This window comes from Faecalibacillus faecis, assembly GCF_003024675.1.
In the GTDB taxonomy this organism is placed as follows: domain Bacteria; phylum Bacillota_I; class Bacilli_A; order Erysipelotrichales; family Coprobacillaceae; genus Faecalibacillus; species Faecalibacillus faecis.
Map to the genome: position 1 here is coordinate 1 of NZ_PYLP01000011.1, position 57,671 is coordinate 57,671.

Consider the following 57,671-nt stretch of genomic DNA (forward strand, 5'->3'; position numbering starts at 1 on the left):
GCATACCGAAAACAAGGCATAGAATAGATGGGCGTAGGAATCCACCAGTAGCAAAAGGAAAAGCTGGATTTGTGACCACTAATCACTGAATCCAGCCCCTGTAGTATAGGGAATTCCTTTTCCATCGTTACAATAATGATAGGATAATATGAGATAAAAAACAACTGAAAAATTTAAAAAAATGATAAATTTTATTAGGTGCCTTTTGCGCTTTTTTTCATGTACAATTTTAATAAGATAAGCATAATAATAAAGGCACAAACTTAAGAAATAAAATCTTTCTTAAGTTCATGCCATTGTGAGAACTACGTCCCACTATTTTCTTACATATTTTAAATATAAACCTAATTTCATTAAGAAATCACTTTGTTTTATTTATATAGAGCTAACAACTTACACTATCACGCATGCTATAAACTTTTCTCCACTAGCGTTTTAAGCCACAAATCATTTCTACAGTTGCTGGATCATAGTGAGAGAAAAATGAACTTGTATCTTTATTAAGTGAAGCAATTGTTTGCATATCTTCTTCACTTAATTCAAAATCAAAGATATTTAAGTTTTCTTGCATTCTTTCTTTTCTGACTGTTTTAGCTAAAGGAACAATTCCTCTTTGTACAAGCCATCTTAAAATAACTTGTCCAACTGATTTATTGTATTTGTTTCCAATTTCTACAAGTGTTTCATTTGTAAAAATACCATTTTTACCTTCCGCAAATGGTGCCCATGCTTCTAATTGAACACCATATTTTGTATTGTAAATTAAAGCTGTATCTTGTTGATGGAAAGGATTCACTTCTACTTGGTTAACAGCTGGTACAACTTCTGTATCTAAAGCTAAGTCTACTAAACGATCTGGATAGAAGTTAGATACACCAATAGCTTTAATTTTTCCTTCTTTATACAAATCAATTAAAGCACGATAAGCTCCATGATAATCTTTAAATGGTTGATGTAATAAAACTAAATCAAAATAATCTAATTGCATTTTCTTTAATGATTCTTCAACGGAAGCTTTTGCCTTTTCATAACCATAATTAGAAATCCATACTTTAGTAGTAATAAATAATTCTTCTCTTGGTACATTTGTTTCTTGAATTGCTTTACCAACAGCTTCTTCATTTCCATAAGATTGTGCAGTATCAATTAAACGATATCCTGCATCAATCGCATCTAAAACAACTCTTTTACATTCTTCTTCATCTTTAACTTGGAAAACACCAAAACCAACAACTGGCATTTTCACTCCATTATTTAATGTTTTGTATTCCATAATTATTCTCCTTCTTCAAAATTACATTTTGTTGTGGCAAGTCTTTGTAAAGATTCTTTAGTCACTTTATAAAATGGTATATGTTTATTCACTTTTTCAATTTCTTTCATTTCTTCATCTGTTAGTTTAAAATCAAAAATTTGTGCATTCGCTTCAATATGATCTAATGATTTACTTCCCGGAACAAGACCAAATCCCATTTGGAGATGCCATCTTAAAATAATTTGTACAGTTGATTTATGATATTTCTTTGCAAGCTCTACAAAGATTGCCTCTTTTAACATATCACTATTTCCATGTCCTAGAGGATACCATGATTGAAGTTGTATATGATTTTTTTTACAAAAATCATATACATGTTCTGCTGGATAATAAGGATGACATTCTACTTGCATAATCATTGGTGCTATTTCACATTGATCAATGATTTCTTGAATTTGTGCAACTTGGAAATTAGAAAGTCCTATCGCTTTGATTTTTCCTTCTTTATACGCTTTTTCTAACATTTTATAAGCATAAATATAATTATTAACGGGATGATGTAAAATCATAACATCGATATAGTCTACGCCTAATCTTTTTAAAGTATTACCGATTGCTTGATCATTTTCATAAAGTGTAGGTCCTAACTTTGTTTCTAAATAATAATCTTCTCTTTTTAATCCCGATTGTTTTAAACCTTTTCCTACTTCAACTTCATTTCCATAACGATTGGCAGTATCAATAAGTTGATAGCCATGGTTTAAGGCAAAAGCTACATTGTCTTCAATTTGTTTACCAAATTGTTGAATGGTACCAAATCCAAGTTGAGGGATTTGGTAGCCATTGTTTAAAGTAATAAAATTAGTCATGAATTTTTAATCCCATTAAACGTGTTTCGTTGGCAGGATCTTCAGGATTATGAGATGGTTTGTTTGTATCTAAGGCTTGCATTTCTTTCATTTCTTCATCTGTTAATTCAAAGTCAAAGATATCAATGTTTCCTTTCATTCTTTCTTCATTTGTAGATTTAGGTAAAGAAATAACTCCTTCTTGATAAATCCATCTTAAGATAATTTGACCGGCATTTTTGTTATATTTTTTAGCTAATGAAACAATTGTTTCATTTTCTAATAAATCTTTATTTCCATGTCCTAATGGATACCATGCTTCTAATCGAATATCATTTTCAGCCATCACTTTTCTTAATTCTTTTTGTTGAACAAATGGGTTAAATTCTACTTGGTTGACCGCTGGCATTACCGTCATACCATCTTTAAATTTATTCCATAAGTTCACAGTAATATTAGAAATACCAATAGATTTGATTTTACCTGCTTGATACGCTTCTTCTAAAGCTTTCCAAGCTCCTAAATAATCACCATAAGGTTGATGTAATAAATAAAGATCAATATAATCTACTCCTAATAATTTCATAGAAGTTTCAATACCTTTTTTGGCATTTTCATAACCATAATCTTGTAACCATAATTTAGAAGTAATAAAGATTTCTGAACGATCAATACCACTATCTTTAATTGCTTTTCCTACATCACTTTCATTGCAGTAACCAGCAGCTGTATCAATATGACGATATCCTGCTTTTAAAGCAGTTAAAGTTGCATCATAAGTAGGTCCATCATTAGGAATCATGAAGACTCCAAATCCTACTGCAGGGATTGTTTGTTTATTATTTAATTCAAATGTTTTCATTATTATCTCCTCCAATTTCTATCTTTATTTTAGTTTTAAATTCTATAAATGTACAATATCAATAGTGCATGTTAGTATAACTGGAAGTTATACTTGTTGGTTTGCTTCAATAATATCTTTTAGACTTACTTTTTCATGTCTATAACGAGCATTAGGATTGGCGTCTTTCAATTTTGTGATGATGGCCTTTGATGGACAGTTTTGTGCACATGCTAAGCAAAATTCACAAGTATTTTGTTTTCTTTTAGCCTTTTTATCTTCAACATAAAATAGACCTCTTGGACACACCTTTGTACAAATACCACAGCCAACACATTTATCAGTTACCATAATTTGTTCACCATTAATGAGTTCTGGATTTTTCACAAAGATTTCTTTGGCAGAAGCATGGAAATCTCTTCCTGCCTGTGTTGCTTTAGGAATTTCTTCTTTTTTATTTTGGATATCTTGAAGTGTTTGTTGAATTTGTTGTTCAACATTTTTATCCATTGTCCTTTGTTCATTCATATCAAAGGATGGTAAGTAATTATCTACCATTAAAATAGAATGAATATAATTTACGTGTCTTCCTTTTTCTTCTAATAAACGTGCTATACATTCAGGAGCATCTGTGACATCTTTTCCATAAGTTAAAATCAAATAGAAATAATCTGTTTCAAATGTTGCCTTTTCTAAAAACTCTAAAACAATTTGTGGTGCTTCTCCGGCATAAACAGGATAAACAATTCCAATTTTTTCATCTTTAAAATTTAAGTTTTCTTGATGTAAGACTTGAGGAATACTGATGGGCGTTTCTTCAATTTGTCTAGCCACATACAAACTATTCCCTGTACCTGTAAAGTAAAATAACATATTCCTTTCTCCTTTTAATCATGTATTTTATATTTATTAAGCCATTTTGCGGTCATATAATTTTGATGATCAATAATTTCACTATAACCTAAATCAAGCTGTTCTATTTGTTTTTTATCTTCTTCATCTAACTGAAAATCAAAAATATCTATATTTTCTTGCATACGATCTAAATGTGTGGTTTTAGGAATGGCAATAATGTGATTTTCTAGATGCCATCTTAGAATAATTTGTGAAACTGATTTTTGATGTTTTTTCGCAATATCTAATAACATTGGATGATGAAAGATATCGCGTTGTCCTTCATTTAAAGGGCCCCATGCTTCTAACAGACAATCACATTGTTTTAAAACACATTTTTGATTTTTTTGTTGATAGAAGGGATGAAACTCAAGTTGATTGATCATAGGGTGTATCAAACTATTCATATAAAGATCCATGAATCTTTCTGGTGAAAAGTTACAAACACCAATTGCTTTGATTTTGCCTTGTTGATAAAGTTCTTCCATAGCTTTCCATGAGCCATAATAATCACCATAAGGTTGATGAATTAAATAAAGATCTAAATAATCAACTCCTAAGTTTTCTAATGATTGATGAAATGCCTGTAACGTATTTTCATAACCGGCATCTTGAACCCATACCTTTGTTGTCAAATAGATTTCTTCTCTTTTAAGTTTTGATTCTTTAATGGCTTCCCCTATTTCTTTTTCATTTTGATAAGAAGCGGCTGTATCAATCAAACGATAACCTGCTTCAAAGGCTTTTAAAACACATTCTTTTGTTTGTTTAGGAGGTATATGTAAAGTACCGTATCCTAACATCGGTAGTTGATAACCATTAGCCAAAGTTATATATTCCATATTTTGTTCCTCCATACATCTTTATTGTAGATTTCAAAGAAACAAAAGTACAATATCAATAAAGCATCTTACTATAACTGTCAGTTATACAAAAAAGCTATCCAAAGATAGTTTTTTACCAAATATTGCCATAAAATTCCAACCTTCATCATTTTTATCAAAGGACGTATTATATAGAAAAACAACTAAGGTCGCATTGGCAGAGACATAATAATCAGGTGTTCCAACGACAAGTCCATCTGCCTCTTCAAACTTTTGATCATCAATCGCATTGACACAATCATCAAAGATACAATGACCTAATCTTGCTTTACATGACATACAGGCAATACATCCACGAATATCCTTATTTCCAACATACTCAATTTCACTTTCAATATCTTCTTGATCAAAGATTTTAACCATTTCATCGAGGGCAATCTTTGTATTTTTTCTTGGACGAGGGCTTCCACTAATTATTAATATTTTTATTTTAATATATGCATTAAAAAAGCACATTATCATTCAATTGTCTCACTATAACTCAAAGTCATAGTGTGTTATAATAACGAAAAGGACGTGAAACTATGATTGAATTTAACCAACTTGAACATCTTGTATCCATTGCGAAAAATAAAACCATTTCAAAAGCTGCTGAAGAATTGTTGATTTCTCAACCAGGACTTACAAGATCTATGCAAAGATTAGAAGATGATTTAGGACTTTCTTTATTTAATCGTAAGAAAAATAAAATTGAATTGAATGAAAATGGAAAACTTGCGGTAGAATTTGCACAAAATTTACTTGATGGACGAGAAGAAATGATTAAAGAACTTACAAAACTAAGTCAAAATCATATTTCTTTTGGTTCTTGTGCACCAGCTCCTTTATGGGGTGTTGAATATGCTTTATTAAATAATACAGAATCCCAAATTGAAAGTACCCTAGTTCAAGATGAAAAGACATTAATTGAAGGTCTAGAAAAAGGAGATTATTCTTTAATCGTTTTACATCATCCTTTACAAGATAAAAAATATATTTCACAAGAATTTTTAAATGAATCTCTTTATTTATCTGTTCCCCCAGCACATCCTTTAGCACCTTTTAAAGAAATATCTTTTTCTGATTTAAACGGTCAAAGTGTTTTACTTCTTACACGTATTGGTTTTTGGAATAAAGTTTGTCAACGTATGATTCCTGAATCACATCTTTTATTTCAAGACGATCCTTCTGTTTTTAATGAACTTACCAAGATGTCCGCTTTACCTAATTTTAGAAGTGATATTACAATTCAAATAGAAGAAGCAGAAGATAATCGTATTTTAATTCCAATTACCGATAATGAAGCACATGTCAGTTATTATGCGATTTATCCAAAAGACAAAAGAAATTTATTTAAATCTATCATTAAACAAATCAAAGATATTGATTGGAAAAAGACAAAAGAGCTATCTAAATGATAGCTCTACTTATATTGTATAAACATTTTTTCAATTCTTTTTTTCATTTTCTCTTGTAAAGAATAAGGTTTAATAACTTTTACATGATCTTGCAACATCATGAGCCAACCAATCAAACCATCAGAAATAAGAACATCTTCTATAGTAAGATGATAGCGATTTTCAAAGTCTTTTTTAACAGGATGATCTTGTCCAAATTGATCAATGACTTCTCTTAAAACCACTTCATCAAAACTAATTTCAAGTGTATCCTTTTGTCCTGAAACATACATATTTATATGATCAACTTCTTGTTCTAAATCAAATTGTTCCCCTTCTTCAAAAGGGCTTTTATGATTTCTTACAAGACGCATACGATCAAGACGATAAATAGAGAGTTTATCAGGACGTTGGTTAAAATAACCTAAAACATAGTATTTAGAATCTCTTTGAATCAATTTATAAGGAGAAATAATATAGAATTCATTATTTTCTTTATGATTTCCATGATTATGCGCAATTTCTACAAACTTATTTCTTTTAATTTCATAACTTACATATTTAAAATAAATATTTTTCTTTTCATGAATTGCTTTAATGACGGTTGTCATATTTAAAAGCAGATCATAATTTCTTGGTTGATTTTTTCTTGGTTGATTTTGAATACGTGAAAGTTGTTTGCTTGAACTTAAAGTTTGTAATTTTGTGAGTAAAGCATTCACTTCATCTTCATTTAAATCATTATTGAAAAGCACACTGTCCCATAGATATTGAAATTGTCCATCATTGAAAAATTCTTCATCAATACTATAACCTTTACGATGTTTAGTTTTAATGATTTCTTTTTGATAAACATATTTTGATAATTCATTAATATTTCTAATAGCTTGATAAACTGTTTTAACATCAACTTTAATTTGATATTTTTCTTCAAGTTGCCCTTTTATTTCAATAGCAGGTATATAATCTAATGATTCTTTAATAATAAGATATGTGTAATAGAGTCTGTCCATAATTTTCTCCTATCTTGCATAGTTAAGTGAATATGTCTTGTCTTTATGATACAACATTTCATAACGATATGGTGAATAATTATAAAGAGATTTTTCAAAGCGTTTAAATGATTCATCTATTGTAACAAATGGTAAGTGTAGATAAGCTTGTTTGTATTGTTTTTCCAATAGAAGAATAAGACTTGCATAGTAATGTGTTTGTTCATCACTTAACATTTTATAATTTGTCATTCCTAAAATCACTTTATTTAATTGATTCATTTTAAAAGTAAGTAAATGTCTTAATAAACAATAGGTTTCTAAATTAAAACTACTTTTATCTAAAATATAATAAAATAAATTATATTTATATTCGACCAAAGGACGAAAATGTTGATGAATAAGAATATTCATCATAATAAGATGATATTCCATTTCATTATAAGATAAACTACAATCAATATATCTTTTAATTGTTGTAAACAACCATAATTGAAGATCTTTTCTTTTATTCAATTTTCTTTTTAACTGAGAAACATCTAAACATTTATTCATTAAATCATAAATATCTTGTTGATAAACACCTTCACTATGAATTAATAAATATGTTTTTACCTCCATAATAGATGCATCTGTCATTTGTTCATAACTTCTTGCAAACATCTTAATCATCCCCTTTTCTTTATCTTTATTATAGGGAATTATTATTTTTTATGATGAATTTGTATCTATTTTAAAGCCAAAAAAAAGGAGTTATTTAACTCCCTTTTTTTCTAAGAATTTTCTAATTTTTTGTGTTGCCGCTTTAAGTTCTTCTAAACTATAGGCATAAGAAACACGAATATAACCTTCTCCAGCTTCACCAAAAGCACTTCCTGGAACGCAAGCTACTAACTGATCATTTAATAGTTCTTCACAGAATTGTTCCGATGTTAAACCTGTTGATTTGATGCATGGGAAAACATAGAAAGCCCCTTGTGGTGTAAATGTTTTAAGTCCCATTTCATTAAATGTTTTGACTAAGAAATTTCTTCTTGCAAGATAAGCTTGTCGCATTTTTTCAATTTCTTCGTCACAATGTCTCATTGCTTCAATGGCACCATATTGAGCACATGTTGGTGCTGACATAATGACATATTGATGAATCTTTTTCATCATTTTAACAAGATATTCATTAGCAAGAACATAACCTAAACGCCATCCTGTCATCGCATAAGCTTTTGAAAAACCACTCACTAAAATAACTTGATCTTTGATTTCATCAAAAGATGCAATTGAACAGAATTTATGTTCATAAGAAAGTTCTGCATAGATTTCATCAGTTATGATCATAATTCCTGATTCTTTAAAGATAGGCACCAATTTTTCATAGTCTTCTTTTGTCATAAATCCACCTGTTGGATTACTTGGATAATTTAAAAGAATGGCCTTTGTTTTTTCATTGATAGCTTCTTTTAAAAGTTCAGGTGTTAATTTAAATTCATTTTCTTCAGTTAAAATAATGTTTCTTACTACTCCACCAGCAAGTGCAACACCTGGTGTATAAGCAACATAACTTGGTTGTAATAAAATGACTTCATCACCTGGATTAATAATTGTTCTAAAGGCTAAATCGATTCCTTCAGATCCCCCAACAGTGACAATACATTGTTCTGGTTTATAATCTAAATCAAATCTTCTTTTTTGATATTTACAAATTTCTTTTCTTAATTCTAATAATCCTTGATTTGCAGTATAGAATGTTTTTCCTTTTTCAATTGAATAGATTGCAGCTTCTCTAATTGTCCAAGGGGTTGCAAAATCAGGTTCCCCTACCCCTAAAGAAATAACACCTTCCATTTGATTGGCAAGATCAAAGAATTTACGAATTCCACTTGGTGGAATATCCTTTACAATAGGATTTACAATTTTTTCAAAATCCATTATGGAGTTACCAATAATCTTTCTGCTGCATCTTTATTATCATCCTCAACAAGTTTACCCATGTTTTTATATTGTTTTAAAACATACATTGTGGCAGTTCTTTCAATACCTTCAATGACCGCTAAACGACTATTTACAAATTTAGCAACCTCAACCATTGTTTTTCCTTTAACAATTAATAAAAACTCATAATTTCCCGCTAATAAATACATTGTATCTACTTCTGGAAAATTATAGATTTTTTTTGCAATACGATCATATCCATAATCTCTTTCAGGTTTCGCATTAACTTGAATCACAGCTGTACACACATCGTGATTTGTTTTATCCCAATTGATCAAAGTATGATAACCATAGATTTTTTTATTTTTTTCTAAATCTTTAATTGTCTTATCAACATTTTCTTCTGTTTCGTTTAAGGCGGCCGCAAGATCAACGACTTCCATTTTCGCGTTGTTTTCAATTAATGATAAAAGTAAATTTTCATCCATATCCTCTTCCTCCTTATTATGACTCTAATTATATACTAATTTAGAGGTAAGGTAAATTGAATTTTTATTAGAAATAAGAGGAATTGTTGCTTGTCTAGATAAGCAAAGTATTCTATAATAAAGATGAGGTGAAATTATGATTATACAAAGTAAAAAAGTCTGGATTGCGGATCAATTCACGCCAGCACAATTAGAATTAGAAGATGGAATTATTAAAGAAATATATCCTTACAATGAAAAAGAAGTTACGAAAGATTATGGAAATTTAAGAATTCTTCCTGGCTTTATTGATATTCATTGCCATGGAGCTTATGGTTTTGATACAAATGATGCTAATCCTGAAGGATTAAGAAAATGGGCAAAAGGAATCGTTGATGAAGGAGTTACTTCTTTCCTTGCGACAACTCTTACTCAAAGTGAAGAAGTTCTTACAAACGCGGTAAGTAATGTCGCAAAAGTCGTAGAAGAAGGTTATGAAGGTGCAGAAATCTTAGGTATTCATTTTGAAGGTCCTTATTTAAATAAAGCACATAAAGGAGCTCAACCTGAAGAATATTGTGTAAAACCTAATATTGAACAATTTAAAAGATATCAAAAAGCTGCTCATGGTTTAATCAAATATATTACTATGGCTGTTGAAAATGATGAAGATTTTACTCTTACAAAATATTGTAGTCAGAATAATGTAGTTGTAAGTATTGGACATTCTAATGCTACTTATGAACAAGCTGTTCAAGCTTATGCCCATGGAGCAAGAAGTATGACTCATGTTTATAATGCAATGACACCATTTACGCATCGTGCAAATGGTCTTGTTGGGGGTGCTTTACGTATTAGAAATATGTATGGAGAAATTATTTGTGATGGAAATCATTCTACTCTTGCCGCTTTAAATAATTTCTTTACTTCAAAAGGTCCTGATTACAGTGTTATGATTACAGATTCCTTAATGTGCAAAGGATTCCCTGTAGGTACTAAATTTGATTTTGGTGGACAAGAAGTTGTTATTTATCCAGATGGAAGTGCTCATTTAGTAGAAGCAGGTAACTTAGCTGGTTCTACTTTAAATGTAAACAAAGGATTAAAAATCATAATTGAAGATGCTTTAGTTCCTGTTAATTACGCGATCAATGCATGTACATCAAACCCAGCAAGATGTTTACATGTTGATGATCGTAAAGGAACAATTGGCGTTGGTTATGATGCTGATCTTGTTGTTTTAGATAGAGATTATGAAGTTGTTCAAACTTATTGTAAAGGCATTGGGCAAAAATAATATTTTGAGATGCTTCATGCATCTCTTTTTTTCTTATATAGAAAGCTTTTTATAGTTATTTTATGGTACAATTATTTCAAAAGGAGGCGATTTTGTGTATCGTTTTTACGTATCAAGTTACGCTAAAGGAAAAGAAAAAGGTCTTTATGTATGTACTCTAGATGAAACTAAAAATGAACTTCATTTAAATAAACATATTCCTACCGAAGATTTTCCTTCATATGTTATTAAAAAAGATGATTATCTTTATGTATCTTTAAAAGATGCACGTGTTGGTGAAGGAGGAGGTGTCGCAAGTTATCATATTGAAGAAGATGATTTAAAACAACTTTCTTTTTATAATTCCCATGGTCGTTCTTATACTCATTTATGTTTAAGTCCTGATCAAAAATATTTATTTACTGCAAATTATCACGTTGGAGCAACAGCTACTTTCCCTTTAAAGGATCATAAAATTGGAGATAAACTTTCAGTTGTTCACCATCATGGTTCAGGAATTGATTTACTTAAAAGACAAACAAGTCCTCATGCGCATTATGTAGGAATTACCCCAGATCAAAAATATCTTTATAGTGTTGATTTAGGTGCGGATAAAATTGTCATGTATGATTTCAAAGATGGAAAGTTAGAAGAAACCTCTTTAAGTCAAGCTGTAAATCCAGGTAGTGGACCTCGTCATATGATTTTTTCTCATGATGGAAAATACTGTTATCTCGTTAATGAAATTGGTAACAGTATTATGGTTTACCAATATCATGATGGACACTTTACTTTGGTTCAAGTTATTCATTGTGTACCTCGCCATTTCCATGGCTTTTCAAGTGCTGCTGCTATTCATATGACATCAAGTGGTAAACATATTATCGTTTCCAATCGTGGACATGATAGTATTGTCCTTTATCGTGTTAATCAAGAAACAGGAAAAATCACTTTACTTTATATGGTGCATACTGGAAAAGGACCTCGTGATTTTAATATTATTGATGATCGTTATATTGTCGTTGCTAGTCAAGAAAACGATTGTTTAGAGCTTTATACATTTAATGAAGAAAAAGAAGAAATTAAGCCTACAGGAAATACCTTAGATATTATTCAACCTGTTTGTGTGGCTTTATAAAAGGAGAAAAATTATGAAATACGAAATTGTTGGAGATACTCTCCCTGTTGTTATTTGTCATTTAAATAAAGGTGAAAAAATGATTAGTGATAGTGGTGCTATGTCTTGGATGGATCCATGTATGAAAATGGAAACAAATGGTGGTGGTGCTGGTAAAATCATCGGTAGAATATTTTCTGGTGAAACTTTATTTAGAAATAGTTATACGGCAAATAAAGATGGCTTGATTGCCTTTGCCTCAAGTTTCCCTGGAAAAATTGTCGCTATTGATGTAGAACCTGGAAAAGAAGTCATCATTCAAAAATCTGCTTTTCTAGCTAGTGAAGAAAATGTAGAAACATCGGTTTTCTTTAATAAAAAATTTTCTTCTGGTATATTTGGTGGTGAAGGTTTTATTTTAACAAAGATTTCAGGACACGGAACATGTTTTATTGAAATTGATGGAAGTACCGTAGAATATAATTTACTACCAGGTCAACAAATGGTTATTGATACCGGTTATCTTGCAATAATGGATGCCACTTGTAAAATGGATATCCAATCAGTTCCTGGTTTAAAAAATAAATTTTTAGGAGGAGAGGGATTATTTAATACAGTGGTTACTGGTCCTGGAAGAATTGTGGTTCAAACAATGCCTATTTCAGCAGTCGCAAATTCACTTGCAAGATTTTTCCCTCAGGGTAAATAATGAAGAAATTGTTTTGTTTTGATATTGATGGTACTTTAAGAACAACCACAGATCATCAAGTACCAGAAAGTACCATCAAAGCTTTAAATTTATTAAGAGAAAAAGGTCATCTTTTATTAGTATCTACAGGAAGAAGTGTTGATTCTTTAAAGAATACTCACATTTATGATACTTTTGCCTTTGATGGGTATGTATGTAATAGTGGACAAGCTTTATTAGATAAAGATTTAAAACTTATTCACAAAGAAAGTTTATCTAAGGATGTTGTTTTAAAAGCTTTAGAGGCTTCTAAAAAACACAACATTCCTTTAGCTCTTAAATGTACCCCAAGAATTATTAATATGGAACCCAATGAAGATGTCATTCGTTCATGTAATTATTTCAATAATCCAATTCCCCCTGTTGGTAGCTATACCAATCAAGAAGTAGGTGCCATGATTGCTTATGGTCCTTTAGATTATGATTATCAAGAGTTTAAAGATATTGAAGAACTTGATGTGATGGTAGGAGAAAGTAGTTATGCGGATATTACTATTAAAGGAATTTCTAAAGCAACTGGCATTGCTTATTTTATGAAGTTATGGAATATGGAAAGTTATGTGGCTTTTGGGGATTCTTTAAATGATGTTGAAATGTTTAAACATGCTTCTTTTTCGATTTGTATGGGACAAGGGAATAATGATTTAAAAAAATTAAGTGATTTTGTGACAACTTCTATTGATGAAGATGGTATTTATTATGCATGTAAAGAATTAGGCTATATCTAAAATAGCCTTTTTTATTTCTTCTAAGTTCTTACCTAATAAAAGCAAATCAAAGAGTTCTTCATATTGTTTGGTTGATAGATTTTCTAAAAAAATTGGATCTTCGTCAGGAAAACGAACAAAGAAAAGTTTGAGAGCATTTCTTCTTGCAATTAGTTTTTTTTGTTTTTCAAAAGAAGTATTTTCTTGATTCATAAAAAACCTCCTTCTTTCATTATAGAAAAATACATTTTTTTATAAATGGACAGATAGTCCAAAATACTTCTTTAAAATTATGTCCAAAATAAAAATGGTCTTTCGACCATTTTTAAATTATCTTAATTTTGTAATATCAATTAATGATGGCACACCATGTTTACGTTTTTCAAGTGAATCAATAAGTGCTTTTGCTGTATCAAGTGACGTATAAATTGGAATACCTGCTTCTACAGCAAAACGTCTAATTAAGAAGCCATCTTTTAAGTTATCATTTCTTGTTGGAATATCGATTACTAAATCAACTGTATCCGTAAACATTAAGTCAAAGATTGTATTTGTTTTTTCACAGATACGATTGACAAAATGTACAGGTACATCATGTTCTTTTAAGAATTTATATGTTCCTTCTGTTGCATATAAGTCATAACCAAACATATAATATTGTTTAGCGATTGGTAAGAATTCTTCTTTAGAAGAATCTTTAATTGTACAAATGATATTCTTTCTCTTAGGTAATTGAATACCTGTTCCCATGAATGCTTTATAAATAGCTTCATCTAAGTTTTTAGAAATACCTAAAACTTCACCTGTTGATTTCATTTCAGGTCCTAAAGAAATTTCTGCACCTTTGATTTTTTCAAATGAGAAAACTGGCATTTTAACTGCAATTGTTTCTTTTTCTGGAACAATTCCATAAGAATATCCTTGTTCTTCAATCGTTTGTCCCATAATAGCTTTTGTTGCAATGGCAACAATTGGGATATCTGTAACTTTTGAAATATAAGGAATTGTTCTTGAAGATCTTGGGTTAACTTCAATAACATAAACTTGATCTTCATAAACAATGAATTGAATATTGATTAATCCCACAACGTGTAATGCTTTAGCAAGACGTTTTGTATAATCAACGATAACATCTTTAATTTCTTGTTTGATTTTTTGTGGTGGGTAAACAGAAATACTATCTCCCGAGTGAACTCCCGCACGTTCAACGTGTTCCATAATACCTGGAATTAAGATACCATGTCCATCACAAACTGCGTCAACTTCAACTTCTTTACCAGATAAGTATTTATCAATTAAGATTGGATGTTCTTGGTATTGTCTATTAATGATTTTCATGAACTTTTTAATATCACCATCATTTAAGGCAATTTCCATACCAGCACCACCTAATACATAAGATGGTCTTACTAAAACTGGATATCCTAATTTATTAGCAACTTCAATTGCTTCTTCTGCAGTAAAGACTGTTGAACCTCTTGGACGATCAATATGACATTTTTCAAGAATTTCATCAAATCTTTCCCTATCTTCAGCAGCATCTACATCATCGGCATCAGTTCCTAAGATTTTAACCCCCATATCTGTAAGTGCTTTGGTAAGTTTAATGGCTGTTTGTCCCCCAAATTGCACGATGGCTCCATCTGGTTTTTCAATATCAACAATGCTTTCTACATCTTCAGCAGTTAATGGTTCAAAGTATAAACGATCTGCAATATCAAAGTCAGTTGATACTGTTTCAGGGTTGTTATTAACAATAATTGTATCGTATCCTGCTGCTTTTAAGGCCCATACACAATGTACCGAACAGTAATCGAATTCAATACCTTGTCCTATACGAATTGGTCCTGATCCTAAAACCATGATTTTTTTCTTTTCTTTTTGTGGTTCTACTTCGTTCACTCCACCTTGAATTGAATAGTAATAAGGTGTTTGTGCATCAAATTCTGCCGCACATGTATCAACAACTTTATAAGCTGCAACAATATTATTATCTTTACGCATTTGATGAATTTCTTGTTCTGTTTTTCCAGTTAATTCAGCAATGACTCTATCTGGGAATTGTAATCTTTTTGCTTGTTTTAATAAATCAACTGTTAATTCTTCTGTTTTAATTCTTTCTTCCATTTCTACTAAATGTTTGATTTTATCAATGAACCAAACATCAATTTTAGTAATTTCATGGATTTCTTGTTCAGTAATTCCTTTTCTTAAGGATTCAGCTACTGCAAAGATACGTTGATCATCAACATCTTTTAATTTTTGTTTTAATTCATCATGTGTTAATTTTGTAAAGGCATCTAAATGTAAGTAGAAAACATTTTGTTCAAGAGAACGTAAAGCTTTCATTAAAGCTCCTTCAAAGTTATTACAGATTGACATAACTTCTCCAGTTGCTTTCATTTGTGTTCCTAATTTTCTTGAAGCATCAACGAATTTATCAAATGGCCATTTAGGAATTTTACATACAACATAGTCTAATGTTGGTTCATAAGAAGCGTATGTTTTACCTGTAACGGCATTTTTGATTTCATCTAAGGTATATCCTAAAGCAATTTTAGCCGCTAATTTAGCAATTGGATAACCTGTTGCTTTAGAAGCTAAAGCTGATGAACGAGAAACACGAGGGTTTACTTCGATAACACAGTATTCAAAACTATTTGGATTTAAAGCATATTGTACGTTACATCCACCTTCAATATTTAAAGCTGTAATAATATTTAAAGCTGATGAACGTAACATTTGATATTCTTTATCTGATAAAGTTTGGCTTGGTGCCACAACAATACTATCTCCTGTATGAACACCAACAGGATCTAAGTTTTCCATGTTACATACGGTAATGCAGTTTCCTACACTATCTCTCATTACTTCATACTCGATTTCTTTCCATCCAGCAATACATCTTTCAATTAAACATTGACTTACTCTTGATAGACGTAAACCATTTGAACAAATATCATGAAGTTCTTTTTCATTATTTGCGATACCTCCACCAGTACCACCTAAAGTATAAGCAGGTCTTACAACAACTGGATAACCAATTTTTCCTGCAAATTCTAAAGCATCATTAACATGGTTAACAACGATTGATGCAGCACATGGTTCGTTAATTCTTTCCATTAAGTTTTTAAATTCTAAACGATCTTCTGCAAGTTTGATGGTATCTGTATTTGTCCCAATTGTACGAACATTGTGTTCTTCTAAGAATCCTTCATCCGCTAAAGCCATAGCGATGTTTAGTGCATTTTGTCCACCTAATGTTGGTAAAATACTATCTGGTTTTTCTTCCATGATTAATTTTTTAACAACAGGTACAGTTAATGGTTCGATATAAACTTTATCTGCGATATCAGCATCTGTCATGATAGTTGCTGGGTTTGAGTTAATTAAAACAACTTCTACCCCTTCTTCTTTTAAAGCACGACATGCTTGTGTTCCAGCATAATCGAATTCTGCTGCTTGACCAATGATGATAGGTCCTGAACCGATAACTAATACTTTTTTTATACTTAAATCTCTTGCCATCTTATTTACCCTCCATCATTTTTTCAAATTCATCAAATAAAGCATCTGTATCTAATGGACCAGCACATGCTTCTGGATGAAATTGTACTGTTTTAATATTTTTACCAGTATATTCAACACCTTCGATTGTTTGGTCATTTACATTAATAAACCAAGGCTTTGCGATATTTCGATCAATAGAATCATCACAAATTACATAGTTATGATTTTGTGTAGAAATATAAACACGCCCTGTATTTAAATCTTTAACAGGATGATTTGCACCATGGTGTCCATATTTTAATTTTTCAGTTTTAAATCCATGAGCTAAAGCCATCAATTGATGCCCTAAACAGATTGCAAAGATTGGTAAACCACTTTCAGATAGTTTTTTAACTTCTTTAATGATTTCAACATTTTCGCTTGGATCTCCAGGACCATTTGATAACATCACTCCATCATAGTTTCCTTCAATGATTGTACTTGCAGGAGTAGATGCTGGATAAACTGTGACTTCTATATTTCTATTTGCAAGTGATTTAGCAATATTTTTCTTAGCGCCAAAGTCTAATAAAGCAACTTTTCGATCTCCTGTTCCTACTTTATATGGTTTGTCACATGTTGTTTTTTCAACGACACCTGTTACCTTAAAGTTATGTATTTTTCCCATGACTTCACTTAAATCATCATATTTTGTTGTTGTAATCATTCCATTCATACAACCTTTATTTCTAATAATTTTAGTTAAATGTCTTGTATCAATTCCTTGAATACAAGGAATATCATGTTCAATTAAATAATCTTTTAAATCAACATTTTTTCTAAAGTTACTTCCAAGTCTTGCAAGTTCATTTACAACAAATCCTTCAACATAAGGTTTTGTAGATTCTTGATCTTCTAAACATACTCCATAGTTTCCAATCAATGGATATGTCATAACAACTGATTGTCCTGCATAGGAAGGATCTGTCAGTACTTCTACATATCCTGTCATCGAAGTATTAAATACAAATTCACTGACAACTTCTTTGTCAGCTCCTACGCTTTCACCTTCAAATACGTTTCCATCTTCTAAGATTAAATAGGCTTTCATATATTGTCCTCCTTTTTTTGTTATAAAAAAACATATCAATTAAAAATGATATGTTAGAAACAATGAGAATATAAAAATGAGGTACTCGTATTCAATTGTAAGCAATCATATTTGACACTTTGTTGTAACATAGCCCTCATCCCCTTTTGTTCTTGAATAGTATAGTAGATTTGATAACATTTTTCAACACTAATTTATAATTTTTTATTATTATGTAATTTTATTTTATCAACAATTTTTTTAGTATAAAAAAAGAGATTTTACTCTCTTTCTATGATTGAAAATACTTTTCTATTTCTTTTACTTCCTTTTCAGGTATTTCTAATAAGTTAATTTCTTCTTTAAATGACATTTGTAATCCTATCATTAGTTTTTTTATATGCGCTATATTATTTTCTTTACGTTCTATTTGTTTACCTTCATTTCTTGCTTCTAAGGCAATGCTTTCACCTAAATCACACATATCTTTAACCTCTCTTTCTATTTTCTTTGTATTCAATCCATATTCTTCTATAATTCTTTGCTTTCCCTTATAATCTAATACATTATTTAGAAGGACCATCAATGGTGTCAATAATTCATCATATACTTCATACTTTTTATTTAAGTCATGTTCTTTGTTTAAGTATATCACAAGAATTACTCCCTTGTCATAAACTTCTTTTTCTTCTACTGTCGTTCCACAAATAATCCTTTCATTTGTTTCATAGACATTCATATGCCCATCTTTTCTTTTTGGTGCCTTTGGCATGATCCATAATGAATAGACCTTCTTCATCTCGTCATAGTGTTGATAATCATATTCGCTTCCCCATTGCCTTGATACTATTCTTGAAACATAAGCATATCCTCTGGTAATAATAGAATATCCTGGATAAGGATTATTTTGTATTTCTACATTTAAATAAACCCGTATATTCTTTCCATCTTCTTGTGGTACATCAATATAACATAAAATATCATAATAAACCATACCTTCATCTTTGATAAAACCTTCTTTATCTACAAGATGAAAATGAGGATTGACTATTCGATTACCTATATGTACCCCTTCTATCAATCTTCTAATTTCCTCAATACTTAAATGCTTTGCTTCATCTACAGCTGCCTTTATGATTCTTGATAATACTTCTTCATTTCCTATAATCGTCTTACATAAATGATCATACATTGTTGTTTGTTTACTCGTTGTTATTTTATTGATTGTTTCCATAAGTAGTCCTCCTACTTATTTATTCGCTCTTTTTTTATTTTTTTCTTCTTTTTTGTAAAAATAAAAAAATTGTTAGGAAATCTTATGACTTCCTAACAATCATTCATATTAATCTTTAATTGCTTTATGATATTCTTGAAGTGATTTTACTTCATGTGTTCCATGAATTTCAGCTTCTAAGATACCTTCTACAGCTGCATTTGCAGCAGCAATGTTTGTCATGTATGGAATTTTCATTTTAATAGCTGTTTTTCTAATATAACTATCATCATGTGCAGATTCTTTACCATGTGGCGTATTGATCACCATATCAAGTTCACCATTTGTAAGAGCATCTACAATATTTGGACGACCTTCTTTGATCTTTTTAATTTTGATAGCTGGAATGTTATTGCTATTGATTAATTCAAATGTTTTACCTGTAGCAACAATTTCAAATCCAGCATCATAATATTTTCTTGCTAGTTCAACAACATCTTTTTTATCACGATCAGATACTGAAATTAACACACGCCCTGATGTTGGTAATTTTGTTTGTGTTGCTTCTTCTGCTTTAAAGATTGCTGCTCCATAAGAATTAGCTAAACCTAATACTTCTCCTGTCGATCTCATTTCAGGTCCTAGAATTGGATCAACTTCAGGGAACATATTGAATGGGAAAACAGCTTGTTTTACACCAATATGTGGAATCTTTCTATCTTTTAAATCTTTAACAGGTGATGGTCTACCTGTAAGTTCACGTGTAACAATATCTGTTGCAAGTTTTACCATGTTGATGTTACATACTTTAGATACTAAAGGTACTGTTCTTGAAGCACGTGGATTTGCTTCTAAAACATAAACTTTATCATCTGCAATGGCATATTGCATATTCATTAAACCGCGAACATTCATTTCTTTAGCAATTTTCTTAGTATATTCTTTAATTGTTTGTACATGTCTTACTGGAATATGTTTTGATGGTAAGATACATGCTGAATCTCCTGAATGAATACCAGCAAGTTCGATATGTTCCATAACAGCAGGCACAAAAACATTTTCTCCATCAGAAATAGCATCTGCTTCACATTCCATAGCATCATTTAAGAAACGGTCAATTAAGATAGGACGATCAGGTGTTACCCCAACAGCAGCAGCCATGTATTGTTTTAATGATTCATCATCATAAACAACTTCCATTCCTCTACCACCTAATACATAAGATGGTCTTACCATTAATGGATAACCAATTCTTTGAGCAATTTCTAAAGCATCATCAACTGTAACTGCCATTCCTGATTCTGGCATTGGAATTTCTAGTTTTTCCATCATTTCATTAAATAAATCACGATCTTCAGCCATATCAATAGTTTCAGGTGTTGTTCCTAAAATATTAACACCATTTTCTTTTAATTGACTTGCAAGATTTAATGGTGTTTGTCCACCAAATTGAGCAATAACTCCTAATGGTTTTTCTTTTTCATGAATACTTAAAACATCTTCTAATGTTAATGGTTCAAAATAAAGTTTATCAGATGTATCATAATCTGTTGAAACTGTTTCTGGGTTACAGTTAACAATGATTGTTTCAAATCCTAATTTCTTTAAGGCAAGAGAAGCATGAACACAACAATAATCAAATTCAATACCTTGACCAATTCTGTTTGGTCCTCCGCCTAAGATCATGATTTTCTTATTATTTGAAACTTCATCTTGATCTTTTCCATTATATGTAGAGTAATAATACGAACTATCTTTTGTACTTGATACATGAACTGGTTCCCAGACTTGATGCATACCCATAGCAAGTCTTTGATTTCTAATTTCTTTTTCTTCAATATCTAATATCTTAGAAATATATTTATCAGCAAATCCATCTTTCTTTGCTTGTTTTAAAACGTCATCTGGTAATTGATTTCCTTTATAAGAAGCGATTTTTTTTTCTTCTTCAACGAGTTCTTTCATTTGTTCAATGAAATAATGTTTAATTTTTGTAAGTTCAAATAATTCATCAACAGTAGCTCCTTTTCTTAAAGCTTCATACATAATGAATTGTCTTTCACTTGTTGGATTAATTAATAATTTTAATAATTCATCTTTAGATAAATCATTAAAGTTCTTTGCATACCCTAAACCATAACGCCCTGTTTCTAAAGAACGAATTGCTTTTTGGAAAGCTTCTTTATAAGTTTTACCAATACTCATAACTTCCCCAACAGCTTTCATTTGTGTACCAAGTTTATCTTCTGCAGCTTTGAATTTTTCAAAAGCCCAACGAGCAAACTTAATAACAACATAATCCCCATCAGGATAATATTTATCTAACGTTCCATATTTACCACAAGGAATCTCATCTAATGTAAGTCCAGCCGCTAACATTGCTGAAACTAAGGCAATAGGGAAACCTGTCGCTTTAGAAGCTAAAGCAGATGAACGTGATGTTCTTGGATTGATTTCAATAACAACAATACGATCTGTTACTGGATCATGAGCGAATTGAACATTTGTACCTCCAATAACTCCAATTGATTCAACAATACGATAGGCTTGTTCTTGTAAACGATCTTGTACTTCTTTAGAAATAGTAAGCATTGGGGCGCTACAGAATGAATCCCCCGTATGTACACCTAATGGATCGATATTTTCAATAAAACAAATTGTAATCATGTTGTTTTTAGCATCTCTGACAACTTCTAATTCTAATTCTTCCCAACCTAAAATTGATTCTTCAATTAAACATTGGTGTACCAAACTTGCTTGAAGACCACGATTGACAACGGTTCTTAATTCTTCTACGTTGTAAACAAGTCCTCCACCGGCACCACCCATTGTATAAGCAGGTCTTACAACAACTGGATATCCTAATTTATCTGCAATAGCAAGTGCTTCATCAACTGTATTCGCAATTTCACTTCTTGCCATTTCAATACCGAGTTCATTCATAGCTTTTTTGAATTCTAAGCGGTCTTCTCCGCGTTCAATGGCGTCAACTTTTACTCCTAATACTTGCACATTGTATTTATCTAAAACACCGGCATTGCTTAATTCTGAACAAAGGTTTAACGCAGATTGTCCACCTAAGTTAGGAAGTAAGGCATCTGGTCTTTCTTTTTCAATGATTTGTGTTAATCTTTCTACATTTAATGGTTCAATGTATGTCACATCCGCTGTTTCTGGATCCGTCATAATTGTTGCTGGGTTTGAATTAACTAAAACAATTTTATACCCTAATCCTCTTAACGCTTTACAAGCTTGTGTTCCTGAATAGTCAAATTCACAGGCTTGTCCAATAATAATTGGTCCTGACCCAATAACTAATACTGTATTAATATCTTCTCTTTTTGGCATCTTGAATCCCCCTTTTGATTGTAAAAAAAACATATCTTAGAAAAGATATGTTTCAAATTAAAAAATAAAAAGCGAAAAAGAGGCCTTGTTGTTGTATTGAATTGTCATAAGTAAATCTTTCATAATGACCTCCTGTTTATTTTAAATAAACTCTTTCGCTCTATCTATAAAAAGATTATATAAGATAATGAGTTGAAATTAAACAAAATGAAAGAGACTTATTATACTAACTTTTTATTCCCACGAAAAATAATAGTCATGTAATATTTCACTTTAGCGAATGTAAAATATCTAGTACAATTATTTAAAGGAGGTTTTCTATGAAAACAAAAATACTATTTATATGTTGTTTTATTCTTTTACTATGTGGTTGTTCAAAGAAAAAAGAAGTTGAAGAAGAATTACTGACAGATAATGATTTTGGTTTTTCCATTCTTTTAGATGATGGTTTAGCTCTTGATAAAGGACTTCAAATTAAAAGTATTAATGATTATATTGGTGATGAATATGAAGAAACTAAAAAAAATAATAATACAATCTATTCTAATAAAAACATTCAAATTATCTTAGATAAAAATAATAAAATAAAAAAAGTAGTTCTATTTACAGACTACTATCAAGTTCTAGGAAATATTCGTGTAGGAGATAATAAAGATATTTTAGATTATCCAAATAATAAAGTTACTCCTACTAAATATATTGCCTCCAGTGAAAAGAAAACGGTAAAAATGACTTATCTTCTTTCTAATAATAAAATTACAAAAATCATGTTATCTTAATGAAAAAGCCAATTCCGAAGAATTGACTTTTTTAATTATTTATTTTGTAAATATTCATCCATTGCTTTAGCCGCTTTTTTACCAGCACCCATAGCTAAGATAACTGTTGCTGCACCAGTAACAACATCTCCACCAGCATAAACACCATCTTTAGATGTTTTCATTGAATCTTCATCAACGATAATTCCACCCCAAGATTGGCAATCTAAACCAGGAGTTGTATGTCTGATTAGTGGGTTTGGACTTTGTCCAATAGCAACGATAACTGTTCCTGTTTCAATTGTGAAGTTAGATCCTTCTTTAGCGATTGGTCTTCTTCTTCCAGATGCATCAGGTTCACCTAATTCCATTTCAACACATTCCATAGACTTAACCCATCCATCTTCACCTTCAATTTTAACTGGGTTTGTTAATAGTTTGAAGATAATTCCTTCTTCTTTAGCGTGATGTACTTCTTCAGCACGGGCAGGAACTTCTTCAGGTCCACGACGATAAACGATATATACGTTTTTAGCACCTAAACGTTTTGCAGTTCTTGCAGCATCCATGGCAACGTTACCAGCACCGATAACACAAACAGTATCTGTTACTTTAACTGGTGTTGGATGATCAGGGAATTGATATCCTTTCATTAAGTTAACACGAGTTAAGAATTCATTAGCAGCGTAAACACCGTTTAAGTTTTCACCAGAAATTCCTTGGAAACGTGGTAAACCAGCACCACTACCTACAAAGATTCCTTGATATCCTTGTTCTTGTAATTCATCAATTGTAATTGAACGCCCTACAACAACGTTTGTTTGGAAATCAACACCTAAAGCAGCAACACCGTCTACTTCACTTTGTACTAATTTTTTAGGTAATCTGAATTCTGGAATACCATAAGATAATACCCCACCTGTTTTATGTAATGCTTCAAAAACAGTCACATCATAACCTTTTTTAGCTAATTCTCCAGCACATGTAATACCAGCAGGTCCTGATCCAATAACAGCAACTTTTTTACCATTTTTTTCAATTTTTAATTCTGTAGGTTTTCCATGTTCTCTATGATAATCAGCAACAAATCTTTCTAATCGTCCGATTCCTACTGATTCAGTTTTAATTCCTCTAACACATTTACCTTCACATTGATTTTCTTGAGGACAAACACGTCCACAAATTGCAGGTAATGCATTTTCTCTTGTAATTGTTTGATAAGCTTCTTCAAATTCACCTTCTGCAACATGATGAATGAATTCAGGAATTGGTACTCCTACTGGACACCCATCCATACAGAATGGTTTTTTACAATTTAAGCAACGAGTTGCTTCTTCCATAGCTTGTTCTTTTGTATATCCTAAAGAAACTTCTTCAAAGTTTTTATTTCTTACATTAGGATCTTGTTCAGGCATTTTAACCTTATTTGGTGACATATTAGGCATTATTTTGCACCTCCCATTAAATTACAAATACGATCTGCATTCACATCTACTTGATGTTCTTCTTCTTTGAACATTCTTTGACGAGCCATTAGTTCATCGAAGTCTACTGATAAGCCATCAAAGTCTGGTCCATCAACACAGGCGAATTTAATTTTACCATCAACAGTAACACGGCAGCAACCACACATACCTGTACCATCAATCATAATAGGGTTTAATGAAACCATTGTTTTTAAATTATGAGGTTTTGTTACCCCAACAACAGCTTTCATCATAGGTACTGGTCCAATAGCGATAACTTCATCAATTGGATTGCCCCTATCAATTAATTCTTGTAATTTAACAGTTCCAAATCCTTTTTCTCCTAAAGATCCATCATCTGTCATCACATATACATTTTTACAGAAAGCTTTAAACTTATCTGCCCATAATACATATTGTGCTTCACGTCCACCAATAATAACATCCACATCTACACCCATTTCAGCTAATTTTTTAAGTTGTGGATAAAGTGGTGCACTACCAACCCCACCGGCAATACCAACAACATGATTTGATTTATGTAATTCAGTTGGTACACCTAAAGGTCCTACGAAATCAGTGATTTCATCACCTTCGTTTAATTTAGCTAATTGACGAGTTGAAAAACCTACAATTTGGTAAATAATTGTAATTGTTTCAGCTTCACGATCATAATCAGCGATTGTTAAAGGAATTCTTTCTCCATCTTCACCAACTCTTAAAATAATGAATTGACCTGGTTCACATTTTCTTGCAACCATAGGAGCATGAACTTCCATTAACTCAACAACATCATTTAGTCTTTCTTTTTTGACTATTTTGTACATTTCTGGTTTCCCCCAATTCTTTTAGACTACCCCTATTATACGCTTATGTGAATAAAAAAACAATGTAACTTCTATAGATTACTCTATTTAATATCAATAATTTTCTTATAGGTCAAAATGATCTTTTTATTTTATTTCCTAGGCAATATTTGACAAAAAAAGAAAAGCAAGCGAACTTACTTTTCTTAACGTCATTCTTAAATAGAGTTGTCAAAAAAATATTTAAGAGAGAATGACGAATGTATAATCTCTTTTGATTACATTTTCATTTTAAACAAGTTATGTGAATTGAAAATGAAATTTCTCGTTTTTGACAACTATTTTCAGAATTTTTTTGTTTTATTAATTCTCATGCAAATTATTTTCATCGGTGTGCTTGAATAAACGAAATGTTCTTTAATTCAACTTCATTAAAATATTCCGACATATGTTCATTCATTGAATCAGAAGTTAGATTTTCATCGCCACTATACCATTTTTTAGCTTCAAAATAATTTTTCACTTCTTCTGTTTTGAAAGTACAATGATGTCTTGCATAAATTTCATTAATACCCATTTGTAATTGTTGTTGATCTTTTCCTTGTAAATCTTCTTCTGTAAGTAATTCTGTATCACTATGAGGAAAAACAAAATCTTCTTCATCAATCGTTTCTTCTTTTTTATTTACTGTGACTTTCACTGTTTCTTTTTTTCCAGATTCACTGATACAAAAAATCTTTGTTTTACCTGCAGCAAGTGCAGTAATCGTTCCTTCTTGATTTATTTTACAAATAGAAGCATCTTGAACAGTATATGTACATTTAAGATTAGCTTTAATCGTTGTGCTTTCTCCTATTTCTAAAGTTACTTTATCCTTATCTATGTGGAGTGCCTTTTCCACTTGTTGACTAACAATATTGTCACTTGAATAACTTGGTTCATTCATGTTTAAAAAAAGATAGATGCCTACCATAACGGCTATTACGATAAGTAAAAAGAAAATGATTGCAACGTATTTCCTTTTTTTACTTTTTTCTTTCTTTATTTCTTCTTTTTGTTTAACTCTTGAAAGAATTGTTTTTTCTACTTTTTGTTGAGGTATAGGTTCCCCACAAATATGGCAAAAGGAAGAACCTTTAACAATACGATTATGGCATTTTGGACATAACATACAAATCCCTCCTATCTATCTTTATTATAGAATAGTTTTAAAAGAAATCCTATTGATTTGTATATTCCTTTTATGTATAATGACATCGACTGGTTCGAGAGCCAAACCCAGTATAAAAAACTAAGGATAGGTAATGAAGATGGCTCTGTCATCTTTTTTTATTCTATCTGGCTTCTAACTGTACTTTAGAAGAGGAGGACTACAAATGAATAATAAAAAGGTACAAGTGATCGCAATGAATGCGATGATTGCAGCAGTGTATGCTGTACTAACAATCTTGATTTCACCAATCGCTTATGGAGCTGTGCAAATGCGTTTAACAGAAATTATTGTGTTACTTGCATGTTACAACAAGAAATTTATTCCAGGACTTACTATTGGATGTTTACTTGCAAATCTTGCTTCCCCAATGGGACTTTATGATATTTGTTTTGGAACAGCCGCTACTTTAATTGCCTGTCTTGGTATGTATTATTTTAAAAATGTTTTTGTGGGGGCTTTTATCGGGGGCGCTGTTAATGGATTGATCGTTGGTTTAGAACTTTATCTTGCTTTAGAACTTCCATTTATGATTAACGCTTTTTATGTTTTTGTTGGTGAATTTGTGGTATTAGTTATTGGTGCAATCTTATTTAAATGTTTAGAAAAGAATAAAACTCTTATGAATAACTATATTTTAGAGTAGAAGAAAAGCTCATCTGATGGTGAGCTTTTATTTATGTTCTTCAATATAATTAACAATATCGTTTACTGTTTTAAAATTCATAACATCTTCATCAGGAATTTCAATACCAAATTCTTCTTCTGCAGACATGATAAGTTCAACGGAATCTAAAGAATCTAAATTTAAATCATCTTTTAATTTAGCATCTAATGTAATTTTTTCTTCTTCAATATCCATTGTTTCTACTAGGATTTTTTTAATTTGATCTAGTACCATAAAAGCACCTCCTTATTATATAAGGCTATTATAACAAATGCTTTTTATTTGTAAATATAACAATTTGACAAACTAGGCAAAAGTTTATATTATTTAAGCGCAAGCTTGAGGGAGGTTTAGAAATGATTTTAAGACAAACAAAATTAGAAGATATCTCTCGTGTTATGGAGATTATAAATCAAGCAAAATGTTACTTTAAAGAAAATGGTATTGATCAATGGCAAGATGGATACCCAAATGAAGAAACAATTAAAAGGGATATTGAAAAAAATGAAGCGTATGTATTAGTTGATGAAGATCAAATTGTCGGTACATGCATGGTAACAATTAATGGGGAAACTTCGTATAATCGTATTGATGGAAAATGGCTATTAAATAGTCCTTATATTTGTGTCCATCGTATTGCGGTTGATAGTAATTGCAAGGGAAAAGGTTTGGCATCTACTATTTTAGATCAAGTAGTTGCTATGTATCCAGATTATCACAGCGTAAGAATGGATACACATAATGATAATCTATCTATGCAAAAATTCCTTACAAAGTATGGTTTTAAACATTGTGGTACAATCACACTAGCAAGTGGTGCTTTAAGAAGAGCTTATGAAAAAAGAATCTAAGCTCTTTTTTATGCTCTTAAACGCCCTTGTTTTAATAATTCTAAAAGTTGATCATTTTGTCTTTGGGTTCCTTGATAATTTTCAATACCATTAAGTTTTGCCAGTTTACTTCGATTAGAAAATGACGTATCTTCTTGAATAGAACGTAATGCATCAGTAAAACTTGTTCCCGTATAATCAGGTGCACTTAAATAACGAATTCTTTGTTCAATCACTTGATCATTGACCCAACCCGCATCCTTTCCTATTAGATAAGGGTTTCTTGCCCCTTGAACGATTCGCGTAATCGTACCAAAATGACGATAAGGCATCAATGGTTGTGTTGATTCACTGGTTAAAAAGACATGATGAAATTCAACTTCATCCCCTATTTTATAACGAGTAATATTTGGATTAGAGAAGTTATTATAGCCCCCTTCTTCAATAATCGCAGGAAAATCTTCATAAGCATAATTTAAATCAACCATTGTATCAATGCCTAATACTGTACCAGTCGCACTATATTGCCACATTCCATAACTCCCATCATAATCAAGTTTATCATTATAGCGAGCAACCCACTTTGTATACTCATTAAAAATCGAACTGGTTAGTTTTGTTCTAAACCAAAATAAAGAGGCATACATTCCTACATAATAACCTTCTTGTTCTAATCTTTGAGCAAAGGTTTGAGCAATATTTCCAATCATCTCATTACTTTGTCTACCTGTTGTATTATTATCTTCTAAATCATAATAAACAGGATATGCCATTTGATAATCTTTCACTAATCTTAAAACATGATTAGCTTCCGACAGTGCTTCCTTTTCATTTGTGGCATACGAATATAAATAAACACCAAAAGGGATTTTTAAACGTGTACATTCATCTGCATTTCTTTTAAAGAACGGATCATCTTGATTTTCATCATCACTTCCATAACCACATCTAATAATTGCAAAATCAATATGTTTTTTGACCTCTTGCCAATCAATAACACCTTGAAATTTAGAAACATCTATACCATGCTTCACCATTTTATTCACCTCATTTTAAATATATGCCACATTGTCAAAAATGTTAGGAATCTTGTCGTATATATTTACTTTTCAACTAAAAAATAAGATAATAGAGTTGGGAGGAATTGTAGAAATGAAAAAAAGCTTGATCTCCGTTATTTGTTTAACTATGTTTATGTCTTTTTTTGGCTTTTTAAGTGATGTTAATGCCGTTAACTTTGAAGGTCAAGAAGAAAAATATATGAAGCTTTGTTCAAGTAAAAGCTTATCAAGTAGCAATTATTCAACTTGTAAACAGTTCAATAATTACTTAAAGAAAAAGAATAAAGACTTGCAAAGCTCTATTGATGATTCTAAATCAAAGATTTCAGATACTCAAAGTTCTTTAGATTCAGTAGTATCTAAGATTGCTGATTTGAATAATCAAATTGAACAAAAACAAAACGAAATTAATTATTTACAAGAATCAATTAAATCTTTAGAAGCAAGTATCACTAAAAAAGAAGAAGAAGTTAAAAATCGTATGTATGCTATGCAATCTTATAACAACAGTAATAGTTATATTGAATTTATTTTTGGTGCTTCAAGTTTCTCTGATTTCTTTTCAAGAATTGATAGTATCAATGAAATCACTCAATTTGATGAAGAATTGATTGAAAAAATTAATGATGAAAAGAAACAAGTTGAAAATCAAAAAGCAACATTAGAAACTGTTAAAGCAAATATGGTTTCTCAACAAAATGAACAATATGCTTTACAAAGTCAATATCAAGATTTACTTGCTAAACAAAAAAATGAACTTGCAGCTAAACAAGATGAACAATCAAAAGTCTCTAATACGCAAAGCTCATTAGATGCGTTCTTAGCATCCGCAATTGTTATGCAACCAACACCAAGTGGTGGATCATCAAGTAGTTCAGGAAATTCAACAAAATTTACACAAATGAATGTGCCAACAACAAATAAGTATGGTTCTACTGTTGTTTCCGCTGCATATTCTAAATTGGGTTGTCCTTATGTATGGGGTGCTAGTGGACCAAATACATTTGACTGTTCTGGTCTTGTTATGTGGTGTTATGCACAAGCAGGTGTTTCTCTTGATCACTATTCTGGTTCACAAGCTGGGTCAGGTGCTGTTATTCCTGTAAGTTCAGCACAACCTGGAGATATCTTATGGAAATCTGGACATGTTGGTATTTATATTGGAAATGGGCAATACATTCATGCACCTCGAACAGGTGATGTTGTAAAAATCGCTTCAAATGTTGGACGTTTTACATGTGCTGTTAGACCTTATTAATAAATAAAAACAGGATATCCTGTTTTTATTTTACTTTTAAACGTATTTGATGTATAAATAATCTAGGAGGTGTTTTCTTTGAAGGTAAAAAAATACATAATCGGCTTAATGACTTGTTCGATGCTTTTAGGTGTTAGTTATTTTAAACCTGTTAAAGCTATTGATTTTTCTAAAAACGAAACAAAATATATGTCTTTATGCGCAAGCGGAAGCCTTACAAATAGCAATAAAAAAACATGCGAAGCTTTTAATACCTATTTAAAAGAAAAAAACAAAAAATTAAAGAAAGAATTACAATCACAAAAAAATGAGGCTCAATCAACTGCCAATTCTTTATCAGCTGCTGAAAAGAAATTAAATTCAATTAATAATAGTATTTCTTCTAAAGAAGCTGAAATTAAATATGTAGAAACTTCGATTCAAAATACACAAAATGAAATTGATCAAAATAGTCAAGAAATAAAAGATCGTATGTATGTCATGCAATCTTATATGAATGAAAATACATTTATTAATTATATTTTTGGGGCAAATAATTTCACAGATATGTTATCAAGAATTGATAGTTTCAATACTTTAACCTATAGTGATAAAGAATTAGTAAAAACAATGGTTGAAAAGAAAAAAGCAATCGAAAGTCAAAAAGTTACTTTAGAAAATGCGAAAAAAGTATTAGAATCACAAAAAGTAGAACAAGCTGCAATTCAAACACAATATGAAACATTGTTAGAAGAACAAAGAAAGAAAGTAGCTGCAACTCAAGTTGACGCAAATGTTGCTGCTTCACAATCTAAACAAATAGATGAATCATTAACTGCATTCTATGAAAATTCTAAAAAAGATGATGTTGGTCATGTAACTCAATTACCTGTTCCTTCAACACCATCAACAAACAATAACACAAGTTCAAATACAAATAATAATCAAAGTTCAAACACAAATAATGAACAAGATTCAAACACAGATCAAACAACAAATAATAACAATTCAAATGAGAATCAAAATTCATCGAATAATAATCAAAATAGTTCAACAAATACGAATCAAAACAATTCTAGTATCACAGAATCAAATGCTGCACTTGGTGTAAAAATCGCTAACTACGCTCTTGCAAAACAAGGATCTCGTTATTATTGGGGTGCAAGTGGTCCTACATATTTCGATTGTTCTGGTCTTGTTTATTGGGCGCATAAACAAGCAGGAGTAAGAATTGGAAGAACGACAGCTGCAGGTTATGCTGGTAGTGGAAAATCTGTTTCTTACAACAATTTACAAATTGGTGATGTCATTACCTTCAACTATGGTCGTGGTGTTGCCCACATAGGTATTTATATTGGTAATGGTCGTATGGTGCACGCTTCTGGTAAAGGTTCAGAAACGGTAGGACAAGATCCTAACCAATGTGTTAAAGTTACATCTATAGCTCCTGGTAGCTACTTCCATAATTACATTTATAATTGTCGTAGACTTTATTAAAAAAAAGAATGATACGAAATTTCGTATCACTCTTTTTATTTTAGAAACGTTTTATAATCTTCATAATTTTTCTTTAATAGTTCAGGTGTATTTAAATGATATGGACAATGTTGCATACATTTACCACAATTTAAACATTCTTCAATCTTTTTCATTTCTGCCTGCCAATGTTCATTAAGCCAACTTGCTGCTGGTGCTCTTCTTAACATTAATGACATTCTAGCACACTGATTAATTTGTATTCCTTTAGGACATGGCATACAATAACCACACCCTCGACAGAAGTCACCTGCAAGTTCTTTTCGATCATGTTCAATAAGCTCTTGTATTTCTTTTGTTAGTTTGGGTGCTTTTGTTTGATATGAAATAAATTCATCAAGTTCACTTTCTTTTTGAATTCCCCAGATTGGTAAAACATTATCAAATTGTGCTAAATAAGCATAAGCTGCATCTGATCGATTAATAAGTCCTCCAGATAAAGCTTTCATACAGATAAATCCAATATTGTTTTCTTTACATTTATTTACTAAATCAATATCCTTTTGATCAGCTAAATAACTAAATGGGAATTGAATTGTATCATACAATCCACTTTCACACGCTTCTATAGCCACTGGTAAACGGTGATTTGTAAGACCAATAAAATGAATCTTGCCTTGAGTTTTTGCTTCCAACATAGCTTCATAAAGTCCTGTACCATCTCCTGGCTTTGGACAAAACGAAGGATTATGAAATTGATAGATATCAATATAATCTGTTTGTAAATTATGTAAACTTGTTTCTAAATCCTTCCAGAAACCTTCTACTGTTGTAGAACCCGTTTTTGTTGCAATGTAAATATCTTTTCTTACATCACTTAATGCATTTCCTAATTTTTCTTCACTATCACTATACCAACGTGCACTATCAAAAAAACGAATCCCTTGATCGTATGCCTTACGTAAAATTGTTGTGGCATCTTCTCCTGTGACTCTTTGAATCGGTAAGGCACCAAAACCATTACGATTAACGGTAATTCCTGTTCTTCCTAGTGTTACTTTTTCCATTTCATTTTTCATTCCTTTTTCCTTTTTAATTGAGATAAGCTCCTATCCCATTTACAATTCCTTGGACAATTTTATTTTGATAATCATCACTTGCGAGTAATTGATCTTCTTGAGGATTTGATAAAAATCCCATTTCTACAATTGTCACAGGAACTTTAGACCAATTTAATCCTGTCATATTATCAACAATTGAAACGCCTCGATTTCTTGACCCGGTCACATTACAAATATTATTGACAATTGCCTTTGATAACGTTTGTGACTCGCTCGCTATATTTGCACAATAAGGATTTGATGTAGAGGGTGCAAGCGTTAAAGTTCCAGTTGCTGATGAAGAGGTACTTGAATCACAATGAAGTCGAATAAATGCTGATACATTGTTACTATTAGCGATTTCTGCTCTTTGAGCATTTGAAATATCTACATCTTGTGAGGTACGACACATAATAACTGTATAACCTTGATTTTGTAAAGCTTGTTGTAATTTTAGAGCAACTTCTAGATTAATCCGTGATTCTGTTTTCCCAGTAACACAGCCTGTTGCTCCTGTAGTAACTTTTGCCTTCATCGTTGATGAACCAGGTCCATTGGGTTCTAGTGAGCTATTTCCTCTTGCTTGATGTCCCGCATCAATACAAACAACTTTACCTCCACCATGATAACTTACAGTTTGATTCGATGCTGTTTGTTCTTCTTTTTTTGGTTCAGGCTTTTTAGTAACATGTACTGTAATTTCCTTTTCTGTTTTATTTCCACTTGTATCTGTTGCGATTGCTTTGATTTTATATTCACCTGGCGTTTTAGTATCAAGCGAAGAGGTATCATATTGAATCTCTACAGTTGTTAGATCTGTTGCACTTATTTCTTTATTATAATCATAGTTTTCAGTTCCTTCTTCAAATGAGACTTCATTAGTTTCATTAAATGTAGGAACTGTTGTATCTTTAACAATGATTTTCTTTTTAAATTTTTGATCTTGATATTTGATAGTGATCATATAAGTTCCAATAGCTGGATATTCTTTTTGATCTTCATTTTTTAAATTACTTGTAATTTTTGTTTCTTTTTTGACTTCTTTTAATTGTTCTTTGTCGCTGTTTTTTGTTTGAATAAGATTATCAAATGAATATTCAACCTTATTTCCATATTCTACAACAATATCTTTTTTATCTTTTAAAGATAATGTAATTTTTTCTTCTCTTGTAAAATAAAAAACACAGCCAATAATTAATAAAACAACAATACTCCCTATTCCAATTATTTTCTTTTTCATCTTCCCTTTCTCCTTTATTCCATTATACAAAAAAAAGAGAAGAATGGAAGTTCTTCTCTATAAACCTTTGACATGAATACGTATAATTGCACGTTGCAATGCTGCTTGTGCTCTTAACATATCGATTTCATCGTTTTGTATTTTAAGTCTTTCTTCAGCTCTTCTTTTTGCTTCCTGTGCTCTTTCTAAATCAATTTCATCTTGTGATTCAATTGCATTAGCGATAAGAGTTGTTTCTGTTTCATTAACATAAACAAACCCACCCGCGATAGAAAAGTATGTTCTTTTTCCATCAATAATATAATTCATTTGAGACACTTTCACACCACTTGCAAGTGGAATATGATGAGCTAAAATACCTATTTGTCCAGCAGTTGTATCAAGATTTATCTGATCAATTTCCACTTCTTGGTAAATACCCTGAGGTGTAATGATTTTTAGCTTAAATTTAATCATTTTCGATTTGTTTAGCCTTTTCTACAGCTTCTTGAATTGTACCAACATTATGGAATGCTTGTTCAGGTAATTGATCCCATTTACCTTCAAGAATTTCTTTAAATCCTTGAACAGTATCTTCTACACGGACATATTTTCCATCTAAACCAGTAAATTGACTAGCTACTGTAAATGGTTGTGATAAGAAGTTACGTACACGTCTTGCACGTGCAACGATTAATTTATCTTCATCACCTAATTCATCCATACCAAGAATTGCGATAATATCTTGTAATTCTTGATAACGTTGTAAGATTTGTTGAACACCATGAGCAACTTCATAATGATCTTTACCTACAACAAGTGGATCTAAGGCTCTTGATGATGAGTTAAGTGGATCTACTGCAGGATAAATACCTAAAGCAGCGATTGAACGATCCAAGACAATTTTAGCATCCAAGTGTGCGAATGTTGTTGCTGGTGCTGGGTCAGTCAAGTCATCAGCTGGTACATAAACTGCTTGTACAGATGTAATTGATCCTTTTTTAGTTGATGTAATACGTTCTTGTAAAGCACCCATTTCAGTTGCAAGGGTTGGTTGATATCCTGCTTGTGATGGTACACGTCCAAGTAAGGCAGAAACTTCTGAACCTGCTTGAGTGAAACGGAAGATGTTATCAATGAATAATAACACGTCTTGTCCTTGTCCATCACGGAATTGTTCAGCCATTGTTAAACCAGTTAAGGCAACACGTAAACGTGCTCCAGGTGGTTCATTCATTTGTCCAAAGACAAGTGATGTTTTAGATAAAACGCCACTTTCTTTCATTTCATAATATAAATCGTTTCCTTCACGGCTACGTTCTCCAACACCGGCGAATACAGATAACCCACCATGTTGTGTTGCAATATTATTAATAAATTCTTGGATTAATACTGTTTTACCTACTCCGGCACCACCGAATAACCCAATTTTACCACCTTTGATAAAAGGACAAATTAAGTCTACAACTTTAATTCCTGTTTCAAAGATTTCTGTAGTTGTCATTTGTTCTGCATAAGTTGGTGCAGATCTATGGATAGGCATACGTGGAATATCATTTCCTAATTCACCTTTACCATCAATTGGTTCACCCAAAACATTGAACATACGTCCTAATGTATCATTTCCTACTGGAACTGAAATTGGGTGACCTGTATCAACAGCATCCATTCCTCTTACTACCCCATCAGTTGGTCCCATGGCGATACATCTTACTGCATCATCACCAATGTGTTGCGCAACTTCTACTACTAATTCTTCTTCGCCATTTTGAATACGAATAGCAGTATTTAATCGAGGTAATTTATCTTCGCCATCAAATGCAATATCAATAACTGGCCCACGGGCACTAATTATTTTCCCAATATTTGCCATATTGACCTCCTTATTGTGCATTAGCTCCAGCAACAATTTCACTAACTTCGTTTGTAATTGCTGTTTGACGAGCTTGATTGTATTTTAATAATAATTGTTCTGTTAATTCTTCTGCATTATCTGTCGCATTTTCCATTGAAGTACGACGTGATGCATTCTCACTTGTCACACTTTCAACAAGATAACCATAAACGACAGCTTGTAGATACATTGGTATCAAACTATCTAAAACTTCTTCAGGACTTGGTTCAAAAACAGTGAATTTATTCGTAATTTTAATGTTTTCAAATTCATTTGTATCAATAGGTAAAAGCGTTACTGTACGAGGTTTAAATGTTAAGTTATTAACAAATTCAGTATAAATAATTTTAATACTTCCTACTTCCTTATTAATATAAAGATCTGTAACACTTTTAACTAATTTTGTCACTTCATCAAAAGCAAGTGTTGAATTTAATGAAGCAAAATCTGTATTGATTGGTCCTTGATGAGTTCTACGGAAGTAATTCATTCCTTTACTTCCAATTGGATAAACATAATCGTTGTCTTTAATTTGATGACTAATTTCTTTAAAAACATTCGCATTATATCCACCACATAATCCTAAACTTGAAGAAATAACAATATAAACATCTTTTTCTTCCTTATTTTCAATAAGATAAGCAGAATCTTTTAATCCTTTATTAGAAGCTAAAATTTCTGCACATGTTTGTCGAACACCTTGATAATAAGGTTTTAATTCATCAAGTTGATTTCTTGTTTTTCGAAGTTTAGATGTCGCAACTAATTCCATTGCTTTTGTAATCTTTTTAGTAGATTCAACGGATTTAATACGACGCTTGATTTCTTGCATTGATCCAGGCATTAGTTAGCCCCTTGTGTTTTTAAGAATTGATCAACATAAGCGCCTGTTGCTTCTTTCATCTTCGCTTCTAATTCATTTGAAATCACTTTTTGAGTTTCTATTTCAGTAATAAATTCAGGATGAGACATTTGAATATTTTCTACTAAACCATCCATAAATTCTTGTACTTTTTCTACTTCTATTTGTTTTGTGTAACCATATTTTAATGCAAATAAAGTAATGACTTGTGTAGGTACACTACGTGGTGAGTATTGTGCTTGTTTTAATACTTCACGTACTTTTGCCCCATGATCTAATGTTGCTTTTGTAGCTGCATCTAAGTCAGAACCAAATTGTGCGAAAGCTTGCATTTCTGCATATTGAGCAAGTTCAAGTTTTAATGAACCAGATACTTGTTTCATAGCTTTAATTTGTGCAGTTGAACCTACACGTGATACAGATAATCCAGTATCAACCGCTGGTCTAAATCCAGAGTTAAATAATTCTTGTTGTAAGAAAATTTGTCCATCTGTAATTGAAATAACGTTTGTTGGAATATATGCTGAGATATCCCCTGCTTGTGTCTCAATGATTGGTAAAGCAGTAATTGATCCTCCACCATTTTCTTCATTTAAACGACATGCACGTTCAAGTAATCTTGAATGTAAATAGAAGACATCCCCTGGATAAGCTTCACGTCCTGGTGGTCTTTTTAATAATAACGACATTGTACGATAAGCAACCGCATGTTTCGATAAATCGTCATAAACGATTAAAACATCTTTTCCTTCATCTAACCAATGTTCAGCAATGGCACATCCTGCATAAGGTGCAATGTATTGAATTGGTGCTAGTTCACTTGCTCCGGCAGAAACAACACATGTATAATCCATTGCGCCACCTTGACGTAATTTTTCAACAACTTGTGCAACTGTTGAGTTCTTTTGTCCAATAGCAACATAAACACAATAAATGTTTTGTCCTTTTTGATTTAAAATTGTATCAATAGCAATTGCAGTTTTACCTGTTTGACGGTCACCGATAATTAACTCACGTTGACCTCTACCGATAGGAATGATAGCATCAATTGATGTAATACCAGTTTGTAATGGTTGATCAACTGATTTTCTTGTCATGACCCCACTAGCAACACGTTCGATTGGTTTTGTTTTACCAGTATTGATTTCACCTTGACCATCGATTGCTTGTCCTAATGGATTCACAACTCTACCTAACATTTCATCCCCAACAGGAACTTCAATAATTCTTCCAGTACGTTTAACTTCGTCTCCTTCTTTAATCGTACTTTCAGATCCAAGTAGTACGGCTCCTACACTATCTTCATCTAAGTTCATGACCATTCCGTAAACATCATTTGGGAAAAGCAATAATTCACCTAACATGGCATTATCCAACCCATGAATAACACTTACACCATCACCAACAGTCACGACTGTACCGACATCTTTTTGTTCAATGATATCGTCATAATGCTTAATTTGTTCTTTAATTAAAGCACTAATTTCATTTGGTCTAAGCCCCACTATTTCCACCTACTTTCTTAATAGTTCTTTTTTAAGCATTTCTACTTTATTTTTAATTGTTCCATCATAAATACGGTTAGCAATTTGAACTTTAATACCACCTAATAATGATGAATCAATTGATAATTTTAAAATAACTTTTTTGTTTTCTTTTTTACTGATTGCTTTTTCTATATCTTGAATTTGTTGATCAGTTAATTTGTATGGAGTATAGATTGTACCTTCTTCTATACCTAAATATTGATTAGATAAGTTAATATAAGATTTAATTATATCATCAATATAACGAATTCTTCTTGATTGCACTAATAGTTTTAAGAAATTTAAAACATATTGATCAACATTCCCTTTAAATGATTGATCCAATAATTGAATCTTTTTCTCATTTTCAATAAGAACGTGATTAAAGAATTGAACAATTTGAGGATCACTACCTAGAACTTCACCAACTAATTTGATGTCATCAAGATATTGAGTGACTTTATTTTCTTCTTTAGCCAAATCAAATAAAGATTCAGCATATCTATCACCAATAACACTCATTAGTTAACCACTTCATCAACAAACTCTTCTACTAAACCTTTGTTGATATCTTCATTCATTTCTTTGTTCATCACTTTAGTTGCAACCTCAATAGCAACATCCACAATTTCTTGTTTCATATCCACTTGAGCTTGTTTCTTTTCTGTTTCAATTTCTTTTTGTGCTTGTTCAATTTTAGCTCTTGCTTCTTCATTTGCTTGATCAATAATTTGTTGTCTTACTTTTTGACCATCATCTTTTGCTTGATCAAGAATATCACGATATTTGCTTGCAGCTTCACGTGCTTCTTTTTCTGCAGTTTCTAAATTAGCAGAAGCTTTTTCATTCATTTCTTTTGCCTCATTAATTGTAGATTCAATATAATCTGCTCGTTTAGCAAAATACTCCATGACGTTTTTCCATAAATACTTTTTAAAAATAAGTAATAAAACTCCTGTAGATAATAATTGAACAATCAGTGTTGTAAGATTAGGGAATAATTTTCCTGCTATATCTGGCATCTTTATTCCTCCTTTGTCAGATTTTCAATTATTAATATACGAATAATAAGATTAAAGAAACTAATAAACCATAGATGGCAACTGTTTCTGATAAGGCAATCCCTAAGATCATCATAGTACGGATTTTACCTTCAGCTTCTGGGTTTCTACCTACAGCTTCTACAGCTTTACTAGCAGCAATCCCTTCACCAATCCCTGTTCCTAAACCGGCACATACAGCAAGACCTGCTGCAATAGCAATTAAACCTTTTACCATAATTTTTTCCTCCTAAAAAATAGTTCATTTTTTCATTTATATCTTAACTAGCAAACTAGTAAAGAACTTAATCTGGATTTTCCATCATTATCAAGATAGATGATAATGTAACAAATACCAATGTTTGAATACATCCTGAAAAAATATCAAAGTAACAATGCAACACTGGTGCAATAATTGGTCCTAAGAAGTTAAAGTTAATAATAAAACTTGATAAGAACCCAGTAAATTGATAAACCAAATACATAAGTATTGATCCACTTAAGATATTCCCAAACAAACGCATTGATAACGAAATCAATGGCGAAAGAATACTTAATAAGTTTGTTGGTGGCCAAACGGCACCCCAAATATAGGATAATAATCCTTGTTTCTTGATTGCATTAAACTGAATTAAACAGAAAGTAATTGTTGTTAATGCAAGAGTAATAGAATAGTTTGAAGTTGGTGCTTCAAATCCTATTAATCCACTTAAGTTTGCAATAACTAAATAAATAAAAAGCATTGCAAAATAAGGATAATAATTCTTTTCAAATTTCTTAGGCATAATACTCTTTAAATAGTCATAAACCATTTTAATTCCTGTTTCTACAACCAAAACAACCCCTTTTGGTCGTGCTGTAGGATCAGCAGTCGCAAATTTCTTACCAGCATAAACAAAGAATATACCCATACATAGCATAATAAATAATGAAAAGATCAATTCTACTTGTAAAGAATCTAAGAAGTTACTCACTCTTTCACCTCCTTCATTTGATAACTCACAATATAAATCGTTATTTTAATCACCATGTAACCAAAGAGAACTCCTATGAGATTAAACCACTTTGGTATAAAAATAGCAATTAAAAAACCAATTGCATAAATAGCAAGTTTGACTATATTTAATAAGATAATTAAACTTGTTGATTTCTTTAAGTTTAATATCATATCAGACGTGATAATAATAACATAAAAAATTGCAAGATTAAATAAATATCCTAGCAAAAAGCCAAGTGGATAGCTGACTGATTTCATGATAAATCCAACAATTAAAAAAATCACAAACCCAATCAAAAATATAAGTGCCGATCGTTTCAAAACTAACTTTTCATTCATGACTGTCCACCTTTTAATAAAATTCTCATCACTTCTATAAACGCTAAAATAAGAAAGACTAGCGTCATTAAAGGACGGGTTGATAATATATCATCCAAATATAAACCCAATATGACACCAGCCATAAAAGTTCCAAATATTTTTCCTGATAATGTCAAAGCATAAATCAAATCTTTAAAAAGCTTTTCTTTATTATTCATCTGTACCAAATAGACGATCTCCGGCATCACCAAGTCCAGGAACAATATAACCATGTTCATTTAATTTTTCATCTAATGATGCAAGGGTAATATCTACATCAGGATGTGCTTCTTGAATAGCTTTAACACCTTCAGGAGCTCCTACAAGACAAACAAGTTGAATATTTTTTGCTCCTCTTTGTTTGATGTTTTCAATTGCCATATTGGCACTTCCACCTGTTGCAAGCATTGGATCTAAAACAATCACAAGTGCATCTTCTAAACCTTTTGGAAATTTAGCATAGTATTCACGTGGAATAAGTGTTTCTTCATCTCTTTCCATTCCAATATGCCCAATTTTAGCTGTTGGAATAATATCTCTAAAACCATCAACCAAACCAATTCCTGCACGTAAAATTGGTGCTAAAATAATTTGTTGATCCATTTCTTTTCCCAGCATAGCACAAACTGGTGTTTCAATTGCTTTATCTTTTAAAGAAACATGACGTGTAACTTCAAATGCCATAAGTTTTGCAATTTCATCTAAGTTTTGTTTAAAGATATAAGTTGATGTATTTTTATCACGCATGATTGTTAATTTGTGTTGAATTAAAGCATGATCTAATATTGTTACTGACATATTTGTCCTCCTAGATATATTTAATATTTGAATACATTGTGACCTTTTCAGTAAGTTTAGCTACTCGTTTTAAACATTCTTCTTTAATTTCATCTGTTTCTTCATTTTTTAAACGATACGCAATAATTCTTGCAACTTCTTCAAAGTCTTCTTCTTTGAATCCTTTTGTTGTCATTGCTGGTGTTCCAATGCGAATTCCTGATGCTTTAAATGGTTTTTCTGTATCGAAGGGAATTGCATTTTTATTAGCTGTAATATTGATTTCATCAAGTAGACGTTGTGCTTTTTTACCAGAAATACCACAACTTGCTTTTACATCAACAAGTAACAAGTGATTATCTGTTCCTCCAGCAACAAGTCTGAAACCTTCTTCTTTAAAGACTTTTTCCATTGCTTTTGCATTTTTAATAATTTGTTTGGCATATTCTTTAAATTCAGGTTGTTGAACTTCATAGAAACATTGTGCTTTTGCTGCAATAATGTGCATAAGTGGTCCCCCTTGCATACCTGGGAAGACAGCACGATCAATATCTGCCGCAAATTCTTTTTTACACATGATAACACCACCACGTGGACCTCTTAATGTTTTATGTGTTGTTGTAGTAACAATGTCTGCATATGGAAATGGTGAAGGATGAACACCTGCAGCAACAAGACCAGCGATATGGGCCATATCTACCATAAATAATGCTCCATTATCATGAGCTACTTTGGCCATAAATTCAAAATCAATGATTCTACTATAAGCACTTGCTCCGGCAACAACTAGTTTTGGTTTAATTTCTTCTACTTTCTTTTTATATTCTTCATAATCAATTGTTTCTGTTTCTTTTGAAACACCATAGCTATAAAATTCATAGTTAATTCCTGAAAAGTTCAATGGATGCCCGTGTGTTAAATGTCCCCCATCTGCAAGTGACATTCCTAACACTTTATCTCCATGTTGTAATAAAGCTAAGTAAACTGCTGTATTGGCTTGCGCTCCACTATGTGGTTGAACATTAGCATGTTCAGCACCATAAATTTCACAAATTCTTTTTCTTGCAAGCTCTTCTACTTCATCAACAAATTGACATCCCCCATAATATCTTTTTGCTGGATATCCTTCGGCATATTTATTTGTTAGAACTGATCCCGCTAATTCTAACACTTCTTCAGATACAAAGTTTTCTGAAGCAATTAATTCAATGTTACTTCTTTGTCTATTTAATTCTCTTTCTACGCTTTCAAATAATAGTTTATCCTTCATATTTATTTACTCCTTTTCCAAAGCCATCATTTTTTGAATTCTTGCTTCATGTCTTCCGCCTTCATATTCGCTTTCAAGCCATGCATGTAAGATTTCTAAAGCAAGTCCTTCTCCAATAACACGTTGTCCCATTGCTAACATGTTAGAGTCATTATGTTGACGAGTTGCCTTTGCACTAAATACATCGTGGCATAAAGAACAACGAATTCCATCAACTTTATTGGCTGTAATACTTACACCAATACCTGTTCCACATACGACAACCCCCTTGTCGCACGATCCTGAAGCAACTGCCTTTGCTGCCTTTGAAGCAAAATCTGGATAATCACAACTATCTTCTGTGTATGTACCAAAATCTTCTACTTCATAACCATTTTTTTCCAAATCATCTTTTAATACATTTTTTAATCTAAGACCTCCATGGTCACATGCCATTGCAATTTTCACTTTAATACCTCCCTAATCTCTTCTTCTTGAATACAACCTTGACGTAATATTGTTACATCCTCATCAACTTTGATGACTGTACTTGCACGTGTATTTTTACATTTTCCTTTAACAATCATCTTAATTTTTCCTTTAAATTGTTTATAGACTTCTTGATCATTCAACAATGTTTCTTGACCAGAAATATTAGCACTTGTTACAAGCATTGGTCCTACTTCTTTTAAAAGCTTTAAAACAAAAGGATCATCAGGAATACGAATACCAATCGTATCGTATCCTGCCGTAAAGTCATCTGATAAAATTGATTTCTTTTTTAAAACAAGGGTAATCATTCCTGGCATAAAATGATCTATCAACTTTTGAGCATTTTCATTTACATAAGCATATTTTTCAATATCTTTAGGATCATAGATCATTAAAGATATTGCCTTGCTATGACTTCTGTGCTTTATTTCATAGATTTTTTCTAATGCTTCTAAATGAGAAAATTTTACGCCTAAACCAAAAACGGTCTCAGTAGGAAAAGCCACAACCTCGTCATGATTTAATAAGTCAATAACTTCGTTTATGTTTTCTTTTTCCACTAAAACCGTTTCCATGATTCCACCTCATTTTGTGATATTATACTATTTTATGAAATAAAATGGTAGTCTTACTCATAGAATTATTGGATGTTTTCTTTTTATTTAGTATCATTTTCCCATTATTTTTACTATTTTCCCATTTGGTATCTAAATCTTTTAAACTTTATTAATATAATGGAGAAATCTCTACTAACTTAATCGTTTCACTTACCAACACAATCATTGAAAATATGACATAGTCTAAACACGTTAGAAGTATTTTCAATTTTATAGAGATTTTCTTGCGTGTTTAAAAGGAGGGAACAAAGGGGAATAAAAAACAACTCAGCATTTAGCCGAGTTGTTTTTTTATTTTAAATTATCCTCTTTGACAATATAGACCGGTCTGTTCTTTGTTTCTAAATAAATCTTTGATAAGTATTCTCCAACAATACCTACACAGAATATTTGAATTCCACCAATTAATGTAATGATACATACAAGAGATGGCCATCCACTTGTTGGATCATTAAAGATAAGTGTTCTTACAATAATGAAAATAATAAAGATAAACGCTACTAATAACATCAACATTCCCACAACAGAAGCTATTGCAAGTGGTGCTGTTGAAAAAGCAACAACGCCATCAATGGCATAAAGAAGTAGTTTCCAAAATGACCACTTTGTTTCTCCTGCAACTCTTTCAACGTTTTCAAACTCGATCCATTTTGTTTGATAACCTACCCAACCAAATAATCCTTTTGAAAAACGATTGTATTCTTTCATTTCTAATAATGAATTAACAAATTGTCTTGTCATAAGACGATAGTCTCTCGCTCCATCCATTAATTCCGTATCAGATATTTTATTCATGATTTTATAGAACATTCTTGCAAAGAAGGAACGGATTGGTGGTTCACCTTTTCTTGTTACCCTTCTTGTTGCTGCACTGTCATATCCTTCTTCCTTGATTGCTTTAAACATCTCAGGAAGTAATCTTGGTGGATCTTGTAAATCTGCATCCATTAAGCAGACATAATCTCCTGTACTGTTTTCAAAACCAGCATACATAGCTGATTCTTTTCCAAAATTTCTTGAAAATGAGATATATTTGACTCTTTCATCTTTAGAGGCAAGTTCTTTAATAACTTCCAATGTTTTATCTTTGGATCCATCATTAATAAATAATAATTCAAAACCTACTTCTTTCATCTCATTCATTACTCTACTCATTTCTTCATAGTAGTAATGTAATGCTTCTTGTTCGTTATAACATGGTACAATAACTGTTATTTTTTCCATTTTATTCACCATCCTTTTTAAAGATAAATAATTTACTTAATACATAATTTGCGATAATAACAAATATATTAGCAACAATCTTTGCAATAAAATCTGGGAGTATTTGGAAATTGACAGTTACATACATAAATCCCATATCCAGTGCTCCTGTAGCAAGTCTTGCACTAAAGAAAGAAATCATTTCTTTTAAAATGTGATCACTCTTACTTTCAAATACATATTTTCTATTTGTCACATAAGCAAATAATACTGATAAAAACCAGGCTGCAATATTTGCAATTAAATAATTAATTTTTAAACAATCTGCAGCCACATAATAAACAACAATATTTACAACTGTTGTTAAAACACCAAATACTAAATACATGATGACTTCTTTATATTTTAAAATCAAATCTTTCAAAACAAACTCCCCCTAACAATCAAATGAAGTAACACAGTTGATCCAAATAACAAAGCTATATATTTAAATGAATCTAACTTCCACAACATCTTTATCGTTCCAAAAACACCTTGATGCCTTTCTAAATTCAAAATACCATCTGCTATCTCGTCTGTCATATCCATAAGTCCCTTTACACAATAAGGAATCAACAAAACAAAATACGTAATTGTATATTGCCCTTTAGCTTCCCAAAATAAGTGAAAAATAAATCCACCAATAAAAATCATAGGTAACAATAATCTATGCAATGGCATTTGACGACCTGTATAGTAAATATAAGCAAGTGTTCCTAAAAAGACAATAGATTCAAATATATTAAATATTTCATAATACAAATCCCCGTGAATATAAAAATCAGAATACCGCAGGATCCACGTACCTTGAAAATCTGGATTACACCATTGTGAAACTGTTTTCCTATAAAAAAAGTCAAGACACTCTTTTGGATGTTGTAAATAATAAATAAGTGTATTTTTTAAATCATTTTTTACTTGTGCACTTGCTTGTTCACTATCACAATTATTATCTGTGTAAACATTCCAGTTATAGCCGTTCCACCAACCCGGTGCATCAGGAGAATCTTGTAGTCCCATTTCAACATAGGCGAGCATCGGTACACCTTTGCCTAATTCAATTCCTGTAATACTTTTTACTAAGTAATTTGGAATAAAGCTTGAAGCAAAGTATGCTGGAACTAAAACAAGAAATAAGATAAATGAACGATAGTGTTTGTTTAAAATAATATCAAATAAAATAAATATAATCATTGCGACAAAGACAATCAAATAATTTGATTTAAACATCATGGCCAGTGTTATAGATCCAACACTAAGCAAGATATCTTTTGTTTTTCGATCCTCAAAATATTTATATCCTGATAAAATTGCATACATAGAAAAAGCATGACCAAAGATATTACCATAGACAAAGGTAACATACCAAGTCAGTGGTAAAAATAGAATAAGAAAACCAAATGTCCATTGTTCTATTTCATCATTACTAAAACTAATCATTGAGATCTTACAAATGCAATAATAGCTTAAAATAAGACCCAAAACATTTAAGAATTGGAAAACATGATAATTATTATCTCCAAAAATAAAAGATAAATAATATAAAATTATTACTATTCCTGCTTGATTTGTACATTTTCCCACATAACCATCTGGTAAAAAAGGCGCGTAATTCCCCTGTTTAAGTGCTGTTGCACAATTTAATATTTCTTGTTGATCGGCAACAGGATAAATATTATGAGTAAAGATAATAATCGTAAAAATTGCTAAGAGTACAAGACAAATTCGTATAAACATTTTTCGATTATCAATCTTTTTTTGAAGTTTATAAAATCTTCTTACAAAAAATAAAGCAACTAAAACAACAATAAAGTAAATAATCATTTTATAAGGATTATCTTCTATAATCGTCGTACGTTCTTCTATACTTATATAAGTATTTAAAAACATACTTAAAAACGTTAAAATACCTACAATAATCGCAAATATAGCTAAAACAATATTTCTACCTGTTTTTTTTAATCCTTCTTCATACATAACATTTTTCCTTTTATAAATTTCATAATATATTTATGTATTTGAAATAATAGAAACGCACATATCCCTATTATTATACAACATAATGCAAATAATTTATAACTACCAAACCATGAAATTTGTGTTAAATCGACACGTGCCATGACTTGTGCAATAATGACATGATGAACCAAGAAAATAGCATAAGAATACTTACTAATACAGCTTGATACTTTTTGAAAGAATTTATTATCAAAGTATTTAGAAATATAAACAAGAATAAAGAATGAACTTATTCCAACATATGTTGTTTGTAAATGATTTGACCATTGTGGCTTTAAAATCAAATTCAAAGCTAAAACAATTATAGATATAACAAGCATAGGCAGATTTACTTTCTTAATATACTTAATAAAATACATACCCATTAAAAATTCTGGCATTCTTACAAAAACAATCTTACTCATATCAAAAACACCATGATAAAAGAAAATAAATACTAAATAGATCATTGCGGTTACAACAACAGTTGCTTTAGGATACTTATTCACTCCTGTTCTTAATAAAGGAAATAACACATAGAATAAAATAATACATCCTAAAAACCACTCACCCAATATATAAAATGTTGGAACATTGGCTGCCAAATAACCATCAAAGCCAATAATCGTTAAAATAAAGTTTTTCTTAGGTGCTTGTAAAAACATTCCTTTATTTAAATAAAACAATCCTATAAACGCAATAATGTAAGCCATCCAAAACATTGGATAAAGAGATTCAAATCTCTTTTTATAAAATCTCTTATATTCTAACTTTTCTTGATATACATACATTAAAGCCGCTCCTGAAATGATAAAGAATAAAGAAACACCCCAATCGCCTATATAAATATTAAAAAATGTTGTAGATATAATGGCTTTATAAATATATTGTGCCCCTGCATAAATATATCTTGCATTAAAATGTGTCATTATAATAGAGATTGTCGCAATTGCTCGTATAAAATCTAAATAAAATAATCTTTCTTTTCGCATTATATCACCTCTTGCCTATCCTAATTTTACAATAACAATATTATCTACTTTTTTCACTGACTCTTTATTTGGCCAAGCTGGCATATCTTTAGCGTATTCTTCTGCAATTTTTGCATCATCTTCTGATGGACATTGATAGTTAATACCTAATGTTGCCATATAATTTCTCATTAAAAAGCTTCCGTGTGTTGTCGAAAAGCTAGTTTCAAAAAATCCTCTGCCGACATATTCTAAATCTTCTAATTGATAACAACTGTTATTCCTATTTAATCTCATACATCCTATAAATGCAATTTTTTCTTCAGGATTATAACTTCCTGTTATTTCTTCTATTCTATTTGAAATCTTCGTTGCTACAATCTCCGATTCTTTATTAGTAATGTACTCTGTATAATAGAGTCTACTTGATAAGACACTTTGTTTAAATGGTACAAGTGCCACAAGTACCATTAAAATAAGTATAGCATCTTTATTTTTTATTTTAGTTCTAATTTCTTCAAAAAGATACATACTTGAAAAACCAAGCATAAATGGATATGAAATTGCTGTTCTTTTTGTTGGTTGACCACCTAAAATAATTCCCATTAGAAATGGTGTTACCAATAAAGCACCAATAGCTAAAATATAAATGTAATATCTTTTATCATATTTTTCTTTTTTACCATAAAAAGCATTTATTACTAATAAAATTGCTAGAACAACATAAACTTTTGAATAAAATATTGTATTATCTGTTACAGTGCCCTTTATATATTTCAAAATATTTTTTATACATTGAATAACCGGAACAGTGCCCCACGCTACTTGATCTCCTGTATATTTTGTTGCTTCAATATGCAATAAAGATAAAACACACTTAGCTAACACAAAATAAACCACATAAGATAAGAAAAATAAAATAATATTCAAAATTATAACTTGCCATATTTTTTTAGGATTCGTTACATCTTTTCGTGATATATATAAAATAAATAAACAAATTGCAGCTGTAACATATATTGTTGTAAGTGCTTGATAAATCGAAAAAGCAATTCCACTTAAAATAACACTTATAATCAAATAATATTTTTTGGGTGTATCTATAAAATACCTATAGGTATAAAAAAGAGAAATAGCTACAAGGTTTATACCTAATAAAACTTCTACAGCTTGCATAACAAACCCAAGTTGTTCTGCCATGATAGGTGCTGTAAAAAAGATAGATATAAAAATCCAATAAGCATATTTATTTTTATTATTTTTTATATAATCAAAAATCATGCCCCATGTAATGATTGAAAAAATCATTAAGATAATAAGCATAAACATAGATAAAAAAGGATTATAAATGCCAACACCAAATACTTTTTTCAAATAAACTAATGCAATTCTCCCCATAGATAACCAAGCAGTATATAAACTACTTGATACTGAAATTGCCGCTTCATTATCAATTGATGTTGCTAATGTTCCTAATTTAATTAAATAAACACTTAGAATGAAAACACTTGAAATAATTATATTGGATTTATTATTTCGAGTAAAATTCTTTATATTTTCATACATTATTTACATACATCCTTTCTACTTATATTAGATTTATTCTATTGTTTTTTATGAAAATTCAACATTATTTATTAAATAAACATCAAAGAAATATTCATTGTCAATATTACCACTGTATAATTTCTTAGCATTCATATTTTCTAAAAAGCTTTGATCATTCTTTTGATCAGCAATATAGAATATCGGCTGATTACTTTGTTCTAAACTATAAACTGTATTACTATATGTTGTATATTGTGTTTCATAATAAGGCATAACTGTGGTACTTAATAAAAAGATATCTGTTACGATTGTACGTGTTGAATATTCTTTCTTAGCTTTTTCAAAGAAAGCTAAGGTATCTTCTGTCCCATTAAAGTATTCCCTTTGAATATTAAAGAAACAACCATATATCATATTACATATCAATATTATTATTGCAACATTTTTCAAAGAATTTTTCTTTATCAAAGAAATACCTACAGCCAATCCTAAAAAGAAAATGCCAATAGTACTATGTAAATATCTTGCTACAAAAATAGGACGTATCAATAATCCATAAACAACACCAAACATCATCAACCCATACATTGGAATATAACATAAAAGTACAAAGTTAGCTTTTTGATTTTTAAAATGATTATTTATTGTTGTTTTTAAAACAACAATAAATAATAAACTTGTCATCAATAATGGTAAGCCAATAAATATTAATACAAATAGATTAGGTATTTCATTATGACATAATGAATTAAATGGATATATGAGCATTTGTGCAATATCTGTAAAATTAACAGACCATAACCAAAAATCATTATTTACATTCATCACTTGTTTAAAACTAATAAATAGCCATGGTAAATAACCTAATATTGTGATTAATGAGATTATTAAAATATCCTTAATATATTTTTTATCTTTCACCAATAAAGCAATAAACAAAATCATATACACAAAAATTTCAGAAATAATATTAAAATTATGTGTATAAGCTGCCAATATTCCACTCAATGTAAATAATAACTTATCTTTTCTTTGACCATGTAAATAAATTTCACATCCTAAAAATGCAGACCATGTAACAAAAAGAATTGACCATGAATACATTCTTAATTCAACAGACATATGCATACAACTTGGCATAAGTCCTACTAAACAAATAAAAACACCTGCAATAAAATCACTTTTAAAAATATGTTTAATATATTTTTTTCCAATAGCCATAAGAATGATTGTTGGGATTACTGACATGATCTTCATAATTTCTATATGTTGACCAAACAATGTAACAATAAGTTTTAAGAGCACAAAATATAAAGGTGGATGTACATCTTGACCAATTTCACGAATCATCTCTTTAAAATCATATTTCATTATAATAGCTGTCCATGCTTCATCTCCCCATAATGATCTATTAAAACATAACAGTATTAAAAAAATAGAAATAAAGATAATTAGTATATTTAATTTGTCTTTTAATACCTTTTTCATCTTCTCTCCTTTATTAACAAAACATGGGATTAATTATCATCAATCCCATGTGCTTTTATTTTTGTTTTGTAGGATATGTAATTACAACTCTTGTTAAAATTCCCTTTTTATTTTCAGTAACTAATTCATACTTATAACCTTGATCATCGGAATAATACCAATGTCCATCCGTATTTTGTTCAGGTCCGCCAATTTGTTTCATTAAATTTGTACTTGTGTATTTACCATCCATTAAAATTTCATTATTATTTCTATCAACAAATGTTATGCTATCTATTGAATGATGATTTTCTTCTTCATTAATCGTATCATAGTCTAACGTAATTTGTGTTACTTTACAGTCAGAAACAGGTAATGAATTTTTAGTATCATTTTCATAACGTACTCCAAACCATTGCCAATTACCATCATCTAAATAAACCTTTAAAAAAGCTACCATAGAAGAAACACCACCAGCATTAAGTTTATCTGCCTCATCAACTGTTTTTCCTGTATTCCCTAATTCAATTTTATCTCCAACTTTTTCTAAATAACTTACATATTCACCTACTGTTTCTGGAAAGGGAATTTTTTTACCATCGATAGTTAAATATTTAATCATCCCTTTTGCTTCAGTAAATTTTCTTGTTTTTTGTGTTGTCGTCGAAGAATTACCATTACTTGTTTGCTTACTTTCACCACATGCTGTTACACCAAAAGCCATAGCAAGAACTAAGCATAACGATAAGATTTTTTTTATCATTGATTTTCTCCTTTTTATTTTTTACTTTTTTCTAATTCATAACTATTATAGTTACTTTTTTTTATTTAATCTACTATTTTTAAATTAATTATTCTTAAATTTACAATCTATCTATAAATTCTTTTATCTCTTTAATAATTCCTTGTTTATCTGCTTTATACTCTTTGGGTATAAAATTATGTGATTCTTTCACAATTTTATCTAAATCATCTAGATCAGTACAGGGAATAATATAGCCCAATTTATCATATCTTTCCATAATTTGTACTTGATGATCATTGTTTTGTTCCTTATATTTTCCTAGTCTAGGTACAACAATAACTCTTTTCTTTAATTTTAAAGCTGCAACAATGGCACCTACCCCAGCATGTGTAATAATCAAATCTGCAATCTCAATTTGGCGGTTCAATTCTTCTTCCGTATAGTATTCTTGACCATGAATCTTTTCATAATTTCCTTTAGTATAACCAAGTTGTACATAAACATCATTTTCTTCAACAAAGTGAGAATTTAATATTGCATTTAATAAACGATCAAAACGTTTATCTTGTGTTCCGAACATAACAAAAATACGCATTATTTCAATCCTCCTCGATATTTAGCATTTGGATAAAGTTTCAACATTTCCTCCCATTGCACTAAAAATAAATCTGCAATTGGATAGACAAGTTTTCCCGATAAAGTTTTCGTTGTGATATTGGCGAATGTTTCTATAAAAATAACTTTTTTACCAAATAATTTGGCAATATAACAAATTGGCACAGTTGTATGCGCTCCTGTTGCAATTACAACATCTGGTTTAACTTTTAAAAACGCTTTGAAACTTCTTATAATAGTAATTGGAAAATTACATAAAAACTTAAACAAATGTTCCTTTGTTCCTGCTGGCATATACCACGAACGTGATTGATTTGTTTTCTTTATTTCTTTCATCATTTCATGATCTTCCGTAAGTAAAAATGAATTATAGCGTTTCATTAATTCATCAAGTTCACAAAGTTCACTATAATGACCTCCTGCTGATGAAGTAAACATGACTCTTGTTTTTAAATCATGAATGTTCATATTTTTAAATGCATCTAACCATTGTTTACGAACATTTTCATAGCTATAAGAATTTGCTTTGTCTTTAGCGTTTTTTGAAAGTTCTTTAGAAGGATTATTTAACAGCGCAACTAGTTTATTCGCCATTTGATCCAAATCTCTATTTTTAATGATATAGCCATCTTTTCCATCTTCGATAATATCTAACGATCCTTTGGCACTATCAAAAGAAAGACATGGTATACCATAATCCATTGCTTCCAATAAAACGAGTCCAAAACTTTCATAGTGTGATGTTGTCACAAAGACACTTGTATTTTCTAATATTTGTGATTTTTCTTTTCCAACTTTATTTCCATAGAACGTTACAGAATCTGCAATTCCTAAACGATCCGCTAAAACACTCAAATTATGTCTTTCTTCTCCATCACCGACGATATTTAAATGAGCTGATGGATTTTGTTCTAAAACTTTTACAAAAACACGTAACATATCATCATAAGCTTTTTCACTTGAAAGTCTTCCCATTACTGTTACTTGATTTGTATCAAACTTTGCATCTTCATGATCCACTTTATCAATACACAAAGGTAAGTATACACATTGTGGTCCCGTTAGATACTCTTTATAGAATTCATTAATTGATTTTGATACAGGAATAAACAAATCAAATTTTTTTACTGCTTTATACACTTTTTTTGGATAATTTTTTTGACAATCAGGATGGCAATGTTCCCACGCAATGAGTAATTTATTCTTTTGGTATTTAGAAAATAATTGATCAAAAGCTAAGGTTGTTGAAATAATAATATCTCCATCGTTATCCTTTGCACATTTTTTGATTAAAGCTCTTTTTTTGTATAAAATCTTTAATGATTTTATACCTTCAAAAAAGATTTTCTTTATGTTTTTATACTTTAAGGCATTTTTTATTTCTTCTTTATTTGGTACTAAATCTGTTGATAAATAAGTTACTTGAACCCTTTCATCAATATAAAAAGAAGGTTCACATAATTTATAAACATTTACAATTTCAACATCATAATCATCTACCAGCATATTGGCAAGTGAACAAATTGCTTTTTCAATTCCTCCTACTCTTAAATGAAGAGAAAGAATTGTCACTTTTTTTCTTGGTCTGTTATGCTTATTTACAATTTTTTTATTTGTTCTTAAATAAGCAAATTGACAAGCCATTTCCGCAGATCTTTTGAGTCTATTTAGAAGATGCTTTGAATGATTAAAACAAGTTTGATGATAGTAAAGTTGTGATGCTTTAAGATATCTTAACTTACGATAATGATTGACATTTTTATTGATAGTAATAGAGTGATTGTGAATAACTTGCACATTATTTAAAACACAAATATGCAATCCTGCTTGTCTTATCTTGGCACAATAAATATCTTCTTCATAAAATAAGAAAGTTCCTTCATCAAAACAACCAACACGATCAATTACTTCTTTTTTTATTCCAAAAAAACATCCAGATAAACATTCAACACTTGTGATTTCTCCTTTATAACGAGACGCTGGATATTTTATTAAATTTTTATAAAGTCTATTGATAATTGGATAATTATCATGAATATCATATTTAATACTTTTTTGTTTCCAACCTCTATTTAGTTTTCCATGTTCTTCTATTGTTGGTCCAAACATTTGATAATTATTATCTGAATTCATATACGCTATAAAATCCTCAAGCTGTCTCTTTTCAACAATAATATCTGGATTAGAAATAATATAATTATCAAAATCATTTTCATATAAATATCTTAATCCTGCATTATTTCCAGCCGCATATCCTGTATTACTTGACATTTCAATCAAATGGATTCCTTGTATTTTACGTAATTCTGTTAAAGAATCATCTGTTGATGCATTATCAACAACTACAATAGAATCTAATATATTATATGATTTTATTTTTTCTACAAACGATACCGTCTCTTTAGCATCATTAAAATTTAAAACAACTATCCCTGTTTTCATTTTTTCATCACCTTACTTCTACTCATAATTCTACTCTATTTTAACAAAACTATAAAAAGAATAAAAGACTCTTACAAAAGAGTCTCATTTATATACAATAGAACATAAATCTCCTACAAAGGTTTTAAAGCTTCCATATCCTTTATATTTCCCTTTTAAATACATAACTATTAAAGAGAAAAATGATTTATTTTTTATATATTTCTTTCTATCTTTTGAATAAAGAATATGATTTTCTACATATTCTTTATTATATTCATAACCTATATTGATTCTTTTTAAGTAATTGAGTAATTCTATTTCTTCATCAATATAGTTTAATCTTTTAATTGTTCTATTTTTCATCAATTCTTTATGTGAATTGTGAATAACATCATCGAGTCCTATCGTATTTTTATCATGTATACGATAATCAATTAATGGAACATTATAAAAATAACATCCATCTTGCATTGCTGCAATCAAGTTCAATTCCCAATCGTGAGGATATTTACTTTGTGTATTCTTCAAGAAAATTTCTACTTCTTCTTTTCTTACTGCCATACAACATCCTTGAGAAAAATTAGTAATTTTTACTAAAGATAAATCCACTCTCTCTATTTCATCAATAACATCTTTATGTAATAGATTTTGGTTGGCGTATCCTTTCTTTTGTTCAATCGAAAAAGGTTTTCCTTGTCCATCTACAAAATTAAAGCTTGAAGCAAGGGTTTTTATTTCTGGATGATTCTTTAAAGCCTCAACCATTCTTTCTACTTTATCAAGATGCCAAATATCATCTTGATCACATAAGAAAATAACATCTCCACTTGCATGTGCTAATCCTTTTTTAAAATTACCTTTATAACCTAGATTTTTTTCATTTTTTATAAATATCCAATTTAATTGGTGATTGCTTATATATTTTTCAACAAGATAGCTTGTATCATCTGTTGATACATCATCAACAATAATAACTTCATCAAGTTTTAGAGTTTGGTTTTTTATTGAATCTAACTGTTCATTTAAGTATTTAGCTCCATTATATGTTGCCATTACTAATGATATTTTCATTGAATTAACCTCCCTCTTTTTTATTTTGTTAAAAATGCTCCATAACAATGATCATCTATCAATTGTCCTGATTCGTTATATAGTCTATAGTATGTCCAATAATATCCATTTTCATTAGGAGCATAAGTCGTCCATAAATGTCTTCCACTACTTACCTTTTTTAAACCAGTACCATAAACCCATGGTTTTGGATTACCATTTAAATATTTTTGACAATCTAATAATAAAATTTCATAATAGTATCCTTGGTTAGGATTTACATTAGAAGATACGCCTAATAAGACACCTCTTCCATAAGGATTTGATCCTTCATATTTTCCATCTATATAAGCTGGGTAACTATGTTCAACATTAAATCCAATTAATTTTGATGAAATCTTTTCCGAATTAGAATTAAGTAATTCACAATTAATTAAATAACTTCCTTTATTAGGTTGCCATTGTACACTTGATGAGGTACTTGATAATGTACTCCATCTTTGTTCACTAATGTTGTATACTTGCCATTTAAATTTATTTTGAGAATTAATCCCTGTACCTTGTGCATTCAATTGAATATATGTACTGTTAAAAGAATATCCAATACTATTTAATGTCTGTGGTTGGACATAGAATGCACTAACGTGATTGATTTGATCACCGTTAGGGTTCTTTGCAAGTGCATAAATCCAATACCATCCAGAATTAGGTACACTATAGCTTATTTGATTACTTGATTGATAGCCACTTGACCAAATCCATTTAGATTTTGTGCAATCATAAATCATGAATTCATAAAGAGTTTGTGAATTTCCACCTGCATTATAACTTGCATTTATCAATCCATTGCTATTTGTAAAATCAATATCTGTGGCATCTAATTTTGCATACCCATTTTCCATATAATAAGTAATTTTTTCATTACCAGAAATATTTACATGTAAATAGTCAGCACTACACATATCTCTTGTTTTATCAATATTTGCATTTCTTAAATCATAACATTCTACACCGTAATATTGACATACGGTTTTTATAGCGTCCACATAAGCATCTACTTGCCATTGTGGACCCCATATTTCTTTTCTATAATAAGGTGTAATACTTATAATTTTAGCGTTTGGATAAGACGTCTTCATTCGATAGATTGCTGTTTGATAAGCATTATAAAATGTACCAACATCTCCTATATTTTGTCCTGGTGTAAAGTTTCCTAAAGGTGTCCCACCAATATCATTAGTGCCACCAAAAAACAAAATAACATCAGGTGTCCCATTATCATTCAAAGCATCGATTCTTTCCTGACTAGCCATACATTTTGTAGCATCATATCCTGATGGATCACCTTGATACCATCCCACTTTAGAACCGCCTAAGGCCTCACATACGCCTAATCGCATAGAATGATCATTAATATATTTCATCCACCATGTTTGTGAAACCGACATATGCTCTGGGCTGTAAAAAGAATAATATTTCATCCCTCTTGTATATCC

Annotated in this window: 57 protein-coding genes and 1 riboswitch (1 of these 58 running past the window's edge); of the genes, 10 read left to right on the forward strand and 47 right to left on the reverse strand. The window is 30.5% G+C overall.

What is annotated here, in order from left to right; all coding sequences use genetic code 11:
• Positions 1-427: 427 nt before the first annotated feature.
• From C7U55_RS08760 to C7U55_RS08785, 6 genes are all read right to left on the reverse strand, one after another.
• On the reverse strand, positions 428-1,273 hold the full coding sequence (locus C7U55_RS08760; RefSeq protein WP_106988240.1) for an aldo/keto reductase: 846 nt from the start codon (positions 1,271-1,273) through the stop codon (positions 428-430).
• 2 nt (positions 1,274-1,275) lie between these two features.
• Positions 1,276-2,124, reverse strand: a complete 849-nt coding sequence (locus C7U55_RS08765; protein ID WP_106988241.1) for an aldo/keto reductase — start codon at positions 2,122-2,124, stop codon at positions 1,276-1,278.
• Positions 2,117-2,965, reverse strand: coding sequence for an aldo/keto reductase (locus C7U55_RS08770; RefSeq protein WP_106988242.1), 849 nt, complete (start codon positions 2,963-2,965; stop codon positions 2,117-2,119). The genes C7U55_RS08765 and C7U55_RS08770 overlap by 8 nt, the downstream gene beginning before the upstream one ends.
• A gap of 87 nt (positions 2,966-3,052) precedes the next feature.
• Positions 3,053-3,817 (reverse strand): EFR1 family ferrodoxin, encoded by a 765-nt coding sequence (locus C7U55_RS08775; RefSeq protein ID WP_106988243.1) that lies wholly within the window; start codon positions 3,815-3,817, stop codon positions 3,053-3,055.
• Between the two features lie 14 nt (positions 3,818-3,831).
• Complete coding sequence (locus C7U55_RS08780; protein ID WP_106988244.1) at positions 3,832-4,680, reverse strand: aldo/keto reductase; 849 nt, start codon at positions 4,678-4,680, stop codon at positions 3,832-3,834.
• 84 nt (positions 4,681-4,764) lie between these two features.
• A complete protein-coding gene (locus C7U55_RS08785; protein WP_239985186.1) occupies positions 4,765-5,184 on the reverse strand; it encodes a flavodoxin family protein in 420 nt (139 codons plus the stop codon).
• A gap of 62 nt (positions 5,185-5,246) precedes the next feature.
• Here C7U55_RS08785 and C7U55_RS08790 point away from each other — a divergent pair, with 62 nt between their 5' ends.
• Positions 5,247-6,119 carry a LysR family transcriptional regulator gene (locus C7U55_RS08790; protein WP_106988245.1) on the forward strand — a complete coding sequence of 291 codons (873 nt, stop codon included), beginning with the start codon at positions 5,247-5,249 and terminating at the stop codon, positions 6,117-6,119.
• A 5-nt stretch (positions 6,120-6,124) separates the two neighbouring features.
• Here the strand turns inward: C7U55_RS08790 and C7U55_RS08795 are convergent, their stop codons facing one another.
• The 4 genes from C7U55_RS08795 to C7U55_RS08810 all read right to left on the reverse strand — a co-directional run bounded on the left by C7U55_RS08795 (position 6,125) and on the right by C7U55_RS08810 (position 9,504).
• Positions 6,125-7,111, reverse strand: coding sequence for a helix-turn-helix transcriptional regulator (locus C7U55_RS08795; protein WP_227213131.1), 987 nt, complete (start codon positions 7,109-7,111; stop codon positions 6,125-6,127).
• 9 nt (positions 7,112-7,120) lie between these two features.
• Positions 7,121-7,753, reverse strand: a complete 633-nt coding sequence (locus tag C7U55_RS08800) for a hypothetical protein (RefSeq protein WP_106988247.1) — start codon at positions 7,751-7,753, stop codon at positions 7,121-7,123.
• 90 nt (positions 7,754-7,843) lie between these two features.
• Positions 7,844-9,013 carry an aminotransferase class I/II-fold pyridoxal phosphate-dependent enzyme gene (locus tag C7U55_RS08805; RefSeq protein WP_106988248.1) on the reverse strand — a complete coding sequence of 390 codons (1,170 nt, stop codon included), beginning with the start codon at positions 9,011-9,013 and terminating at the stop codon, positions 7,844-7,846.
• Positions 9,013-9,504, reverse strand: coding sequence for an Lrp/AsnC family transcriptional regulator (locus tag C7U55_RS08810; protein ID WP_106988249.1), 492 nt, complete (start codon positions 9,502-9,504; stop codon positions 9,013-9,015). The genes C7U55_RS08805 and C7U55_RS08810 overlap by 1 nt, the downstream gene beginning before the upstream one ends.
• A 136-nt stretch (positions 9,505-9,640) precedes the next feature.
• Here C7U55_RS08810 and nagA point away from each other — a divergent pair, with 136 nt between their 5' ends.
• The 4 genes from nagA to C7U55_RS08830 all read left to right on the forward strand — a co-directional run bounded on the left by nagA (position 9,641) and on the right by C7U55_RS08830 (position 13,352).
• Positions 9,641-10,780, forward strand: a complete 1,140-nt coding sequence (nagA, locus tag C7U55_RS08815; protein WP_106988250.1) for an N-acetylglucosamine-6-phosphate deacetylase — start codon at positions 9,641-9,643, stop codon at positions 10,778-10,780.
• 94 nt (positions 10,781-10,874) lie between these two features.
• On the forward strand, positions 10,875-11,897 hold the full coding sequence (locus C7U55_RS08820) for a lactonase family protein (protein ID WP_106988251.1): 1,023 nt from the start codon (positions 10,875-10,877) through the stop codon (positions 11,895-11,897).
• A gap of 13 nt (positions 11,898-11,910) precedes the next feature.
• Positions 11,911-12,585 carry an AIM24 family protein gene (locus C7U55_RS08825; protein ID WP_106988252.1) on the forward strand — a complete coding sequence of 225 codons (675 nt, stop codon included), beginning with the start codon at positions 11,911-11,913 and terminating at the stop codon, positions 12,583-12,585.
• On the forward strand, positions 12,585-13,352 hold the full coding sequence (locus C7U55_RS08830; protein WP_106988253.1) for an HAD family hydrolase: 768 nt from the start codon (positions 12,585-12,587) through the stop codon (positions 13,350-13,352). Before C7U55_RS08825 ends, C7U55_RS08830 begins: the two co-directional genes overlap by 1 nt.
• Here C7U55_RS08830 and C7U55_RS08835 read toward each other — a convergent pair.
• The 5 genes from C7U55_RS08835 to carB (C7U55_RS08855) form a co-directional block, all read right to left on the reverse strand.
• Positions 13,338-13,544: a hypothetical protein gene (locus C7U55_RS08835; protein WP_106988254.1), complete on the reverse strand. Its 207-nt coding sequence runs from the start codon at positions 13,542-13,544 to the stop codon at positions 13,338-13,340. The two genes, C7U55_RS08830 and C7U55_RS08835, sit on opposite strands and share 15 nt — an antisense overlap.
• Positions 13,545-13,661: 117 nt before the next feature.
• The gene (gene carB / locus C7U55_RS08840; protein WP_106988255.1) at positions 13,662-16,859 is read right to left on the reverse strand and encodes a carbamoyl-phosphate synthase large subunit; all 3,198 of its coding nucleotides are present in this window, start codon (positions 16,857-16,859) and stop codon (positions 13,662-13,664) included.
• A gap of 1 nt (position 16,860) precedes the next feature.
• Entirely contained in the window at positions 16,861-17,931 is a 1,071-nt protein-coding gene (locus C7U55_RS08845) for a carbamoyl phosphate synthase small subunit (protein ID WP_106988256.1), read from the reverse strand.
• Between the two features lie 271 nt (positions 17,932-18,202).
• Complete coding sequence (locus C7U55_RS08850; protein ID WP_106988257.1) at positions 18,203-19,144, reverse strand: hypothetical protein; 942 nt, start codon at positions 19,142-19,144, stop codon at positions 18,203-18,205.
• A gap of 108 nt (positions 19,145-19,252) precedes the next feature.
• Positions 19,253-22,471 carry a carbamoyl-phosphate synthase large subunit gene (gene carB, locus C7U55_RS08855; protein WP_106988258.1) on the reverse strand — a complete coding sequence of 1,073 codons (3,219 nt, stop codon included), beginning with the start codon at positions 22,469-22,471 and terminating at the stop codon, positions 19,253-19,255.
• A 320-nt stretch (positions 22,472-22,791) separates the two neighbouring features.
• On the opposite strand from carB (C7U55_RS08855), the gene C7U55_RS08860 reads away from it, so the two are divergent.
• Entirely contained in the window at positions 22,792-23,250 is a 459-nt protein-coding gene (locus C7U55_RS08860; RefSeq protein ID WP_106988259.1) for a hypothetical protein, read from the forward strand.
• A gap of 35 nt (positions 23,251-23,285) precedes the next feature.
• Here the strand turns inward: C7U55_RS08860 and gltA are convergent, their stop codons facing one another.
• The 3 genes from gltA to C7U55_RS08875 form a co-directional block, all read right to left on the reverse strand.
• Complete coding sequence (gene gltA / locus C7U55_RS08865; RefSeq protein WP_048924779.1) at positions 23,286-24,674, reverse strand: NADPH-dependent glutamate synthase; 1,389 nt, start codon at positions 24,672-24,674, stop codon at positions 23,286-23,288.
• Positions 24,674-25,522 (reverse strand): sulfide/dihydroorotate dehydrogenase-like FAD/NAD-binding protein, encoded by an 849-nt coding sequence (locus C7U55_RS08870; RefSeq protein ID WP_106988260.1) that lies wholly within the window; start codon positions 25,520-25,522, stop codon positions 24,674-24,676. Before C7U55_RS08870 ends, gltA begins: the two co-directional genes overlap by 1 nt.
• Before the next feature lie 364 nt (positions 25,523-25,886).
• Positions 25,887-26,672, reverse strand: a complete 786-nt coding sequence (locus tag C7U55_RS08875; protein WP_106988261.1) for a YARHG domain-containing protein — start codon at positions 26,670-26,672, stop codon at positions 25,887-25,889.
• A gap of 83 nt (positions 26,673-26,755) precedes the next feature.
• A riboswitch (PreQ1 riboswitch) is annotated at positions 26,756-26,802 on the forward strand.
• Between the two features lie 75 nt (positions 26,803-26,877).
• Here C7U55_RS08875 and C7U55_RS08880 point away from each other — a divergent pair.
• Positions 26,878-27,357, forward strand: a complete 480-nt coding sequence (locus C7U55_RS08880; RefSeq protein WP_106988262.1) for a QueT transporter family protein — start codon at positions 26,878-26,880, stop codon at positions 27,355-27,357.
• Between the two features lie 27 nt (positions 27,358-27,384).
• Here C7U55_RS08880 and acpP read toward each other — a convergent pair whose 3' ends face one another.
• Positions 27,385-27,612, reverse strand: coding sequence for an acyl carrier protein (gene acpP / locus C7U55_RS08885; RefSeq protein ID WP_106988263.1), 228 nt, complete (start codon positions 27,610-27,612; stop codon positions 27,385-27,387).
• A 122-nt stretch (positions 27,613-27,734) separates the two neighbouring features.
• On the opposite strand from acpP, the gene C7U55_RS08890 reads away from it, so the two are divergent.
• Positions 27,735-28,229 carry a GNAT family N-acetyltransferase gene (locus tag C7U55_RS08890; RefSeq protein ID WP_106988264.1) on the forward strand — a complete coding sequence of 165 codons (495 nt, stop codon included), beginning with the start codon at positions 27,735-27,737 and terminating at the stop codon, positions 28,227-28,229.
• An 8-nt stretch (positions 28,230-28,237) separates the two neighbouring features.
• Here the strand turns inward: C7U55_RS08890 and C7U55_RS08895 are convergent, their stop codons facing one another.
• On the reverse strand, positions 28,238-29,245 hold the full coding sequence (locus C7U55_RS08895; RefSeq protein ID WP_106988265.1) for a glycoside hydrolase family 25 protein: 1,008 nt from the start codon (positions 29,243-29,245) through the stop codon (positions 28,238-28,240).
• A gap of 115 nt (positions 29,246-29,360) precedes the next feature.
• Here C7U55_RS08895 and C7U55_RS08900 point away from each other — a divergent pair, with 115 nt between their 5' ends.
• Both C7U55_RS08900 and C7U55_RS08905 read left to right on the forward strand, forming a co-directional pair.
• Positions 29,361-30,527, forward strand: a complete 1,167-nt coding sequence (locus tag C7U55_RS08900) for a C40 family peptidase (RefSeq protein ID WP_106988266.1) — start codon at positions 29,361-29,363, stop codon at positions 30,525-30,527.
• Positions 30,528-30,605: 78 nt separating this feature from the next.
• The gene (locus tag C7U55_RS08905; protein WP_239985187.1) at positions 30,606-32,003 is read left to right on the forward strand and encodes a C40 family peptidase; all 1,398 of its coding nucleotides are present in this window, start codon (positions 30,606-30,608) and stop codon (positions 32,001-32,003) included.
• Positions 32,004-32,038: 35 nt separating this feature from the next.
• Here the strand turns inward: C7U55_RS08905 and C7U55_RS08910 are convergent, their stop codons facing one another.
• From C7U55_RS08910 to C7U55_RS09040, 27 genes are all read right to left on the reverse strand, one after another.
• Positions 32,039-33,061, reverse strand: a complete 1,023-nt coding sequence (locus tag C7U55_RS08910) for an aldo/keto reductase (protein WP_227279482.1) — start codon at positions 33,059-33,061, stop codon at positions 32,039-32,041.
• Positions 33,062-33,074: 13 nt separating this feature from the next.
• On the reverse strand, positions 33,075-34,322 hold the full coding sequence (locus tag C7U55_RS08915; protein ID WP_239985188.1) for an N-acetylmuramoyl-L-alanine amidase: 1,248 nt from the start codon (positions 34,320-34,322) through the stop codon (positions 33,075-33,077).
• A 57-nt stretch (positions 34,323-34,379) separates the two neighbouring features.
• The gene (gene atpC, locus C7U55_RS08920) at positions 34,380-34,778 is read right to left on the reverse strand and encodes an ATP synthase F1 subunit epsilon (protein WP_106988267.1); all 399 of its coding nucleotides are present in this window, start codon (positions 34,776-34,778) and stop codon (positions 34,380-34,382) included.
• Positions 34,771-36,174 (reverse strand): F0F1 ATP synthase subunit beta, encoded by a 1,404-nt coding sequence (gene atpD, locus C7U55_RS08925; protein ID WP_048924791.1) that lies wholly within the window; start codon positions 36,172-36,174, stop codon positions 34,771-34,773. The genes atpC and atpD overlap by 8 nt, the downstream gene beginning before the upstream one ends.
• A gap of 10 nt (positions 36,175-36,184) precedes the next feature.
• Positions 36,185-37,039: an ATP synthase F1 subunit gamma gene (gene atpG, locus C7U55_RS08930; RefSeq protein WP_106988268.1), complete on the reverse strand. Its 855-nt coding sequence runs from the start codon at positions 37,037-37,039 to the stop codon at positions 36,185-36,187.
• Positions 37,039-38,562: a F0F1 ATP synthase subunit alpha gene (gene atpA, locus C7U55_RS08935; RefSeq protein WP_106988269.1), complete on the reverse strand. Its 1,524-nt coding sequence runs from the start codon at positions 38,560-38,562 to the stop codon at positions 37,039-37,041. Before atpA ends, atpG begins: the two co-directional genes overlap by 1 nt.
• A 9-nt stretch (positions 38,563-38,571) precedes the next feature.
• Positions 38,572-39,105, reverse strand: coding sequence for a F0F1 ATP synthase subunit delta (locus tag C7U55_RS08940; RefSeq protein ID WP_106988270.1), 534 nt, complete (start codon positions 39,103-39,105; stop codon positions 38,572-38,574).
• The gene (gene atpF, locus C7U55_RS08945; RefSeq protein WP_048924794.1) at positions 39,105-39,605 is read right to left on the reverse strand and encodes a F0F1 ATP synthase subunit B; all 501 of its coding nucleotides are present in this window, start codon (positions 39,603-39,605) and stop codon (positions 39,105-39,107) included. The genes C7U55_RS08940 and atpF overlap by 1 nt, the downstream gene beginning before the upstream one ends.
• Before the next feature lie 31 nt (positions 39,606-39,636).
• A complete protein-coding gene (atpE, locus tag C7U55_RS08950; RefSeq protein WP_022001942.1) occupies positions 39,637-39,861 on the reverse strand; it encodes an ATP synthase F0 subunit C in 225 nt (74 codons plus the stop codon).
• A 67-nt stretch (positions 39,862-39,928) separates the two neighbouring features.
• Positions 39,929-40,597 (reverse strand): F0F1 ATP synthase subunit A, encoded by a 669-nt coding sequence (locus C7U55_RS08955; protein ID WP_396130012.1) that lies wholly within the window; start codon positions 40,595-40,597, stop codon positions 39,929-39,931.
• Positions 40,594-40,959 (reverse strand): ATP synthase subunit I, encoded by a 366-nt coding sequence (locus C7U55_RS08960; RefSeq protein WP_106988271.1) that lies wholly within the window; start codon positions 40,957-40,959, stop codon positions 40,594-40,596. The genes C7U55_RS08955 and C7U55_RS08960 overlap by 4 nt, the downstream gene beginning before the upstream one ends.
• Entirely contained in the window at positions 40,956-41,159 is a 204-nt protein-coding gene (locus C7U55_RS08965) for a hypothetical protein (protein ID WP_048924797.1), read from the reverse strand. The genes C7U55_RS08960 and C7U55_RS08965 overlap by 4 nt, the downstream gene beginning before the upstream one ends.
• Positions 41,152-41,778, reverse strand: coding sequence for a uracil phosphoribosyltransferase (gene upp / locus C7U55_RS08970; RefSeq protein WP_106988272.1), 627 nt, complete (start codon positions 41,776-41,778; stop codon positions 41,152-41,154). Before upp ends, C7U55_RS08965 begins: the two co-directional genes overlap by 8 nt.
• 10 nt (positions 41,779-41,788) lie before the next feature.
• A complete protein-coding gene (locus tag C7U55_RS08975; protein ID WP_048924799.1) occupies positions 41,789-43,027 on the reverse strand; it encodes a serine hydroxymethyltransferase in 1,239 nt (412 codons plus the stop codon).
• Between the two features lie 6 nt (positions 43,028-43,033).
• The gene (gene rpiB / locus C7U55_RS08980; RefSeq protein WP_106988273.1) at positions 43,034-43,474 is read right to left on the reverse strand and encodes a ribose 5-phosphate isomerase B; all 441 of its coding nucleotides are present in this window, start codon (positions 43,472-43,474) and stop codon (positions 43,034-43,036) included.
• Entirely contained in the window at positions 43,471-44,073 is a 603-nt protein-coding gene (locus tag C7U55_RS08985; RefSeq protein ID WP_106988274.1) for an L-threonylcarbamoyladenylate synthase, read from the reverse strand. The genes rpiB and C7U55_RS08985 overlap by 4 nt, the downstream gene beginning before the upstream one ends.
• Positions 44,074-44,406: 333 nt before the next feature.
• Entirely contained in the window at positions 44,407-45,339 is a 933-nt protein-coding gene (locus C7U55_RS08990; protein WP_106988275.1) for a glycosyltransferase family 2 protein, read from the reverse strand.
• Position 45,340: 1 nt separating this feature from the next.
• Positions 45,341-45,742, reverse strand: a complete 402-nt coding sequence (locus C7U55_RS08995; protein ID WP_106988276.1) for a GtrA family protein — start codon at positions 45,740-45,742, stop codon at positions 45,341-45,343.
• Positions 45,739-47,334, reverse strand: coding sequence for a hypothetical protein (locus tag C7U55_RS09000; RefSeq protein WP_106988277.1), 1,596 nt, complete (start codon positions 47,332-47,334; stop codon positions 45,739-45,741). Before C7U55_RS09000 ends, C7U55_RS08995 begins: the two co-directional genes overlap by 4 nt.
• A complete protein-coding gene (locus tag C7U55_RS09005; RefSeq protein WP_106988278.1) occupies positions 47,316-48,347 on the reverse strand; it encodes an acyltransferase family protein in 1,032 nt (343 codons plus the stop codon). Before C7U55_RS09005 ends, C7U55_RS09000 begins: the two co-directional genes overlap by 19 nt.
• Positions 48,348-48,362: 15 nt before the next feature.
• Entirely contained in the window at positions 48,363-49,892 is a 1,530-nt protein-coding gene (locus C7U55_RS09010) for a glucosyltransferase domain-containing protein (RefSeq protein WP_106988279.1), read from the reverse strand.
• Between the two features lie 48 nt (positions 49,893-49,940).
• Positions 49,941-51,362 (reverse strand): glycosyltransferase family 39 protein, encoded by a 1,422-nt coding sequence (locus tag C7U55_RS09015; RefSeq protein ID WP_106988280.1) that lies wholly within the window; start codon positions 51,360-51,362, stop codon positions 49,941-49,943.
• A gap of 55 nt (positions 51,363-51,417) precedes the next feature.
• Positions 51,418-52,104 carry a YgdI/YgdR family lipoprotein gene (locus tag C7U55_RS09020; protein WP_106988281.1) on the reverse strand — a complete coding sequence of 229 codons (687 nt, stop codon included), beginning with the start codon at positions 52,102-52,104 and terminating at the stop codon, positions 51,418-51,420.
• A 100-nt stretch (positions 52,105-52,204) separates the two neighbouring features.
• Positions 52,205-52,681 (reverse strand): PssE/Cps14G family polysaccharide biosynthesis glycosyltransferase, encoded by a 477-nt coding sequence (gene pssE / locus C7U55_RS09025; RefSeq protein WP_106988282.1) that lies wholly within the window; start codon positions 52,679-52,681, stop codon positions 52,205-52,207.
• Positions 52,681-55,143, reverse strand: a complete 2,463-nt coding sequence (gene pssD, locus C7U55_RS09030; RefSeq protein ID WP_106988283.1) for a PssD/Cps14F family polysaccharide biosynthesis glycosyltransferase — start codon at positions 55,141-55,143, stop codon at positions 52,681-52,683. Before pssD ends, pssE begins: the two co-directional genes overlap by 1 nt.
• A gap of 84 nt (positions 55,144-55,227) precedes the next feature.
• Positions 55,228-56,196 carry a glycosyltransferase gene (locus C7U55_RS09035; protein WP_106988284.1) on the reverse strand — a complete coding sequence of 323 codons (969 nt, stop codon included), beginning with the start codon at positions 56,194-56,196 and terminating at the stop codon, positions 55,228-55,230.
• Between the two features lie 20 nt (positions 56,197-56,216).
• Positions 56,217-57,671: the 3' portion of an SGNH/GDSL hydrolase family protein gene (locus tag C7U55_RS09040; RefSeq protein ID WP_106988285.1), read on the reverse strand. Its footprint extends 132 nt past the window's final position; only the last 1,455 of its 1,587 coding nucleotides appear in the window; its start codon lies beyond the right edge, outside the window; it ends in the stop codon at positions 56,217-56,219.

Bases quoted from the DNA above. Each gene is read 5' to 3' on its own strand.
- C7U55_RS08805 (WP_106988248.1), bottom strand. From the start codon at position 9,013: ATGGATTTTGAAAAAATTGTAAATCCTATTGTAAAGGATATTCCACCA.
- C7U55_RS09010 (WP_106988279.1), bottom strand. From the start codon at position 49,892: ATGTATGAAAATATAAAGAATTTTACTCGAAATAATAAATCCAATATA.
- C7U55_RS08880 (WP_106988262.1), top strand. From the start codon at position 26,878: ATGAATAATAAAAAGGTACAAGTGATCGCAATGAATGCGATGATTGCA.
- C7U55_RS08830 (WP_106988253.1), top strand. From the start codon at position 12,585: ATGAAGAAATTGTTTTGTTTTGATATTGATGGTACTTTAAGAACAACC.
- C7U55_RS08795 (WP_227213131.1), bottom strand. From the start codon at position 7,111: ATGGACAGACTCTATTACACATATCTTATTATTAAAGAATCATTAGAT.
- pssE (WP_106988282.1), bottom strand. From the start codon at position 52,681: ATGCGTATTTTTGTTATGTTCGGAACACAAGATAAACGTTTTGATCGT.
- C7U55_RS08800 (WP_106988247.1), bottom strand. From the start codon at position 7,753: ATGTTTGCAAGAAGTTATGAACAAATGACAGATGCATCTATTATGGAG.
- C7U55_RS08875 (WP_106988261.1), bottom strand. From the start codon at position 26,672: ATGTTATGTCCAAAATGCCATAATCGTATTGTTAAAGGTTCTTCCTTT.
- C7U55_RS08780 (WP_106988244.1), bottom strand. From the start codon at position 4,680: ATGGAATATATAACTTTGGCTAATGGTTATCAACTACCGATGTTAGGA.
- C7U55_RS09000 (WP_106988277.1), bottom strand. From the start codon at position 47,334: ATGTATGAAGAAGGATTAAAAAAAACAGGTAGAAATATTGTTTTAGCT.
- C7U55_RS08810 (WP_106988249.1), bottom strand. From the start codon at position 9,504: ATGGATGAAAATTTACTTTTATCATTAATTGAAAACAACGCGAAAATG.
- C7U55_RS08765 (WP_106988241.1), bottom strand. From the start codon at position 2,124: ATGACTAATTTTATTACTTTAAACAATGGCTACCAAATCCCTCAACTT.
- C7U55_RS08845 (WP_106988256.1), bottom strand. From the start codon at position 17,931: ATGAAAGCCTATTTAATCTTAGAAGATGGAAACGTATTTGAAGGTGAA.
- C7U55_RS08915 (WP_239985188.1), bottom strand. From the start codon at position 34,322: ATGAAAAAGAAAATAATTGGAATAGGGAGTATTGTTGTTTTATTAATT.
- C7U55_RS09005 (WP_106988278.1), bottom strand. From the start codon at position 48,347: ATGCGAAAAGAAAGATTATTTTATTTAGATTTTATACGAGCAATTGCG.
- C7U55_RS08860 (WP_106988259.1), top strand. From the start codon at position 22,792: ATGAAAACAAAAATACTATTTATATGTTGTTTTATTCTTTTACTATGT.
- nagA (WP_106988250.1), top strand. From the start codon at position 9,641: ATGATTATACAAAGTAAAAAAGTCTGGATTGCGGATCAATTCACGCCA.
- atpE (WP_022001942.1), bottom strand. From the start codon at position 39,861: ATGGTAAAAGGTTTAATTGCTATTGCAGCAGGTCTTGCTGTATGTGCC.
- carB (WP_106988255.1), bottom strand. From the start codon at position 16,859: ATGGCAAGAGATTTAAGTATAAAAAAAGTATTAGTTATCGGTTCAGGA.
- C7U55_RS08785 (WP_239985186.1), bottom strand. From the start codon at position 5,184: ATGATAATGTGCTTTTTTAATGCATATATTAAAATAAAAATATTAATA.
- upp (WP_106988272.1), bottom strand. From the start codon at position 41,778: ATGTCAGTAACAATATTAGATCATGCTTTAATTCAACACAAATTAACA.
- C7U55_RS08890 (WP_106988264.1), top strand. From the start codon at position 27,735: ATGATTTTAAGACAAACAAAATTAGAAGATATCTCTCGTGTTATGGAG.
- pssD (WP_106988283.1), bottom strand. From the start codon at position 55,143: ATGAAAACAGGGATAGTTGTTTTAAATTTTAATGATGCTAAAGAGACG.
- C7U55_RS09035 (WP_106988284.1), bottom strand. From the start codon at position 56,196: ATGAAAATATCATTAGTAATGGCAACATATAATGGAGCTAAATACTTA.
- C7U55_RS08985 (WP_106988274.1), bottom strand. From the start codon at position 44,073: ATGGAAACGGTTTTAGTGGAAAAAGAAAACATAAACGAAGTTATTGAC.
- atpF (WP_048924794.1), bottom strand. From the start codon at position 39,605: ATGCCAGATATAGCAGGAAAATTATTCCCTAATCTTACAACACTGATT.
- C7U55_RS08960 (WP_106988271.1), bottom strand. From the start codon at position 40,959: ATGAATGAAAAGTTAGTTTTGAAACGATCGGCACTTATATTTTTGATT.
- C7U55_RS08835 (WP_106988254.1), bottom strand. From the start codon at position 13,544: ATGAATCAAGAAAATACTTCTTTTGAAAAACAAAAAAAACTAATTGCA.
- C7U55_RS08990 (WP_106988275.1), bottom strand. From the start codon at position 45,339: ATGGAAAAAATAACAGTTATTGTACCATGTTATAACGAACAAGAAGCA.
- C7U55_RS08965 (WP_048924797.1), bottom strand. From the start codon at position 41,159: ATGAATAATAAAGAAAAGCTTTTTAAAGATTTGATTTATGCTTTGACA.
- gltA (WP_048924779.1), bottom strand. From the start codon at position 24,674: ATGCCTAATATGTCACCAAATAAGGTTAAAATGCCTGAACAAGATCCT.
- carB (WP_106988258.1), bottom strand. From the start codon at position 22,471: ATGCCAAAAAGAGAAGATATTAATACAGTATTAGTTATTGGGTCAGGA.
- C7U55_RS09020 (WP_106988281.1), bottom strand. From the start codon at position 52,104: ATGATAAAAAAAATCTTATCGTTATGCTTAGTTCTTGCTATGGCTTTT.
- C7U55_RS09015 (WP_106988280.1), bottom strand. From the start codon at position 51,362: ATGAAAAAGGTATTAAAAGACAAATTAAATATACTAATTATCTTTATT.
- C7U55_RS08895 (WP_106988265.1), bottom strand. From the start codon at position 29,245: ATGGTGAAGCATGGTATAGATGTTTCTAAATTTCAAGGTGTTATTGAT.
- acpP (WP_106988263.1), bottom strand. From the start codon at position 27,612: ATGGTACTAGATCAAATTAAAAAAATCCTAGTAGAAACAATGGATATT.
- atpD (WP_048924791.1), bottom strand. From the start codon at position 36,174: ATGGCAAATATTGGGAAAATAATTAGTGCCCGTGGGCCAGTTATTGAT.
- C7U55_RS08825 (WP_106988252.1), top strand. From the start codon at position 11,911: ATGAAATACGAAATTGTTGGAGATACTCTCCCTGTTGTTATTTGTCAT.
- C7U55_RS08760 (WP_106988240.1), bottom strand. From the start codon at position 1,273: ATGGAATACAAAACATTAAATAATGGAGTGAAAATGCCAGTTGTTGGT.
- C7U55_RS08790 (WP_106988245.1), top strand. From the start codon at position 5,247: ATGATTGAATTTAACCAACTTGAACATCTTGTATCCATTGCGAAAAAT.
- C7U55_RS08775 (WP_106988243.1), bottom strand. From the start codon at position 3,817: ATGTTATTTTACTTTACAGGTACAGGGAATAGTTTGTATGTGGCTAGA.
- C7U55_RS08900 (WP_106988266.1), top strand. From the start codon at position 29,361: ATGAAAAAAAGCTTGATCTCCGTTATTTGTTTAACTATGTTTATGTCT.
- atpG (WP_106988268.1), bottom strand. From the start codon at position 37,039: ATGCCTGGATCAATGCAAGAAATCAAGCGTCGTATTAAATCCGTTGAA.
- C7U55_RS08910 (WP_227279482.1), bottom strand. From the start codon at position 33,061: ATGAAAAATGAAATGGAAAAAGTAACACTAGGAAGAACAGGAATTACC.
- C7U55_RS08850 (WP_106988257.1), bottom strand. From the start codon at position 19,144: ATGGAAACAATCAATAAAATAACAACGAGTAAACAAACAACAATGTAT.
- C7U55_RS08940 (WP_106988270.1), bottom strand. From the start codon at position 39,105: ATGAGTGTTATTGGTGATAGATATGCTGAATCTTTATTTGATTTGGCT.
- atpC (WP_106988267.1), bottom strand. From the start codon at position 34,778: ATGATTAAATTTAAGCTAAAAATCATTACACCTCAGGGTATTTACCAA.
- C7U55_RS08770 (WP_106988242.1), bottom strand. From the start codon at position 2,965: ATGAAAACATTTGAATTAAATAATAAACAAACAATCCCTGCAGTAGGA.
- C7U55_RS08975 (WP_048924799.1), bottom strand. From the start codon at position 43,027: ATGAAGGATAAACTATTATTTGAAAGCGTAGAAAGAGAATTAAATAGA.
- C7U55_RS08870 (WP_106988260.1), bottom strand. From the start codon at position 25,522: ATGTACAAAATAGTCAAAAAAGAAAGACTAAATGATGTTGTTGAGTTA.